The sequence below is a fragment of the Kitasatospora sp. NPDC059646 genome (assembly GCF_042734615.1).
Classification (GTDB): Bacteria; Actinomycetota; Actinomycetes; order Streptomycetales; family Streptomycetaceae; genus Kitasatospora.
Map to the genome: position 1 here is coordinate 158,585 of NZ_JBHWDS010000002.1, position 54,561 is coordinate 213,145.

The 54,561-nt window shown below is 69.9% G+C and carries 64 protein-coding genes and 1 tRNA gene (2 of these 65 only partly in view); 7 read left to right on the forward strand and 58 right to left on the reverse strand.

What is annotated here, in order from left to right; translation table 11 throughout:
- The 39 genes from truA to ACFV1L_RS02170 all read right to left on the reverse strand — a co-directional run.
- A protein-coding gene (truA, locus tag ACFV1L_RS01980; protein ID WP_380362049.1) for a tRNA pseudouridine(38-40) synthase TruA crosses the window boundary here: on the reverse strand, positions 1–189 show its 5' portion. Its footprint begins 735 nt before the window's first position; 189 of the gene's 924 nt are visible here — the first part of the coding sequence; its start codon is at positions 187–189; the stop codon falls past the left edge of the window.
- A 91-nt stretch (positions 190–280) separates the two neighbouring features.
- Positions 281–751, reverse strand: a complete 471-nt coding sequence (rplQ, locus tag ACFV1L_RS01985; protein ID WP_380362051.1) for a 50S ribosomal protein L17 — start codon at positions 749–751, stop codon at positions 281–283.
- 126 nt (positions 752–877) lie between these two features.
- Positions 878–1,900, reverse strand: a complete 1,023-nt coding sequence (locus ACFV1L_RS01990; protein WP_030457404.1) for a DNA-directed RNA polymerase subunit alpha — start codon at positions 1,898–1,900, stop codon at positions 878–880.
- A gap of 130 nt (positions 1,901–2,030) precedes the next feature.
- Positions 2,031–2,438 carry a 30S ribosomal protein S11 gene (gene rpsK, locus ACFV1L_RS01995; RefSeq protein ID WP_014136257.1) on the reverse strand — a complete coding sequence of 136 codons (408 nt, stop codon included), beginning with the start codon at positions 2,436–2,438 and terminating at the stop codon, positions 2,031–2,033.
- A gap of 73 nt (positions 2,439–2,511) precedes the next feature.
- Entirely contained in the window at positions 2,512–2,892 is a 381-nt protein-coding gene (gene rpsM / locus ACFV1L_RS02000) for a 30S ribosomal protein S13 (RefSeq protein WP_380362052.1), read from the reverse strand.
- A 175-nt stretch (positions 2,893–3,067) separates the two neighbouring features.
- Positions 3,068–3,181 (reverse strand): 50S ribosomal protein L36, encoded by a 114-nt coding sequence (rpmJ, locus tag ACFV1L_RS02005; RefSeq protein ID WP_003956441.1) that lies wholly within the window; start codon positions 3,179–3,181, stop codon positions 3,068–3,070.
- A gap of 35 nt (positions 3,182–3,216) precedes the next feature.
- Entirely contained in the window at positions 3,217–3,438 is a 222-nt protein-coding gene (gene infA, locus ACFV1L_RS02010; protein ID WP_003956442.1) for a translation initiation factor IF-1, read from the reverse strand.
- A 167-nt stretch (positions 3,439–3,605) separates the two neighbouring features.
- On the reverse strand, positions 3,606–4,040 hold the full coding sequence (gene mscL / locus ACFV1L_RS02015) for a large conductance mechanosensitive channel protein MscL (RefSeq protein WP_380362054.1): 435 nt from the start codon (positions 4,038–4,040) through the stop codon (positions 3,606–3,608).
- Positions 4,041–4,178: 138 nt separating this feature from the next.
- A complete protein-coding gene (gene map, locus ACFV1L_RS02020) occupies positions 4,179–5,015 on the reverse strand; it encodes a type I methionyl aminopeptidase (protein ID WP_380362056.1) in 837 nt (278 codons plus the stop codon).
- Positions 5,016–5,123: 108 nt separating this feature from the next.
- The gene (locus tag ACFV1L_RS02025; RefSeq protein WP_380362057.1) at positions 5,124–5,783 is read right to left on the reverse strand and encodes an adenylate kinase; all 660 of its coding nucleotides are present in this window, start codon (positions 5,781–5,783) and stop codon (positions 5,124–5,126) included.
- Entirely contained in the window at positions 5,783–7,090 is a 1,308-nt protein-coding gene (gene secY, locus ACFV1L_RS02030; RefSeq protein WP_380362059.1) for a preprotein translocase subunit SecY, read from the reverse strand. The genes ACFV1L_RS02025 and secY overlap by 1 nt, the downstream gene beginning before the upstream one ends.
- 273 nt (positions 7,091–7,363) lie before the next feature.
- The gene (gene rplO / locus ACFV1L_RS02035) at positions 7,364–7,816 is read right to left on the reverse strand and encodes a 50S ribosomal protein L15 (RefSeq protein ID WP_380362061.1); all 453 of its coding nucleotides are present in this window, start codon (positions 7,814–7,816) and stop codon (positions 7,364–7,366) included.
- Between the two features lie 2 nt (positions 7,817–7,818).
- A complete protein-coding gene (gene rpmD, locus ACFV1L_RS02040) occupies positions 7,819–8,001 on the reverse strand; it encodes a 50S ribosomal protein L30 (RefSeq protein ID WP_014136270.1) in 183 nt (60 codons plus the stop codon).
- Positions 8,001–8,621, reverse strand: a complete 621-nt coding sequence (gene rpsE / locus ACFV1L_RS02045) for a 30S ribosomal protein S5 (protein WP_043914567.1) — start codon at positions 8,619–8,621, stop codon at positions 8,001–8,003. The genes rpmD and rpsE overlap by 1 nt, the downstream gene beginning before the upstream one ends.
- 48 nt (positions 8,622–8,669) lie before the next feature.
- Entirely contained in the window at positions 8,670–9,053 is a 384-nt protein-coding gene (rplR, locus tag ACFV1L_RS02050; protein ID WP_035863513.1) for a 50S ribosomal protein L18, read from the reverse strand.
- A 3-nt stretch (positions 9,054–9,056) separates the two neighbouring features.
- On the reverse strand, positions 9,057–9,596 hold the full coding sequence (gene rplF, locus ACFV1L_RS02055; RefSeq protein WP_035863514.1) for a 50S ribosomal protein L6: 540 nt from the start codon (positions 9,594–9,596) through the stop codon (positions 9,057–9,059).
- 22 nt (positions 9,597–9,618) lie between these two features.
- A complete protein-coding gene (gene rpsH, locus ACFV1L_RS02060; protein WP_035863516.1) occupies positions 9,619–10,026 on the reverse strand; it encodes a 30S ribosomal protein S8 in 408 nt (135 codons plus the stop codon).
- Positions 10,027–10,290: 264 nt separating this feature from the next.
- A complete protein-coding gene (locus ACFV1L_RS02065) occupies positions 10,291–10,476 on the reverse strand; it encodes a type Z 30S ribosomal protein S14 (protein ID WP_008747480.1) in 186 nt (61 codons plus the stop codon).
- Between the two features lie 3 nt (positions 10,477–10,479).
- Positions 10,480–11,049 (reverse strand): 50S ribosomal protein L5, encoded by a 570-nt coding sequence (gene rplE, locus ACFV1L_RS02070; protein WP_035863517.1) that lies wholly within the window; start codon positions 11,047–11,049, stop codon positions 10,480–10,482.
- Positions 11,049–11,360: a 50S ribosomal protein L24 gene (rplX, locus tag ACFV1L_RS02075; protein WP_035872243.1), complete on the reverse strand. Its 312-nt coding sequence runs from the start codon at positions 11,358–11,360 to the stop codon at positions 11,049–11,051. Before rplX ends, rplE begins: the two co-directional genes overlap by 1 nt.
- A gap of 15 nt (positions 11,361–11,375) precedes the next feature.
- Positions 11,376–11,747, reverse strand: a complete 372-nt coding sequence (gene rplN, locus ACFV1L_RS02080; RefSeq protein ID WP_030300391.1) for a 50S ribosomal protein L14 — start codon at positions 11,745–11,747, stop codon at positions 11,376–11,378.
- Between the two features lie 102 nt (positions 11,748–11,849).
- Entirely contained in the window at positions 11,850–12,122 is a 273-nt protein-coding gene (gene rpsQ / locus ACFV1L_RS02085) for a 30S ribosomal protein S17 (protein ID WP_014136278.1), read from the reverse strand.
- Positions 12,122–12,346 (reverse strand): 50S ribosomal protein L29, encoded by a 225-nt coding sequence (rpmC, locus tag ACFV1L_RS02090; RefSeq protein ID WP_030457414.1) that lies wholly within the window; start codon positions 12,344–12,346, stop codon positions 12,122–12,124. Before rpmC ends, rpsQ begins: the two co-directional genes overlap by 1 nt.
- A complete protein-coding gene (gene rplP, locus ACFV1L_RS02095) occupies positions 12,346–12,765 on the reverse strand; it encodes a 50S ribosomal protein L16 (protein ID WP_035863520.1) in 420 nt (139 codons plus the stop codon). Before rplP ends, rpmC begins: the two co-directional genes overlap by 1 nt.
- Positions 12,766–12,770: 5 nt before the next feature.
- On the reverse strand, positions 12,771–13,604 hold the full coding sequence (rpsC, locus tag ACFV1L_RS02100; RefSeq protein WP_380362065.1) for a 30S ribosomal protein S3: 834 nt from the start codon (positions 13,602–13,604) through the stop codon (positions 12,771–12,773).
- Positions 13,604–13,951 (reverse strand): 50S ribosomal protein L22, encoded by a 348-nt coding sequence (rplV, locus tag ACFV1L_RS02105; RefSeq protein ID WP_014136282.1) that lies wholly within the window; start codon positions 13,949–13,951, stop codon positions 13,604–13,606. Before rplV ends, rpsC begins: the two co-directional genes overlap by 1 nt.
- Positions 13,952–14,018: 67 nt before the next feature.
- Positions 14,019–14,300 carry a 30S ribosomal protein S19 gene (gene rpsS / locus ACFV1L_RS02110; RefSeq protein WP_014136283.1) on the reverse strand — a complete coding sequence of 94 codons (282 nt, stop codon included), beginning with the start codon at positions 14,298–14,300 and terminating at the stop codon, positions 14,019–14,021.
- Between the two features lie 11 nt (positions 14,301–14,311).
- Positions 14,312–15,148, reverse strand: coding sequence for a 50S ribosomal protein L2 (gene rplB, locus ACFV1L_RS02115; protein WP_043914588.1), 837 nt, complete (start codon positions 15,146–15,148; stop codon positions 14,312–14,314).
- 45 nt (positions 15,149–15,193) lie between these two features.
- Complete coding sequence (gene rplW, locus ACFV1L_RS02120; protein WP_030457419.1) at positions 15,194–15,511, reverse strand: 50S ribosomal protein L23; 318 nt, start codon at positions 15,509–15,511, stop codon at positions 15,194–15,196.
- Positions 15,511–16,188 (reverse strand): 50S ribosomal protein L4, encoded by a 678-nt coding sequence (gene rplD, locus ACFV1L_RS02125; RefSeq protein WP_380362067.1) that lies wholly within the window; start codon positions 16,186–16,188, stop codon positions 15,511–15,513. Before rplD ends, rplW begins: the two co-directional genes overlap by 1 nt.
- A gap of 4 nt (positions 16,189–16,192) precedes the next feature.
- The gene (gene rplC / locus ACFV1L_RS02130; RefSeq protein WP_380362069.1) at positions 16,193–16,840 is read right to left on the reverse strand and encodes a 50S ribosomal protein L3; all 648 of its coding nucleotides are present in this window, start codon (positions 16,838–16,840) and stop codon (positions 16,193–16,195) included.
- Between the two features lie 14 nt (positions 16,841–16,854).
- Positions 16,855–17,163, reverse strand: a complete 309-nt coding sequence (rpsJ, locus tag ACFV1L_RS02135; protein WP_012785157.1) for a 30S ribosomal protein S10 — start codon at positions 17,161–17,163, stop codon at positions 16,855–16,857.
- Positions 17,164–17,560: 397 nt separating this feature from the next.
- A complete protein-coding gene (locus tag ACFV1L_RS02140) occupies positions 17,561–18,262 on the reverse strand; it encodes a hypothetical protein (RefSeq protein WP_380362071.1) in 702 nt (233 codons plus the stop codon).
- A complete protein-coding gene (locus tag ACFV1L_RS02145; protein ID WP_380362072.1) occupies positions 18,259–18,762 on the reverse strand; it encodes a SigE family RNA polymerase sigma factor in 504 nt (167 codons plus the stop codon). Before ACFV1L_RS02145 ends, ACFV1L_RS02140 begins: the two co-directional genes overlap by 4 nt.
- Before the next feature lie 179 nt (positions 18,763–18,941).
- Positions 18,942–20,135 (reverse strand): elongation factor Tu, encoded by a 1,194-nt coding sequence (gene tuf / locus ACFV1L_RS02150; RefSeq protein WP_035863533.1) that lies wholly within the window; start codon positions 20,133–20,135, stop codon positions 18,942–18,944.
- Positions 20,136–20,337: 202 nt separating this feature from the next.
- A complete protein-coding gene (fusA, locus tag ACFV1L_RS02155; protein WP_380362074.1) occupies positions 20,338–22,443 on the reverse strand; it encodes an elongation factor G in 2,106 nt (701 codons plus the stop codon).
- 39 nt (positions 22,444–22,482) lie between these two features.
- Positions 22,483–22,953, reverse strand: a complete 471-nt coding sequence (rpsG, locus tag ACFV1L_RS02160) for a 30S ribosomal protein S7 (RefSeq protein WP_030457432.1) — start codon at positions 22,951–22,953, stop codon at positions 22,483–22,485.
- A gap of 2 nt (positions 22,954–22,955) precedes the next feature.
- Positions 22,956–23,327 (reverse strand): 30S ribosomal protein S12, encoded by a 372-nt coding sequence (gene rpsL / locus ACFV1L_RS02165; RefSeq protein ID WP_014144289.1) that lies wholly within the window; start codon positions 23,325–23,327, stop codon positions 22,956–22,958.
- A gap of 470 nt (positions 23,328–23,797) precedes the next feature.
- Positions 23,798–24,340 carry a DUF1707 and DUF4190 domain-containing protein gene (locus tag ACFV1L_RS02170; protein WP_380362076.1) on the reverse strand — a complete coding sequence of 181 codons (543 nt, stop codon included), beginning with the start codon at positions 24,338–24,340 and terminating at the stop codon, positions 23,798–23,800.
- 262 nt (positions 24,341–24,602) lie between these two features.
- Here ACFV1L_RS02170 and ACFV1L_RS02175 point away from each other — a divergent pair, with 262 nt between their 5' ends.
- The 5 genes from ACFV1L_RS02175 (at position 24,603) to ACFV1L_RS02195 (ending at position 30,343) form a co-directional block, all read left to right on the forward strand.
- Complete coding sequence (locus ACFV1L_RS02175; protein ID WP_380362078.1) at positions 24,603–25,382, forward strand: ABC transporter ATP-binding protein; 780 nt, start codon at positions 24,603–24,605, stop codon at positions 25,380–25,382.
- Positions 25,379–27,013 carry a transporter gene (locus ACFV1L_RS02180; protein ID WP_380362080.1) on the forward strand — a complete coding sequence of 545 codons (1,635 nt, stop codon included), beginning with the start codon at positions 25,379–25,381 and terminating at the stop codon, positions 27,011–27,013. Before ACFV1L_RS02175 ends, ACFV1L_RS02180 begins: the two co-directional genes overlap by 4 nt.
- A gap of 261 nt (positions 27,014–27,274) precedes the next feature.
- The gene (locus ACFV1L_RS02185) at positions 27,275–28,567 is read left to right on the forward strand and encodes a DUF2786 domain-containing protein (protein ID WP_380362082.1); all 1,293 of its coding nucleotides are present in this window, start codon (positions 27,275–27,277) and stop codon (positions 28,565–28,567) included.
- Between the two features lie 38 nt (positions 28,568–28,605).
- Complete coding sequence (locus ACFV1L_RS02190; RefSeq protein WP_380362084.1) at positions 28,606–29,631, forward strand: ADP-ribosylglycohydrolase family protein; 1,026 nt, start codon at positions 28,606–28,608, stop codon at positions 29,629–29,631.
- 4 nt (positions 29,632–29,635) lie between these two features.
- Positions 29,636–30,343, forward strand: a complete 708-nt coding sequence (locus ACFV1L_RS02195) for a VWA domain-containing protein (protein ID WP_380362086.1) — start codon at positions 29,636–29,638, stop codon at positions 30,341–30,343.
- A 7-nt stretch (positions 30,344–30,350) separates the two neighbouring features.
- On the opposite strand, the gene ACFV1L_RS02200 is transcribed toward ACFV1L_RS02195, so the two are convergent.
- The 19 genes from ACFV1L_RS02200 to ACFV1L_RS02290 form a co-directional block, all read right to left on the reverse strand.
- Positions 30,351–31,346 carry an ADP-ribosylglycohydrolase family protein gene (locus tag ACFV1L_RS02200; protein ID WP_380362088.1) on the reverse strand — a complete coding sequence of 332 codons (996 nt, stop codon included), beginning with the start codon at positions 31,344–31,346 and terminating at the stop codon, positions 30,351–30,353.
- Positions 31,347–31,356: 10 nt separating this feature from the next.
- On the reverse strand, positions 31,357–32,568 hold the full coding sequence (locus tag ACFV1L_RS02205) for a cytochrome P450 (RefSeq protein ID WP_380362090.1): 1,212 nt from the start codon (positions 32,566–32,568) through the stop codon (positions 31,357–31,359).
- A 58-nt stretch (positions 32,569–32,626) separates the two neighbouring features.
- Complete coding sequence (locus tag ACFV1L_RS02210) at positions 32,627–33,376, reverse strand: NAD-dependent deacetylase (RefSeq protein WP_380362091.1); 750 nt, start codon at positions 33,374–33,376, stop codon at positions 32,627–32,629.
- Positions 33,373–33,954: a hypothetical protein gene (locus ACFV1L_RS02215; RefSeq protein ID WP_380362092.1), complete on the reverse strand. Its 582-nt coding sequence runs from the start codon at positions 33,952–33,954 to the stop codon at positions 33,373–33,375. The genes ACFV1L_RS02210 and ACFV1L_RS02215 overlap by 4 nt, the downstream gene beginning before the upstream one ends.
- Positions 33,955–34,105: 151 nt before the next feature.
- On the reverse strand, positions 34,106–34,780 hold the full coding sequence (locus ACFV1L_RS02220) for a response regulator (protein WP_380362094.1): 675 nt from the start codon (positions 34,778–34,780) through the stop codon (positions 34,106–34,108).
- A 14-nt stretch (positions 34,781–34,794) separates the two neighbouring features.
- Positions 34,795–35,955: a sensor histidine kinase gene (locus ACFV1L_RS02225; RefSeq protein WP_380362096.1), complete on the reverse strand. Its 1,161-nt coding sequence runs from the start codon at positions 35,953–35,955 to the stop codon at positions 34,795–34,797.
- A 109-nt stretch (positions 35,956–36,064) separates the two neighbouring features.
- The gene (locus tag ACFV1L_RS02230) at positions 36,065–37,519 is read right to left on the reverse strand and encodes a WGR domain-containing protein (protein ID WP_380362097.1); all 1,455 of its coding nucleotides are present in this window, start codon (positions 37,517–37,519) and stop codon (positions 36,065–36,067) included.
- 105 nt (positions 37,520–37,624) lie between these two features.
- Positions 37,625–38,293, reverse strand: coding sequence for a DUF4097 family beta strand repeat-containing protein (locus tag ACFV1L_RS02235; protein ID WP_380362098.1), 669 nt, complete (start codon positions 38,291–38,293; stop codon positions 37,625–37,627).
- Positions 38,294–38,457: 164 nt separating this feature from the next.
- On the reverse strand, positions 38,458–42,351 hold the full coding sequence (locus ACFV1L_RS02240) for a DNA-directed RNA polymerase subunit beta' (RefSeq protein ID WP_380362100.1): 3,894 nt from the start codon (positions 42,349–42,351) through the stop codon (positions 38,458–38,460).
- Between the two features lie 99 nt (positions 42,352–42,450).
- The gene (rpoB, locus tag ACFV1L_RS02245) at positions 42,451–45,924 is read right to left on the reverse strand and encodes a DNA-directed RNA polymerase subunit beta (protein ID WP_380362102.1); all 3,474 of its coding nucleotides are present in this window, start codon (positions 45,922–45,924) and stop codon (positions 42,451–42,453) included.
- Positions 45,925–46,525: 601 nt separating this feature from the next.
- The gene (gene rplL, locus ACFV1L_RS02250) at positions 46,526–46,909 is read right to left on the reverse strand and encodes a 50S ribosomal protein L7/L12 (protein WP_380362104.1); all 384 of its coding nucleotides are present in this window, start codon (positions 46,907–46,909) and stop codon (positions 46,526–46,528) included.
- A gap of 83 nt (positions 46,910–46,992) precedes the next feature.
- On the reverse strand, positions 46,993–47,547 hold the full coding sequence (gene rplJ / locus ACFV1L_RS02255) for a 50S ribosomal protein L10 (RefSeq protein ID WP_035863562.1): 555 nt from the start codon (positions 47,545–47,547) through the stop codon (positions 46,993–46,995).
- A 311-nt stretch (positions 47,548–47,858) separates the two neighbouring features.
- Entirely contained in the window at positions 47,859–48,653 is a 795-nt protein-coding gene (locus ACFV1L_RS02260; protein ID WP_380362106.1) for a hypothetical protein, read from the reverse strand.
- A gap of 91 nt (positions 48,654–48,744) precedes the next feature.
- Positions 48,745–49,623 carry a hypothetical protein gene (locus ACFV1L_RS02265; protein WP_380362107.1) on the reverse strand — a complete coding sequence of 293 codons (879 nt, stop codon included), beginning with the start codon at positions 49,621–49,623 and terminating at the stop codon, positions 48,745–48,747.
- Between the two features lie 150 nt (positions 49,624–49,773).
- Complete coding sequence (gene rplA, locus ACFV1L_RS02270) at positions 49,774–50,496, reverse strand: 50S ribosomal protein L1 (protein ID WP_035863568.1); 723 nt, start codon at positions 50,494–50,496, stop codon at positions 49,774–49,776.
- Positions 50,497–50,604: 108 nt separating this feature from the next.
- Positions 50,605–51,039, reverse strand: coding sequence for a 50S ribosomal protein L11 (rplK, locus tag ACFV1L_RS02275; RefSeq protein ID WP_380362109.1), 435 nt, complete (start codon positions 51,037–51,039; stop codon positions 50,605–50,607).
- A 166-nt stretch (positions 51,040–51,205) separates the two neighbouring features.
- On the reverse strand, positions 51,206–52,081 hold the full coding sequence (gene nusG, locus ACFV1L_RS02280; RefSeq protein WP_380362111.1) for a transcription termination/antitermination protein NusG: 876 nt from the start codon (positions 52,079–52,081) through the stop codon (positions 51,206–51,208).
- A 179-nt stretch (positions 52,082–52,260) separates the two neighbouring features.
- On the reverse strand, positions 52,261–52,617 hold the full coding sequence (gene secE, locus ACFV1L_RS02285) for a preprotein translocase subunit SecE (protein ID WP_380362113.1): 357 nt from the start codon (positions 52,615–52,617) through the stop codon (positions 52,261–52,263).
- A gap of 142 nt (positions 52,618–52,759) precedes the next feature.
- Positions 52,760–52,832: transfer RNA gene (locus ACFV1L_RS02290), tRNA-Trp, on the reverse strand.
- Positions 52,833–53,090: 258 nt separating this feature from the next.
- Between ACFV1L_RS02290 and ACFV1L_RS02295 the strand changes: the two genes are divergently transcribed.
- A complete protein-coding gene (locus ACFV1L_RS02295) occupies positions 53,091–54,329 on the forward strand; it encodes a pyridoxal phosphate-dependent aminotransferase (protein ID WP_035863578.1) in 1,239 nt (412 codons plus the stop codon).
- 93 nt (positions 54,330–54,422) lie between these two features.
- Positions 54,423–54,561, forward strand: the start of a protein-coding gene (locus ACFV1L_RS02300; RefSeq protein ID WP_380362115.1) for an adenosine deaminase. 929 nt of this gene lie beyond the right edge of the window; 139 of the gene's 1,068 nt are visible here — the first part of the coding sequence; its start codon is at positions 54,423–54,425; the stop codon falls past the right edge of the window.

Below are 54,561 nucleotides of genomic sequence, written 5' to 3' on the forward strand. Positions count from 1 at the left end.
CGGGAAGGCGTCCTCGCTGCGCAGCACGATCCGCAGCGCGTCCTCCAGCTCGCCCTGCACGGTGCGCCGTCCGCGCTGCCGTGCCCAGCCGGAGAACTCCGCCCCGTGGTACGCCAGGTCCAGCCTGATCCGGACGTGCCCGTCGGCGGGGCCGTCCTTCACCGGCGGCTGCTCGGCGCAGTCGTTCACCACTCCAACTCCCCTGTCTCGCTGCTGGGATGCGAACGGGCCCGCTCCCCCGGCGAACGGGAGAACGGGCCCGGTCACGGACCTATGAGGCTCAGGCCTCGGTGGTCTCGGCCTCGTCGGCCTTGGCCTCGGCGGCCTGCTCGGCCTCCTTGACGGCGCGCTTGGCAGCGGCCTCGGCCTCGGCGACGGTCGCCTTGGTGGCGATCTCGCCCTCGACCAGCTCGATCACGGCCATCGGGGCGTTGTCGCCACGACGGGTGCCGATCTTGGTGATGCGGGTGTAACCGCCGGGGCGGTTCTCGAACCGCGGGGCGATCTCGGTGAAGAGGGTGTGCAGGACCGACACGTCGGTGATGGTCTTGCGCACCAGGCGACGGTTGTGGATGTCGCCCTTCTTCGCCTTGGTGATCAGCTTCTCCGCCAGCGGGCGCAGGCGACGGGCCTTGGCCTCGGTGGTGGTGATGCGGCCGTACTGGAACAGCTCGCGGGCCAGGCCGGCCAGCAGCAGCGGCTCGTGGGACGGGCCGCCGCCGAGACGGGCACCCTTGGTGGGACGGGGCATGTTTCGCTCCTCGAATCTCCGACTACGGCCGTACCAGGTACCGCAGCGGGCGTACGGACACCGTGTCCGTACGACTTTTCATGGTGCCGGGGGCGGTCCGCTGGGGACCGCCCCCGGTGCCAAGACTCAGTACTGCTCGGTCTCCGCGTAACCCTGGTCGTCCAGGTCGTCGGCGCCGAAGGCGTCGGCGGCAGCGGTCGGGTCGAACCCGGGCGGGCTGTCCTTGAGGGCCAGGCCCATGCCGGCCAGCTTCGCCTTGACCTCGTCGATCGACTTCGCACCGAAGTTGCGGATGTCGAGCAGGTCGGCCTCCGAGCGGGCGACGAGCTCACCCACGGTGTGGATGCCCTCGCGCTTGAGGCAGTTGTAGGAGCGGACGGTGAGCTCCAGCTCCTCGATCGGCAGCGCCAGGTCCGCGGCCAGGGCGGCGTCCGTCGGGGACGGGCCCATGTCGATGCCCTCGGCGTCGACGTTCAGCTCGCGGGCCAGGCCGAACAGCTCGACCAGGGTCTTGCCGGCCGACGCCATCGCGTCGCGCGGACGCATGGCGGGCTTGGTCTCGACGTCGACGATCAGCTTGTCGAAGTCGGTGCGCTGCTCGACACGGGTGGCCTCGACCTTGTAGGTGACCTTCAGCACGGGGCTGTAGATCGAGTCGACCGGGATGCGGCCGATCTCCTGGCCGGAGGCCTTGTTCTGCACGGCGGAGACGTAGCCGCGACCGCGCTCGACGGTCAGCTCCATCTCCAGCTTGCCCTTGCCGTTCAGGGTGGCGAGGACCAGCTCGGGGTTGTGCACCTCGACACCGGCCGGGGGCGCGATGTCGGCGGCGGTGACCACACCCGGGCCCTGCTTGCGCAGGTACATCACGACCGGCTCGTCGTGCTCCGAGGAGACGACCAGCTGCTTGATGTTCAGGATGAGGTCGGTGACGTCCTCCTTGACGCCCGGCACGGTGGTGAACTCGTGCAGGACGCCGTCGATGCGGATGCTGGTGACGGCGGCACCCGGGATCGAGGAGAGGAGCGTGCGACGGAGCGAGTTGCCGAGGGTGTAGCCGAAGCCCGGCTCCAGCGGCTCGATGACGAACCGCGAGCGGAACTCGTCGACAACCTCTTCGGTCAGCGAAGGACGCTGAGCGATCAGCATGTTCTGGATCCTCCAGTTGTCTTCGGCACCCACTATTTGATGCCGATAGAACTCAAGCGTACGGGCTCCCGCACAAAACGGGAGCCCGTACCAGGTTCAACGCGTTACCCGCGTGCCCGAAGGCGCCGGATCAAACGCGGCGGCGCTTCGGCGGACGGCAGCCGTTGTGCGGGGTGGGGGTGACGTCCTGGATCGAGCCGACCTCCAGGCCGGTGGCCTGGAGCGAGCGGATCGCGGTCTCGCGGCCGGAGCCCGGACCCTTCACGAAGACGTCGACCTTGCGCATGCCGTGCTCCTGCGCGCGACGGGCAGCAGCCTCGGCGGCCATCTGCGCGGCGAACGGGGTGGACTTGCGCGAGCCCTTGAAGCCGACGTGGCCGGCGGAGGCCCAGGAGATCACGTTGCCCGAGGGGTCGGTGATCGAAACGATGGTGTTGTTGAACGTGCTCTTGATGTGGGCGTGCCCGTGAGCGACGTTCTTCTTTTCCTTGCGGCGGATCTTCTTCGCGCCGGCAGCCTGACGACCCTTGGGGGGCATAAGTCTGTTCTCCTACTGAGGTGGTCGGTCCGCTATCCCGCGGGCCGGAGGGATGTCCGGTTGACGGGACGGACTACTTCTTGCCCGGCTTCTTCTTGCCGGCGATCGCGCGACGCGGGCCCTTGCGGGTACGCGCGTTGGTGTGGGTGCGCTGACCGCGGACCGGCAGGCCACGGCGGTGGCGCAGGCCCTCGTAGCAGCCGATCTCGACCTTGCGGCGGATGTCGGCGGCGACGGCGCGGCGGAGGTCACCCTCGACCTCGAAGTTCGCGTCGATGAACTTCTGCAGCTTGACGAGGTCGTCCTCGGAGATGTCGCGGACGCGGACGTCCGGGCTCACACCGGTCTCGGCCAGGGTCTGCTGGGCGCGGGTACGGCCGATGCCGTAGACGTAGGTGAGGGCGATCTCGATCCGCTTTTCGCGGGGGAGATCAACGCCGGCGAGGCGTGCCATTCATGGCTCCTGTGGTTCTTCAGAGGTCTGACGTGCCGCCTACTCGCTGTCTCTCGACAGGGAGCCCCGGCCTCTGACCGGGGGTGGCAGTCCGTCCTGTCGGACGGATCGGGCGGCCCGCGTATGACGTTGGTGCGCGTCGCGCGAAGGTACTACGAGAAATGCGGGGGGTTGATCAGCCCTGGCGCTGCTTGTGGCGCAGGTTGTCGCAGATCACCATGACCCGGCCGTGGCGGCGGATCACCTTGCACTTGTCGCAGATCTTCTTGACGCTCGGCTTGACCTTCATGACTCAGGTTCTCCGGGGTCTCGATCTGACGGGTGTTACTTGTAGCGGTAGACGATCCGGCCGCGGGTCAGGTCGTAGGGGCTGAGCTCCACCACGACCCGGTCATCCGGGAGGATGCGGATGTAGTGCATGCGCATCTTGCCGCTGATGTGCGCGAGGACCTTGTGACCGTTCTGCAGCTCGACCTTGAACATCGCGTTCGGAAGAGACTCGATCACGGTGCCCTCGATCTCAATGGCGCCTTGCTTCTTAGCCATGAACTGCGAGATCCACCCTTCGGGTCCGGCTACCGTATGCGGAACGCTCGTGCGAACCAGGCTTCACCTCCGCCCCGGGGAACTCCCCTGGGTTGAGGGCGTGCCGAAACACGCTACGAGTGAGCCGACGCACCATCGTAAACCAAGCACCGCGCCGGAGCGAAATCTCAGCCCTTGACCGTCACCTGGATGGGGAGCACGGGCTCCACCACCGCGGTGCACGCCGAGCAGCGGCGGGCCGCCTCGGGGATGTCGGTCAGGCACTCGGGGCACGGCCGCTTGGGGGTGGCGGGCTTCTTCGGCAGGTAGCGGGCGGTCGCCTTGGAGACCGGCAGCACCACGCAGAAGTACAGCACCGCGGCGGTCAGGAAGAACGCGATCAGCACGTTCAGGAACTGGCCGTACGGGAAGGTCACGCTCGCGACGGTGAACTTGTAGGCGCTGAAGTCGCCGGCCGCACCGACCACCACACCGAGCACCGGAGTGAGGAACGCGGTCACGAAGCCGGTCACGACGCCGGTGAAGGCGGCACCGATGACCACACCGACGGCCATGTCGATGACGTTGCCGCGCATCATGAAGTCGCGGAAGCCCTTGAGCACTGTCTCTCCTGGGGTAGCTGCGGGTGTCAGCTGACGAAAATAGGACAAGAGGCCCGGAGGTCCAAACCCCCAGGCCCCGATCCCGCCGCTTTGAGAGATGTCCCTCAACGGCCGGCCGTCCGCGCCTCCGCCCCCGGATCAGCCCAGCGGGTCCGGCGCCGCGGTGACGCCCAGCTTCGCCAGCTCCGCCTTGCCGCCGTCGAACGCGGTCAGCACCAGCGGACCCTGCTCGGTGACCGCCACCGAGTGCTCCCAGTGCGAGGCCCAGGTGCCGTCGGTGGTGACGACCGTCCAGTCGTCCTCCAGGATCGTGGTGTGCGGAGTGCCGAGCGAGACCATCGGCTCGATCGCCAGCACCGTGCCGGGCACCAGCTTCGGGCCCTTGCCGCGACCGGCCACGTAGTTCAGCACGTGCGGCTCCATGTGCATCGCGGTGCCGATGCCGTGGCCGCCGTAGCCCTCGGTGATGCCCCACTTGCCCTTCGGCGGCAGCGGCTGCCGGCGGATGTAGCCCTCGATCGCCCGGGACACGTCGACCAGCCGGTTGCCCTTCTTCATCTGGGCGATGCCGGCCCACATCGAGCCCTCGGTGACCTTCGACAGCATCACGTTCTCGTCGGCGGTCGCCCCGACCGCGACGGTGATCGCCGCGTCGCCGTGCCAGCCGTCCAGGATCGCGCCGCAGTCGATCGAGATCAGGTCGCCGGCCTTCAGCACCTTGTCGCCCGGGATGCCGTGCACGACCTCCTCGTTCACCGAGGCGCAGATCACGCCCGGGAACCACAGGCCGCCGTGGTCGGCCCGGAAGTTGGAGGTGGCGCCGTGCTTGGCGATGACCTGGTCGGCGATGTCGTTCAGCTCGCCGGTGGTCACCCCCGGGGCGACCGCCTCGCGGCACGCCTTCAGTGCCTCGGCGACGACCAGCCCGGCCGCCCGCATCTTGGCGATCTGCTCGGGGGTCTTGATCTCCACCATCTGGTCAACGCCTTCCACGTTCTGATTTCGGACTGCCTTCCACCGTACGACGCCGAGACGGCCGGGCCGCCCGCTTCGGGCGACCCGGCCGTCTCGATGCCTCGTGGCTCAGGCGTTCTTCTTCTGCTCCAGGGCGGCGACCGCGCGCTCGGTCACCTCGTCCACCTTGCCGAGGGCGGGGATGGTGACCAGCAGGCCCTGCTCCTGGTAGTAGCCGATGATCGGCTCGGTCTTGGAGTGGTACTCCTCCAGCCGGACCCGCACGGCTTCCTCGGTGTCGTCGGAGCGCTGGTACAGCTCGCCGCCGCACTCGTCGCAGACGCCCTCGGTCTTCGGCGGGTTGTACACCACGTGGAACACGTGGGAGCCGTCGTTGCGGCACAGCCGGCGGCCGGCGATCCGCTTGACGACCTCGTCCTCGGAGACCTCCAGGTCCAGCACGCCGTCCAGCGCGATGCCCTGCTCGGCCAGGAAGGCGTCCAGCGCCTCGGCCTGCCCCAGGTTGCGCGGGAAGCCGTCCAGCAGGAAGCCCTTGGCGGCGTCCGGCTGGAGCATGCGGTCCTTGGCCATCCCGATGGTCACCTCGTCGGGCACCAGGCGCCCGGCGTCCATGTAGGACTTCGCCTCGACACCCAGCGGGGTGCCCTGGCTGATGTTGGCACGGAAGAGGTCACCGGTGGAGATGTGGGGAATGGACAGGGTCTTGGCCAGAACGTGCGCCTGAGTACCCTTCCCGGCCCCGGGGGGTCCGACGAGGACGATTCGCATCAGCGGAGGAACCCTTCGTAATTGCGCTGCTGGAGTTGGCTCTCGATCTGCTTCACAGTTTCGAGTCCGACACCGACGACGATGAGCACGGAGGTGCCGCCGAACGGGAAGTTGGTCTGCTGCCCGAAGGCGACGAGGGCGACCATCGGGATCAACGCGATCAGGCCCAGGTACAGCGAACCCGGCCACGTGATGCGGGTGAGCACGTAGTTCAGGTACTCGGCCGTCGGTCGGCCGGCCCGGATGCCCGGGATGAACCCACCATACTTCTTCATATTGTCGGCAACTTCTTCGGGGTTGAAGGAGATGGCGACGTAGAAGAAGGCGAAGAACACGATCAGCACGAAGTAGGTGGCCATGTAGATCGGGTGGTCACCCTTGATGAAGTGGTTCTTGATCCAGATCGCCCAGCCCGCCTGCGAGTTGGTCAGCTGCACCACCAGCGCCGGGATGTACAGCAGCGAGGAGGCGAAGATGACCGGGATCACACCGGCCTGGTTGACCTTCAGCGGGATGTAGGTCGAGGTGCCGCCGAACGCCCGGCGGCCGATCATCCGCTTCGCGTACTGCACCGGGATCCGGCGCTGCGCCTGCTCGACGAAGATGACCAGGCAGACCACGATGATGCCGACCAGGATGACCGCGGCGAACTCGCCCCAGCCGTCCAGCAGCTTGCCGGAGCCCTTGATCGCCCACATCGAGCCGGGGAAGCCGGCCGCGATCGAGGTGAAGATCAGGATCGACATGCCGTTGCCGATGCCGCGGTCGGTGATCAGCTCACCCAGCCACATGATCACGGTGGTGCCGGCGGTCATGATGATGACCATGGTGGCGATCCGGAAGATCGACGTGTCCGGCACGATGTTCCCGCCCTGCGGGCAGCCGGAGAAGAGCGCGCCGCTGGACGCGGTCGCGAGGATGCCGGTGCCCTGCAGCACCGCCAGCGCGATGGTCAGGTAGCGGGTGTACTGGGTGATCTTCGCCTGGCCGGACTGCCCCTCCTTCTTCAGGGCCTCCAGCCGTGGGATCACCACGGTGAGCAGCTGCAGGATGATGCTGGCCGTGATGTACGGCATGATGCCGAGCGCGAAGATGGTCAGTTGCAGCAGCGCGTTGCCGCTGAACAGGTTGACCAGCCCGAACAGACCCTCGTTCTGACCCTTCACGCACGCGTGCACGGCCTCGAAGTTGATCCCGGGCATCGGAATGTGGGCGCCCAGCCGGAACAGCACCATGATGCCCAGCGTGAACAGCAGCTTCTTGCGCAGGTCGGGCGTCTGGAACGCCCGCGCGAACGCACTGAGCACGGTGCCTCCTGCGCCTCCCGCGCGTCGTCGGCGGAAGGGTCGGTCCTGATGTGGGGAAAGGGAACTTCACGGACTCTAACAGTGCCCGGGTGCTCCGCAGAAGCGCGCGCTGCCGGTCCCCCACGCATGGGGTACGGCTTGCCCGGGTTTGACACACAAATCCAGCACAGGTGTTCAGGCCCGCCCGGGCCGGAAACGCGGCCGGGCCCCGCGCCCCTCTTTCTCAAGAGGGGTGCGGGGCCCGGTTTCTGTCCGTGCGTCAGATCAGCGACGTCACAGCAGCTCGGTGACCGAGCCGCCCGCGGCGGTGATCTTCTCGGCGGCGGAGCCGGAGACGGCGTCGACCGTCACCTGCAGCGCCACCGCGATGTCGCCCTGGCCGAGAACCTTGACGAGCTCGTTCTTGCGAACGGCGCCCTTGGCGACCAGGTCGGCGACGGTGACCTCGCCACCGTTCGGGTAGAGCTCGGCCAGGCGGTCCAGGTTCACGACCTGGAACTGCTTGTGGGCCGGGTTCTTGAAGCCCTTCAGCTTCGGCAGGCGCATGTGGAGGGGCATCTGGCCACCCTCGAAGCGCTGCGGAACCTGGTAGCGGGCCTTGGTGCCCTTGGTACCACGACCGGCGGTCTTACCCTTGGAGCCCTCACCACGACCGACGCGGATCTTGTCGGTCTTGGCGCCCGGGGCGGGACGCAGGTTGTGGATCTTGATCGGGTTGTCAGACATGATCAGTCCACCTCCTCGACCGTGACGAGGTGACGAACGGTGTGGACCATGCCGCGGATCTCCGGGCGGTCCTCCTTCACCACGGTGTCGTTCAGCCGCTTCAGGCCGAGCGAACGGAGGGTGTCACGGTGGTTCTGCTTGCTACCGATGTACGACTTGGTCTGAGTGACCTTCAGGCGAGCCATCAGGCGCTCACCCCAGCCGCACGGGCCCGGAGCAGCGCGGCCGGGGCCACGTCCTCCAGGGGCAGGCCACGACGGGCGGCGATCTCCTCGGGGCGCACGAGGCCCTTCAGAGCGGCCACGGTGGCGTGCACGATGTTGATCGCGTTGTCCGAGCCGAGCGACTTCGACAGGATGTCGTGAACGCCGGCGCACTCCAGGACGGCACGCACCGGACCACCGGCGATGACACCGGTACCGGGGGACGCCGGCTTCAGCAGCACGACGCCGGCGGCCTTCTCGCCCTGGATGGGGTGCGGGATGGTGCCCTGGATACGGGGGACCTTGAAGAAGTTCTTCTTGGCCTCCTCAACGCCCTTGGCGATGGCGGCCGGAACCTCCTTCGCCTTGCCGTAACCGACACCCACGGTGCCGTCACCGTCGCCCACCACGACCAGCGCGGTGAAGCTGAAACGACGACCACCCTTGACAACCTTGGCGACACGGTTGATCGCGACGACGCGCTCGACGTAAGCAGTCTTCTCGGCGACCGGGGCGCCGCCCCGCTCGTCGCGCTTACGGTCGCGCCGCTCGCCACCCGTGCCGCGACCGGCGCCGCCTTCGCGGCGCTGGGGTCCAGCCATTGGAATTACCTCTCTCGTTTACGTCCGCCGACAGAGTCGACGAGCGGCTTAGAAGTCGAGCCCGGCCTCACGGGCCGCGTCCGCCAGGGCGGCGATGCGGCCGGCGTACCGGTTGCCCGCGCGGTCGAAGACGACCGACTCGACGCCGGCAGCCTTGGCGCGCTCGGCGACCAGGCTTCCGACCTTCTTGGCCAGCTCGGTCTTGTCGCCCTCGGTGCCCTTGATGGACACGTCGAGGGTGGACGCCGACGCCAGGGTGTGACCCTTGGCGTCGTCGATGACCTGGGCGACCATGTGGCGGTTCGAACGCGTCACGACGAGGCGCGGACGCACCTCGGTGCCGACGACGCGCTTGCGAACGCGAATGGCGCGGCGCTTGCGGGCGGCGTTCTTGTAGGCGTTGCCCTTGCCGATCTTGACAGAGACGCTCATCGCTTACTTACCACTCTTTCCGACCTTGCGGCGGATGACCTCGCCCGCGTACTTGACGCCCTTGGCCTTGTACGGGTCGGGCTTGCGCAGCTTGCGGATCTTCGCGGCGACCTCGCCGACCTTCTGCTTGTCGGTGCCGTCCACGTGGAACTTGGTGGGCGACTCGACGACGAAGGTGATGCCCTCCGGCGCCTCGACCAGGATCGGGTGGCTGTAGCCCAGCGCGAACTCCATGTTGGAGCCCTTCGCCGTGACTCGGTAACCGACACCGCTGATCTCCAGCGACTTGCGGTAGCCCGCGGTCACGCCGGTGATCATGTTCGCCACCAGCGTGCGCGACAGGCCGTGCAGGGCCTTCGACTGACGCTCGTCGTTCGGGCGGGTGACGACCAGAGTGCCGTCCTCGCCCTTGCCGATCTCGATCGGCGCGGCGACGACGTGGGTGAGCGAACCCTTGGGGCCCTTCACCGAGACCGTCTGGCCGTCGATGGTGACGTCCACACCAGCGGGAACCTGGATGGGCAGCCGTCCAATGCGCGACATTGCTGTACCTCCGTTTCCCGAATTACCAGACGTAGGCGAGAACTTCTCCGCCTACGCCCTTCTTGGCGGCCTGCTTGTCGGTCAGGAGGCCGGAAGACGTGGAGATGATCGCCACGCCCAGGCCGCCGAGCACCTTCGGCAGGTTGGTGGACTTTGCGTAAACACGCAGACCCGGCTTGCTGATGCGCTTGATGCCGGCGATGGAGCGCTCACGGTTCGGACCGAACTTGAGCTCGATGGTCAGCTTCTTGCCAACCTCGTTCTCGGCGGGGTCCTCAACCTTGTAGGAGGAGATGTAACCCTCCTGCTGCAGGATCTCGGCGACGTGCGCCTTGATCTTGCTCGACGGCATCACGACGGAGTCGTGGTACGCCGAGTTGGCGTTACGCAGACGAGTGAGCATGTCTGCGATCGGGTCGGTCATGGTCATGGTGGCCTCAGGCCTCTCTCGCCGTGGTTTCTCCGCGCCAGGTCCCCCTCCGCGCACTCGCGAAAGAGTGCGAAAGGGGCACAAGCGCAGGGGACCTACGACGTAGTAAGACTGGGTTGCGGTGCCCTCATTCAGAGAGCCACGGAACGTCCGGAAAGACGCCGTGGCAGGGGCCCGACCCCACAACCTTACGGGATCCCTCGCGGGACTCCAAAAGCCGGGGGGTCGGGCACACTGCTTCGCTGCAGAGCTGGCGGTAAGGGATTACCAGGAGCTCTTGGTCACGCCCGGCAGCTCGCCGCGGTGGGCCATCTCACGGAGGCACACACGGCACAGGCCGAACTTGCGGTACACCGAGTGCGGACGGCCGCAGCGCTGGCACCGGGTGTACGCCCGGACGCCGAACTTCGGCTTGCGCTCGGACTTAGCGATCAGGGCCTTCTTCGCCATGGCTCACGCCTCCTTGAACGGGAAGCCCAGAGCGCGCAGCAGCGCCCGGCCCTCATCGTCGGTCTGAGCGGTGGTCACGACGGTGATGTCCATACCGCGCTGACGGTCGACCTTGTCCTGGTCGATCTCGTGGAACATGACCTGCTCGGTCAGACCGAAGGTGTAGTTGCCACGGCCGTCGAACTGCTTCGGAGAGAGGCCGCGGAAGTCACGGATACGCGGCAGAGCCAGCGACACCAGACGGTCCACGAACTCCCACATGCGGTCACCACGGAGGGTGACGTGGGCACCGATCGGCTGGCCCTCGCGCAGCTTGAACTGCGCGATGGACTTGCGGGCCTTGGTGACGGCCGGCTTCTGACCGGTGATCGCGGTCAGGTCCTTGATGGCACCCTCGATCAGCTTGCTGTCACGGGCAGCCTCGCCGACACCCATGTTGACCACGACCTTGACCAGGCCGGGGATCAGCATGACGTTCTCGTACGAGAACTGCTCGTTCAGCTGGCCCTTGACCTCGGAGAGGTACTTCTCCTTGAGGCGGGGGGCCACCTTCTCAACAGTCGTCTCAGACATCAGATGTCCTCACCCGTCCGCTTGGCAACGCGGATCTTGTTGCCCTGGTCGTCGAAGCGGTAGCCGACGCGGGTAACGACCTTCTTGCCGTCCTTCTCCACGACCAGCTGGACGTTGGAGACGTGCACCGGGGCCTCGACGGTCACGATGCCACCCTGGGTGCCGGGGCCCGGCTTGGTGTGCTTCTTGACCCGGTTGACACCCTCGACCAGGACCTTGTTGTCAGCCGGCATGGCCTGAATGACCTTGCCCTGCTTGCCCTTGTCCTTGCCGGTGATGACCTGGACCAGGTCACCCTTCTTGATCTTCATGCTGTTCGCCATGGGTCAGAGCACCTCCGGCGCCAGCGAGATGATCTTCATGAACTTCTTGTCACGCAGCTCGCGGCCCACCGGGCCGAAGATGCGGGTACCGCGGGGGTCGCCATCGGTGTTCTTGAGGACGACAGCGGCGTTCTCGTCGAAACGGATGTACGAACCGTCCGGACGACGGCGCTCCTTGACGGTGCGAACGACGACGCACTTCACGACGTCGCCCTTCTTCACCGAACCGCCGGGGATCGCGTCCTTGACGGTGGCGACGATGACGTCCCCGATACCGGCGTAGCGGCGACCGGAGCCACCGAGAACGCGGATGCAGAGGATCTCCTTGGCACCCGTGTTGTCGGCGACGCGCAGTCGCGACTCCTGCTGGATCACAGCTTTCTCCTGATCGTCAACAAGTGTTGACGGGCCGGCCGCTGCTCACACCCGCGCCCTTGCGGGCCTGGTGCACATACGGCCGTACCGCGAACAACCTTGTTACTTGGCCTTCTCGAGGATCTCGACGACGCGCCAGCGCTTCGTCGCGGACAGCGGCCGGGTCTCCATCAGGAGGACACGGTCGCCGACACCGCACGCGTTCTGCTCGTCGTGCGCCTTCAGCTTGTTGGTACGGCGGATGACCTTGCCGTACAGCGCGTGCTTGACGCGGTCCTCGACGGCGACGACGACGGTCTTGTCCATCTTGTCGCTGACGACGAGACCCTCACGGGTCTTGCGGAAGCCGCGCGTCTCGTTGGTGTTCTCAGTCATCAGGCGTTCTCCACCGTCTCGATGCCCAGCTCGCGCTCGCGCATCAGGGTGTAGATCCGCGCGATGTCCTTACGGACCAGCCGGAGCCGTCCGTGGTTGTCGAGCTGCCCGGTCGCCGCCTGGAAGCGGAGGTTGAACAGCTCCTCCTTGGCCTCACGGAGCTTGGCAACGAGCGCCTCGTTGTCCAGCTCGCGAAGCTCAGCAGCCTTGGTAGCGGCCGACATCAGCTCTCACCGTCCTCGCGCCGAACGATCCGGCACTTCATCGGAAGCTTGTGCGCGGCACGCGTGAGCGCCTCGCGGGCAATCTTCTCGTTCGGGTACGACAGTTCGAACATGACCCGACCCGGGTGCACGTTCGCGATCCACCACTCCGGCGAACCCTTACCGGAACCCATGCGGGTCTCGGCCGGCTTCTTGGTCAGCGGGCGGTCCGGGTAGATGTTGATCCAGACCTTGCCGCCACGACGGATGTGACGGGTGATCGCGATACGAGCGGACTCGATCTGACGGTTCGTCACGTAGGCCGGGGTCACGGCCTGGATGCCGAACTGGCCGAACGCCAGCTCGGTGCCACCCTTCGAGGCGCCGGAGCGCTTCGGGTGGTGCTGCTTGCGGTGCTTGACCCGACGGGGGATCAGCATGAGGGTCAGGCCTCCGTTCCGGTGTTCTCAGCAGCCGGAGCCTCGACCGCGGCAGCCGGGGCCTGGGCCTCGGCAGCAGCAGCGGCGGGACGACGGCCGCGGCCACCGCGCTCGCCACCGCGGCGCTCGCCACCGCGGGCGGGACGACCGCCCTCGGGACGGGCCGGACGGTTGCCGGAGCGGGCAGCGGCGTTCTCAGCGCGGACCTCGGCGATGTTCTTGACGTCGCCCTTGTAGATCCAGACCTTCACGCCGATGCGGCCGAAGGTGGTCTTGGCCTCGAAGAAGCCGTAGTCGACGTTCGCGCGCAGGGTGTGCAGCGGCACACGGCCCTCGCGGTAGAACTCCGAACGGCTCATCTCGGCGCCGCCGAGACGACCGGAGCACTGGACCTTGATGCCCTTGGCGCCGGCCTTCATGGTCGACTGCATGCTCTTGCGCATGGCGCGACGGAAGGAGACGCGGGAGGACAGCTGCTCCGCGACGCCCTGAGCCACGAGCTGGGCGTCCAGCTCGGGGTTCTTGACCTCGAGGATGTTCAGCTGGACCTGCTTGCCGGTCAGCTTCTCCAGGTTGCCCCGGATCTTGTCGGCCTCCGCGCCGCGGCGGCCGATCACGATGCCCGGACGGGCGGTGTGGATGTCCACGCGGACGCGGTCACGGGTGCGCTCGATCTCGACCTTCGAGATGCCGGCGCGCTCCATGCCCTTCGTCATGAGACGGCGGATCGCGACGTCTTCCTTGACGTAGTCCTTGTACAGCTTGTCGGCGTACCAGCGGGACTTGAAGTCCGTGCTGATGCCGAGGCGGAACCCGTGCGGGTTAACCTTCTGGCCCATTACCGGGTCCCTTCCTTGCTGCTGACGACCACGGTGATGTGGCTGGTCCGCTTGCGGATCCGGTAGGCACGGCCCTGGGCGCGCGGACGGAACCGCTTCAGGGTCGGACCCTCGTCAACGTACGCCTCGGAGATGTAGAGGTCGTCCACGTTGGAGTGGTTGTAGTTGTGCGCGGCGTTGGCGATGGCGCTGTTCAGCACCTTGCCGACCGGCACGGTGGCAGCCTGCGGAGCGAAACGCAGGACCGCCTGGGCCTCCGTGGCCGGCAGGCCACGGATGAGGTCCACCACGCGGCGGGCCTTCATGGGCGTGACGCGGATGTACCGCGCCTGGGCCCTGGCTTCCATGGTTGTCCCCTTAATGGAGTAAGTCACTTTGTCGTTCTGGCGCTACAGCTCGCGGAGCAAATCGCGATTAGCGACGCTTCGACTTGCGGTCTTCCTTCACGTGCCCCTTGAAGGTGCGCGTGGGAGCGAACTCGCCGAGCTTGTGGCCGACCATCGACTCGGTGACGAACACCGGGACGTGCTTGCGGCCATCGTGAACCGCGATCGTGTGGCCGAGCATGGCCGGGGAGATCACGGAACGACGGGACCAGGTCTTGATGACGTTCTGCGTGCCCGCCTCGTTCTGCACGTCCACCTTCTTCTGAAGGTGGTCGTCGATGAAGGGGCCCTTCTTGAGACTGCGCGGCATCTGACCTGCTCCTAGCGCTTCTTGTTGGTCTTGCGGCGGCGCACGATGAGCTTGTCCGACGCCTTGTTCGGGCGACGGGTGCGGCCCTCGGGCTTGCCCCACGGCGAGACCGGGTGGCGACCACCGGAGGTCTTACCCTCACCACCACCGTGCGGGTGGTCGATCGGGTTCATGGCCACACCACGCACGGTCGGGCGGACGCCCTTCCAGCGCATACGGCCGGCCTTGCCCCAGTTGATGTTCGACTGCTCGGCGTTGCCGACCTCGCCGACGGTCGCGCGGCAGCGCGCGTCCACCAGGCGGATCTCACCGGAGGGCATGCGCAGGTGCGCCATGCGACCCTCACGGGCGAGCAGCTGAATGCCGGAACCCGCGGAGCGGGCCAGCTTGGCGCCACCGCCGGGACGGAGCTCCACCGCGTGGATGGTGGTACCGACCGGGATGTTGCGCAGCGGCAGGTTGTTGCCCGGCTTGATGTCGGCGCCAGCGCCGTTCTCGATCCGGTCACCCTGCGCGACGCCGCGGGGGGCGATGATGTAGCGCTTCTCGCCGTCCGCGTAGTGCAGGAGCGCGATGCGCGCGGTGCGGTTGGGGTCGTACTCGATGTGAGCGACCTTGGCCGGCACGCCGTCCTTGTCGTGACGACGGAAGTCGATCAGACGGTAGGCGCGCTTGTGGCCGCCACCCTGGTGGCGAGCAGTGACACGACCGGCGTTGTTACGGCCGCCCTTGCTGTGCAGCGGGCGAACCAGCGACTTCTCCGGCGTGGACCGCGTGATTTCGACGAAGTCGGCCACGCTGGAGCCACGACGGCCCGGCGTAGTCGGCTTGTACTTGCGGATACCCATTTCTGTCCTCGTCCTTTACGACGATCGCAGTCCCTGACCCGAGGGTCAGGCGACCGGACCACCGAAGATGTCGATGCGGTTGCCCTCGGCCAGCGTCACGATCGCGCGCTTGGTGTCCTTGCGCTTGCCGAAACCGGTGCGGGAGCGCTTGCGCTTGCCCTGGCGGTTCAGCGTGTTCACGGCCTCGACCTTGACCGAGAAGACCGACTCGACGGCCTGCTTGATCTGGGTCTTGTTGGCACCGGGAGCCACGACGAACGTGTACTTGTTCTCGTCGAGGAGCGAGTAGCTCTTCTCCGAGATAACCGGCTTGATCAGGACGTCACGGGGGTCCGTGAACGTCTTGGAGGTGATCTCGCTCATCAGGCGGCAGTCCCTTCGAGCTCGCCCTCAGCAGCAACGGCCTTGGCGGACGCGGCCGGACCGGCCACGAAACGCTCGAAGGCGGCCTGGGTGAAGACCACATCGTCGGAGACGAGCACGTCGTAGGTGTTCAGCTGGCCGGCGTCCAGGATGTGCACGTTCGCCAGGTTGCGAGCGGACAGGATGCCCAGCTCGTCCTCGCGCTCGACCACCAGGAGGAGGTTCTTGCGCTCGGAGATCTTGCCGAACAGAGCCTTGGCGGCCTTGGTCGACGGGGTCTCGGTCGCGGTCACGCCGGTGACGACGTGGATGCGCTCGTGACGGGCCCGGTCGGTGAGCGCGCTGCGCAGGGCGGCGGCGATCATCTTCTTCGGGGTCCGCTGCGAGTAGTCACGCGGCACGGGACCGTGCACGACGCCACCACCGGTGAACTGCGGCGCGCGGGTCGAGCCCTGACGGGCGCGGCCGGTGCCCTTCTGGCGGTACGGCTTCTTGCCGCCGCCACGGACCTCGCCGCGGTTCTTCGCCTTGTGGGTGCCCTGGCGGGCCGCGGCGAGCTGCGCCACGACGACCTGGTGCATCAGCGGAACGCTGACCTTGGCGTCGAAGATCTCGGCGGGCAGCTCGAGGCTGCCGGTCTTGTCGCCGGCCGGCGACAGGATGTCAATGCTGGTCATTTCCTCACAGCCCCTTCGCCGCGGTGCGGACGAGGACGAGGCCGCCGTTCGGGCCCGGGATCGCGCCCTTGATGAGGAGCAGACCCTTCTCCGCGTCGACCGCGTGAACGGTCAGGTTCTGGGTGGTCACACGCTCGTGGCCCATCCGACCCGCCATGCGCAGGCCCTTGAAGACACGACCCGGGGTGGCGCAGCCACCGATGGAACCGGGCGAGCGGTGCTTGCGCTGGGTGCCGTGACCGGCGCCGAGGCCCTTGAAGTTGTGACGCTTCATGACACCGGCGAAGCCCTTGCCCTTGGAGGTGCCGGTCACGTCGACCTTGACACCCGCCTCGAAGGTCTCGGCAGTGATCTCCTGGCCCAGGGTGTACTCGGACGCGTCCGAGGTACGCAGCTCGACCAGGTGGCGGCGCGGGGTGACACCGGCCTTGGCGAAGTGGCCCTGGAGGGGCTTGTTCACCTTGCGGGGGTCGATCTCGCCGAAGCCGATCTGCACGGCGTCGTAGCCGGCCGGGCTGTCGGCGGTGTGGACCTGGGTCACGACATTCGGCCCGGCCTTGACGACGGTCACCGGGACGACCCGGTTGTTCTCGTCCCAGACCTGGGTCATGCCGAGCTTCTCGCCCAGGATGCCCTTAATCTGCTTAGCCATCTTCGGTGCGCCTCTCAGAGCTTGATCTCGATGTCGACGCCCGCCGGCAGGTCGAGACGCATCAGCGAGTCAACCGTCTTCGGCGTGGGGTCGAGGATGTCGATCAGACGCTTGTGAGTGCGCATCTCGAAGTGCTCGCGCGAGTCCTTGTACTTGTGCGGCGAGCGGATGACGCAGTACACGTTCTTCTCAGTGGGCAGCGGCACCGGGCCCGCGACCTGCGCACCAGTGCGGATCACCGTCTCGACGATCTTCTTCGCCGAGGAGTCGATGACCTCGTGGTCGTAGGCCTTGAGCCGGATGCGGATCTTCTGTCCCGCCATGGCTACTTCGTAGTCCTTCGTTCAATGAGTTACTTCACGACCCCTCTCCGACCCCCGCGCTCGGGCGTGTCGCACTCGCGCTTGCAAAAAACCGGCGAACGATCTCGTCGGTTTCGAACTGCTGGAGGAGAGGTGAGCCGGGCCGAGACCCCGCATACGCTTCCCGGAAGATTCCCGTACTTTCGCCCCGCAGCTGCCGCGGTGTCGCTTACACACCACTGCACCCACACACAGCACGTGGGCACATGGACGGCCATTCACGGGAACGACGAGTACATGGGACTCGCTTCCGGTCCTCCCGGCGGGAGGCGCGCAGCATCGGTACTCAACCGAGCAACTCAGACATCCTGCCACAAGGCGCGCCCGCTACGCCAATCAGCGGGCCCTGCGCCCTTGCTCACACCCCGCCTCCGCCGCCCCCGGCCAGCTCGGGCCGCCGTGCCAGGTCGCGCACCTGATCCGCGGTCAGCGGCGGCGCGTCCATCGCCGGCCCGGGAGCCCGCGAACCGCGGTAGCCGCTGATCGCGTCCACGAACAGCGCCCGCCCGTCCGGCAGCAGCAGGACGGCGTCGACGCTCCTCCCCCAGGCCAGCTCCGACCGCCCCTCGGGATCGGGCCGCTGGTCCACCGTCAGTTCCTCGTGCCGTCGCACCGCCTGGAACGTGCAGGTGCGGGTGGCGGCGGCCGGCAGTTCGGGCGTGCAGCTCAGCGACGCGGAGGTCGCGGTACCGGTCTCGATCCGGATCACCCCGAGCCGGCCGTCCTTGCGGATCCAGTAGACGCCGTCCAGCGGTCCGCCGGCCGGCCCGGGAACCGGTGCGGCGCGCTCGACCGCGCCGGTGCCGGCCGGCAGCAGGGCCCGCAGCCGTTCCGCCTGTCGCCGCTCCGGCCGGTCCGCGGCGGTCCGCCGGTCCGGCGGGCCCCAGGCCGGGAGGAAGGCCCCGGCGAGCAGCAGGCCGGCCGCCGCCAGGCCCAGTCCGGTGCGGCGCCGGCGGCGGATCCGCGCGGCGCGCGCGAACAGCGGCCGGTCGTCCGCGACGGCGGGCGGCTCCACCAGGGCCCGTTCCAGGAGCTGTCGGATCTGCGCGTGCCCGGTCATGGCCGGTCCCCCTGCAACTGGTCGATGTCCTGCGGGACGAGGGCGCGCAGCTTCGCCAGGCCGCGGGCCGCGTGGCTGCGGACGGTGCTCTCCGGCATCCCGAGCAGCTCCGCGGTGTCCGCGACGCCGAGGTCCTCCCAGTAGCGGAGCACCACGACCGCCCGCTGTCCGGGCGACAGCCCGGCCAGGGCGGCCCGAACGGCGACGCCGAGCTCCGGCTCGGGGTGCGCCGCGGCGGTTTCGGGCAGCTCGCCGTAGGCCTGCTCGCGCCGCCAGAACCGGCGGCGGGCGGCGATGAAGGTGTTCACCAGCGTCTTGCGGGCGTAGGCGTCCAGGTGCTCGATCCGCCGCAGTCGGCGCCGGCCGAGGATCACCTTGACCAGCGTCGCCTGCACCAGGTCGTCGGCCTCGTCGCGGTCGCCGCACAGCAGGTAGGCGCTGCGGAACAGCGCCGTCCGGCGGGCGGCGACGAACTCGTGCAGCACCTGGTCGGCGTCCACCGGCGCCCTCCCCCTGTCCCGGTCCGCCCCGGCGGGTCGGCTCCACCCCTTCCAGTGCCTCGGACGGCCGCCGGCGTTGCACCCGGCCGGGAGAAAAACGCGAGCGGGCCCGCTCCCCCGAGAGGGAGCGGACCCGCTGCGTGAGCCTGTCCTGCGACGGACCAGGGTCAGATCGGCAATTACTTGACGATCTTGGTGACCTGGCCGGCGCCGACGGTGCGGCCACCCTCACGGATGGCGAACTTCAGGCCCTCCTCCATGGCGACCGGCTGGATCAGCTGGACGGTCATGGCGGTGTTGTCGCCCGGCATGACCATCTCGGTGCCCTCGGGGAGGGTCACGACGCCGGTCACGTCCGTGGTACGGAAGTAGAACTGCGGGCGGTAGTTGTTGAAGAACGGGGTGTGACGGCCACCCTCGTCCTTCGACAGGATGTAGGCCTGGGCCTCGAAGTCGGTGTGCGGGGTGACCGAACCCGGCTTGATGATGACCTGGCCGCGCTCGACGTCCTCGCGCTTGATGCCGCGGAGCAGCAGACCGACGTTCTCACCGGCCTGGCCCTCGTCGAGCAGCTTGCGGAACATCTCGATACCGGTGACCGTGGTGGTGGTCTTGGTGTTCTTGATGCCGATGATGTCGACGGTCTCGTTGACCTTGAGGATACCGCGCTCGATACGACCGGTGACGACGGTGCCACGACCGGTGATCGTGAAGACGTCCTCGATCGGCATCAGGAACGGCTGGTCGGTGAGGCGAGCCGGGGTCGGGATGGCCTCGTCGACCGCGTGCATCAGGCCGAGGAGCTTCTCGCCCCACTCCTTGTCGCCCTCCAGCGCCTTCAGCGCGGAGACGCGGACGACCGGCAGGTCGTCGCCCGGGAACTCGTACTCGGAGAGGAGCTCACGGACCTCGAGCTCGACGAGCTCCAGGATCTCCTCGTCGTCCACCATGTCGGCCTTGTTCAGGGCGACGACGATGTAGGGGACGCCGACCTGGCGGGCCAGGAGGACGTGCTCCTTGGTCTGCGGCATCGGGCCGTCGGTGGCGGCGACGACGAGGATCGCGCCGTCCATCTGAGCCGCACCGGTGATCATGTTCTTGATGTAGTCGGCGTGACCCGGGCAGTCGACGTGGGCGTAGTGACGCGCCTCGGTCTGGTACTCGACGTGCGCGATGGAGATGGTGATACCGCGCTGACGCTCCTCCGGCGCCTTGTCGATCTGGTCGAACGGCGTGAAGGGGTTGATGTCCGGGTACGCGTCGTGCAGCACCTTGGTGATGGCCGCGGTCAGCGTGGTCTTACCGTGGTCGATGTGACCGATGGTGCCGATGTTGACGTGGGGCTTCGTCCGCTCGAACTTCGCCTTCGCCACTGCAGTCCTCCTGAGGACAGTTCTGTACGCCGTACGACGTCAGTTGGTCTGGATCGGGTTATTGGAACGGGGCGCTGGTGGCGCCCCATGCCGTCCCGCGGGTGGGGGTGCCGGAGGGCTCCCGGGCGGAACCCGGGCGGGTGAACGCCCGGGTGCCCTCCTTCTAGCCTAAAGGGTCTGATTCATCCCGATTACCGGGACGTCACTCGCCCTTGGCCTTGGCGATGATGTCGTCCGCCACGTTCCGCGGAACCTCGGCGTACGAGTCGAACTGCATCGAGTAGCTTGCGCGACCAGAGGTCTTGCTGCGCAGGTCACCGACGTAGCCGAACATCTCGGAGAGCGGCACCAGCGCCTTGACGACGCGGGCGCCGTGACGCTCCTCCATGGCCCGGATCTGGCCACGGCGGGAGTTGATGTCGCCGATCACGTCGCCCATGTAGTCCTCGGGGGTGGTGACCTCGACGGCCATCATCGGCTCCAGCAGAGCCGGCGACGCCTTCTTGGCACCTTCCTTGAACGCCATGGAACCGGCGATCTTGAACGCGAGCTCGGACGAGTCGACGTCGTGCGACGCACCGTCGAGCAGGCTCACGCGGACGCCCTGGAGCGGGTAGCCGGCGAGAACGCCGAACTCCATGGCCTCCTGGCAACCGGCGTCGACCGAGGGGATGTACTCCTTCGGCACGCGGCCACCGGTGACCTTGTTGACGAACTCGTAGCCCTCGCCGGACTCCAGCGGCTCGATCGCGATCTGGATCTTCGCGAACTGGCCGGAGCCACCGGTCTGCTTCTTGTGCGTGTAGTCGATGCGCTCGACGGCCTTGCGGATCGTCTCGCGGTACGCGACCTGCGGCTTGCCGACGTTGGCCTCGACCTTGAACTCACGGCGCATACGGTCGACCAGCACCTCGAGGTGCAGCTCGCCCATACCCGCGATGATGGTCTGGCCGGTCTCCTCGTCCGTGTTGACCTGGAAGGACGGGTCCTCCTCGGCGAGACGCTGGATGGCGACACCCAGCTTCTCCTGGTCGCCCTTGGACTTGGGCTCGATGGCGACGCGGATGACCGGGGCCGGGAAGTCCATGGACTCCAGGATGACCGGGTTCTTGTCGTCCGACAGCGTCTCACCGGTGGTGGTCTGCTTGAGACCCATCACGGCGATGATGTCGCCGGCGCCCACCGAGTCGATCTCCTCACGCTTGTTCGCGTGCATGCGGTAGATCTTGCCGATGCGCTCCTTCTTGCCCTTCACCGAGTTCAGCACCTGGGTGCCGGACTCGAGACGGCCGGAGTACACGCGGACGAAGGTGAGCTTGCCGAGGTGCGGGTCCGACATGATCTTGAACGCCAGCGCGGCCAGCGGCTCGTCGTCGGAGGCCTGGCGGACGATCTTCTCTTCGTCGTTGCCGGGCTTGGTGCCCTCGATGCCCTCGATGTCGAGCGGCGACGGCAGGTAGCGCACGACCGCGTCGAGCAGGGGCTGGACGCCCTTGTTCTTGAAGGCGGAGCCGCAGAAGATCGGGGTGAAGTCCGAGTTCAGGGTGCCCTTGCGGATCGCGGCGTTCAGCACGTCCTCGGGGATGTCCTCACCCTCCAGGGCGAGCTCCATCACCTCGTCGCTGACGTTCGACACGGTGTCGATCAGGGCCTCGCGGTACTCCGCGGCCTGCTCGACGAGGTCGGCCGGGATGTCGACGACGTCGTACATCTCGCCCTTGGGCGCGTCGGCCGAGTAGACCAGGGCCTTCATCTTCACCAGGTCGACGACGCCGGTGAAGTCGGCCTCGGCGCCGATCGGCAGCTGCATGACCAGCGGGGTGGCGCCGAGGCGGTCCACGATGGTCTGCACGCAGAAGAAGAAGTTGGCGCCCGTGCGGTCCAGCTTGTTGATGAAGCAGATGCGCGGGACGCCGTAGCGGTCAGCCTGCCGCCACACGGTCTCGGACTGGGGCTCGACACCGGCGACGCCGTCGAACACGGTCACGCCACCGTCGAGGACGCGCAGCGAGCGCTCCACCTCGACGGTGAAGTCGACGTGGCCCGGGGTGTCGATGATGTTGATCGTGTTGTCGACACCGTCGAGGGTCCAGTGGCAGGTCGTCGCGGCGGACGTGATGGTGATGCCGCGCTCCTGCTCCTGCTCCATCCAGTCCATGGTGGCAGCGCCATCGTGGACCTCACCGATCTTGTACGAGACACCGGTGTAGAACAGGATCCGCTCGGTGGTGGTGGTCTTGCCCGCGTCGATGTGCGCCATGATCCCGATGTTGCGGACCTTGGCGAGGTCAAGGGAGGTTGCAGCCATGGTGGCTCGTTCTCTCTCTGTCTAGTGACGGGGTTCGGACTACCAGCGGTAGTGCGCGAAGGCCTTGTTGGACTCGGCCATCTTGTGGGTGTCCTCGCGACGCTTCACGGAAGCGCCCAGGCCGTTGCTGGCGTCGAGGATCTCGTTGAGCAGACGCTCGGTCATGGTCTTCTCGCGGCGGGCGCGGGAGTAGCCGACCAGCCAGCGCAGCGCCAGGGTGTTGGCGCGGCCCGGGCGGACCTCGACCGGCACCTGGTAGGTGGCGCCACCGACGCGGCGGGACTTGACCTCGAGGGTCGGCTTGACGTTCTCCAGCGCGCGCTTCAGCGCGACGACCGGGTCGGCGCCGGTCTTCTCACGGACGCCCTCGAGGGCGCCGTAGACGATCCGCTCGGCGGTGGAGCGCTTGCCGTGCAGCAGGATCTTGTTGACCAGCGAGGTCACCAGCGGGGAGCCGTAGACCGGGTCGATGATGACCGGGCGCTTCGGGGCGGGGCCCTTACGAGGCATTCTTACTTCTCCTTCTTGGCGCCGTAGCGGCTGCGGGCCTGCTTGCGGTTCTTGACACCCTGGGTGTCGAGCGAACCGCGGATGATCTTGTAGCGGACACCAGGAAGGTCCTTCACACGGCCACCGCGGACCAGCACGATGGAGTGCTCCTGCAGGTTGTGGCCCTCGCCCGGAATGTAAGCGGTGACCTCGATCCCGCTGGTGAGGCGCACACGGGCGACCTTGCGGAGAGCCGAGTTCGGCTTCTTCGGGGTGGTCGTGTACACACGCGTGCAGACGCCGCGGCGCTGGGGCGAACCCTTCAGTGCGGGCGTCTTGTTCTTCTCGACCTTGTCCTGCCGGCCCTTTCGGACCAGCTGCTGGATCGTAGGCACCGTTTCTCCGTTTTCTGTGTGCCAAGGCTTGGTGGAACTAACCTGCGGTATGGCCCGCACACTCCGACCCACGCGGTCGGGCGTGTTGGGCCTTCTTCGGGGGAAGAATCACGGAATCCCATGAGCTGAGCTGCGGCTACGGCACACACCGAGCGGGTGGAGTCTCCGCTGCGGCGGCCGATCTGCTGGCACGCACAAGGACCCGGGCACACCCCAGGCACAAGGTCAGAGCGTACCTAGCGCACAGGCGGCGGTCAAAACAAATGGGGCGCGCCCGGGCGGGCGGCTCCCGGACCGGCCCCCGACCCGGACGCCCGCGGCGGGGCCGGTCCTCGGGACGGTGCCCGGAGCACGGTGAAGCGGGACCGGCACCGGACGGGCGGGTCGAGGCGGGTCGGGCAGCGCGGTGCGACGTCCTCGTGCCCGGGGTGCACCCGCCCGCCGCCGATCCGCCGCCGGCGCGGTCCGGCTCACGGGTTCGGGGCCGCCACCGCCACCAGGACGACCAGCAGCGCGAACAGCACCCAGCCGGCCAGCGACAGCCAGCCCAGGATCAGGCCCGTCAGCGCCAGGCTGTCGCCGGGCTCCCGGGTGCGGCGGATCTGCGCCCGCGCCAGGTGGCCGGTGATCACGGCGGGCAGGCCGGTGGCGCCGCCGGTGACCAGGCACAGGCCGCCGAGGATCGCCGAGGCCACCGCCAGCCCGTTGCGCGGCGGGGGCGCCACCGGCATGAAGGTCGCCGGGACGGGCGCGCCGAACGGGGCCGCCACCGGGCCGGCCGGCAGGTCGGCCACCAGCGCGGACAGCTGGCCGTAGGTGGCGGCCTGGTGGGCCGTGGCCATCCGGTGCTCGTACTCGGCGGCGGTGAGCCGGCCCTCGGCGAAGGCGGCCTTCAGCACGTCGACGGTGCGCTCGCGGTCGGCGTGCGCGGCGCGCATCGCGGACTGCGGTGTCGGCGCGGGCTGCCAGGGCTGCTGCCCGTACGGCGCCGGTGATCCCCACTGACCGGCCATCGCGGCCACCTCCCGTTCCCCGCACGGCGCGTGCGCTTCTCAGGATGCAGGACGAACGGCGTCCCCGAGTAGTTGCCGGGCTGCGGTGGGTCGGCGGGGGCCCGCACCCCTAGGGGCTCAATACCGCCGCTCGGGGGATGGAAGGAAGACGAAACGATCATAAGGTCGCACAGGGCGCCCCCCGGCACCGCTCCACCCGCCCGAACCGGTCGGCGCCCGTCGGGCCGGCCGCGGACCGACCTCGACAAGGAGACCCCTCGCCATGGAGGCGACCACCCCGCCGCCCGCCGTCTCGATCCGCGACCTGTGGAAGCGCTTCGGCGCGCAGACCGCCGTCGCCGGACTCAACCTCGACCTGCCCGCGGGCTCGTTCATCGGCCTGGTCGGCCCGAACGGCGCCGGCAAGACCACCACGCTGTCGATGGTCACCGGCCTGCTGCGACCCGACCACGGGACGGTGCTGGTGCACGGCGCCGACGTCTGGCAGGACCCGGTCGCGGTCAAGTCCCGGATCGGCATCCTGCCCGAGGGCCTGCGGATGTTCGAGCGGCTCAGCGGGCGCGAACTGCTCCAGTACAACGGGCGGCTGCGCGGCCTGCCCGGCCCCGAGACCGACCGGCGCGCCGAGGAGCTGCTGGCGGTGCTCGACCTGACCGGCTCGGCCGACAAGCTGGTCGCCGACTACTCCACCGGCATGCGCAAGAAGATCGGCCTCGCGGCCGCGCTGCTGCACAACCCCGACGTGCTGTTCCTCGACGAGCCGTTCGAGGGCGTCGACCCGGTGTCCGCGCAGACCATCCGCGGGGTGCTCACCCGGTACGCCGCCTCCGGCTCGACCGTGGTGTTCTCCAGCCACGTCATGGAGCTCGTCGAGTCGCTGTGCGACTGGGTCGCGGTGGTCAACGCCGGGCAGGTGGTCGCCGCCGGGCCGATCGACCAGGTGCGCGGCGGTACCTCGCTGCACCAGGCGTTCCTCGGCCTGGTCGGCGTCCGCGAGGACGACGGGCAGGCGCTCGACTGGCTCGGTGGGGGCCACCGGTGAGCGCTCCGACCACTGCCCCCGGCTCCGCCGCCGACGACCGGGCCGTCGTCCGCGCGCTGGTCTCGCTGAAGGTCCGGCTGCTGCGCAACGGGCTGCGGCGCAGCCCCGGGCGGGCCGCCGGCTACCTGATCGGCACCGGCGTCGGGCTGGTGTTCGGCGCGGGCGCGGCCATCGGCCTGGTGGTGCTGCACGGCAAGGAGGGCGCCGCCGACGTGGCCGCGGTGCTCACCGCCGGCCTGACCGTCTGCTGGGCCGCCATGCCGCTGTTCTTCTTCGCCGGGGACGAGAGCGCCGACCCGACCCGGCTCACGATGCTGCCGCTGCGGCCGCGCGCCCTGCTGCGCGGCACCCTGCTCGGCAGCCTGGTCGGGCCCGGCCCGCTGATCGGCCTGCTGATGCTGGCCGGCGCCGCCGCGGCGGCCGGGCGGGGCGCGGCCTCGGCGGTGGTCGCGGTGCTCGCCGTGCCGCTCACCCTGGTGCTGCTGATCGCGCTGACCCGCTCGGTGGCCGCCGCCAACGCCCGGCTGCTGTCCAGCCGGCGCGGCAAGGACTTCGCGATCTTCGGCGGCCTGCTGTTCGCGGTGCTGGTGCAGCTCGGCAACCTGGGCGTGCAGAGCTCCGTCCGCAGCCCCGGCCAGAGCCTCGACCTGTCGGTGCTGCATCCGTACGCCTCGGTGGTGCGGTGGATCCCGCCTGTGTCGGCGATCGACGCCGTGCGCTCCGCCGGCGACGGCGCCTACCTGGTCGCCGCGCTGCAACTGGCGCTCGCCGCGGGCCTGCTGGCCGTCCTGCTGCGCTGGTGGCTGCGCAGCCTGCAGGACCTGATGGTCTCCGGCGACTCCTCCACCCTGGTGGAGACCTCGTCGGTGCACTCGGGCCGGGCCGCCCGCGGCTGGCGGCTGCTGCCCGCCGGCCGGGCCGGCACGGTCGCCCAGCGGCACCTGCGGTACGCCTGGCGCGAGCCGCGCGCCAAGGCCGCGATCTTCACCGGCATCGGCATGACCTGCGTGATCGCGGCGCTGTCGGTGGTGCAGGGTTGGGGCTCGGTGTACGTGATCGCGCTGGGCGGGCTGATGCTCGGCCTGCAGTCCGGCAACCTGTTCGGCATGGACGGCTCCGGGTTCTGGATGGTCGCCGCCACCCTGAGCACCCGTCAGGACGCCCGGGACGAGCTGCGCGGCCGGGTGTCGGCGATCCTCGCCTACGGCGCCGTGGTGCTGGTGCTGCTCGGCCCGGTGGTCGCGGCCGTCACCGGCGGCTGGGCGGACCTCGCGCCGGCCTTCGGCCTGGCGTTCGCGGCGTTCGGCACCAGCATCGGACTGGGCTGCGTGATCAGCGTGTACGCCCCGTTCGCGCTGCCCGCCGACGGCAACCCGATGCGCAGCGCCGCGCCCGGGCAGAACGGCGTGGTCATGGCCAACGCCTTCGGCTCGATGATCGGGGTCGTGGTGGGCTGCCTGCCGGTCGGCGCGCTGCTCGGCTTCCTGCTGCTGGGCCACCACCCGGCGTGGCTGCTGCTGCCGGTCGGCCTGCTGTACGGCGCGGCGATGGTCCTGCTGGGCATCCGGGTGGCGGCGGGCGGGCTGCTCAAGCGGCTGCCGGAGATCCTCGCCAAGGTGATCGAGCGCTGACGGCCCGTCAGGTCGGCCCCGGGCCCGCGGCCGCCGTGCGTGCGCGCCCGGGGCCGGCCTGCGGGCGGCGGAGGGAGACGGCGCTGCCGACGCCGGTGCTCCGGCCGGTCACCGCCGCCGCCCTCCGCCGCAGCCGGCCCGGCGGAGCGGCAGATCGTCCGCGGCGGGGACGCCCCGCTCGGCCGACCCGGCTCGCCGGACGGTGCGCTCCGGCATCATGGGGAGCGCCCCTCCCCCGCGCCCCAGGAAGCAGGAACCACCGTGACCAGCACCGATCAGCCCGTGGACGAGCTGCTGGCGGAGGCGGTGGGCCGGGTGGTCGGGGCGCCGCCCGACGGGCTGGAGTACGTGGTGGACGGTGCGGCGTCGGTGCTGGCGGCGTCCGCGGACCGGTGGCCGCTGGTGAGCCGGGCGCTGCTGGGCTTCGCGGAGCGGTCGGTGGGCCGGTGCTGGGCGGCGGGCTGGCGGCCGGCCGACCTGGTGCGGGTGGCGCGGCGCGGGCTGGGCCCGGTGCAGGTCGCCCTCGCGGTGGACCTGATCGCCGCGGAGGGCCGCCGGCATCCCGCCGCGTCGCTGGACCGCCGCTGGCGGGACCAGCTGCGCGAGCTGGAGGCGGAGCCGTGGTGGCCGTCCGACGAGGCGTACCTGCAGGCGTTCGCGGAGCGGCACCGGCTGGACCGGTTCGCGCTGGCCACGGCGGCGCTGGAGCTGCTGCGGGTGTGGGCGCTGCTGCCGCCCGTCCAGCCGGTGGGCCCGGTGCCGGGGCAGTCGGCGCCGCGGGCGAGCGCGCCGCGCAGCGGGGAGCCGCGGATGCTGGGGCGGATCCGGGCGCTGCTGGCGAAGGCCGAGTCGACGGGCTTCCCGGACGAGGCGGAGGCGCTGACCGCGAAGGCGCAGGAGCTGATGGCCCGTCACTCCATCGACGAGGCGCTGCTGTCGGCCGGCGGACCGTCGGCGGACACGCCGGCCGCGCTGCGGATCGGCGTGGACAACCCGTACGAGGGCCCGAAGACGATGCTGCTGGACGCGGTGGCCGCGGCGAACCGGTGCCGGGTGGTGTGGGCGAAGGAGTTCGGGTTCTGCACCCTGATCGGCTTCGACGCCGACCTGGACGCCGTCGAGCTGCTGTACACCTCGCTGCTGGTGCAGGCGACGTCGGCGATGCACCGGGCCGGCAGCCGCAAGCACAAGGACGGGGCGGCGCGGACGAAGGCGTTCCGGCAGTCCTTCCTGGTGGCGTACGCGGCGCGGATCCGCGAGCGGCTGGCGGAGGCCACCGAGCGGGCCACCGAGGACGCGGCGGCCGGGCGGCCGGCCGAGCCCGGGGGCGCCGACGGCTCCGACGGCGGGGCGCTGCCGGTGCCGACCCCGGACGGCGGGCTGCTGCCCGTGCTGGCGGCCCGGGCCGAGGCGGTGGACGACGCGGTCGGCAGGATGTTCCCGAAGCTCGTGTCGCAGCGGGTGCGGGTGAGTGACGGCGAGGGCTGGGTCGAGGGCCGGGCCGCCGCCGACCGGGCCACGCTGCACCGGGGTTCGGGCCGGATCGAGCGCTGACGGGGCGTCGGCGCACACACGACGAGGGGGGCACCACCATGGAGTTCACGGAGCGGGCACGCGGATCGCTGCTCGGCGGCGCGCTGGGCGACGCGCTGGGCTGGCCGATCGAGTTCATGCACCTGGACAGCATCCGGCGGCACCACGGCGACGCGGGCCTGACCGACCTGGCCGACGCCGGCCGCGGCGGCCAGGTCACCGACGACACCCAGATGACGCTGTTCACCGCGGAGGGCCTGCTGCGCGGCGGCCGCCGGGAGGACCTGCACGCCGCGTACCGCCGCTGGTTCCGCACCCAGCGGATGAACGGCCCGGTGGCCTCCCCGGACGGCTGGCTGGCCGCGCAGGAGTTCCTGTACGCCTCCCGCGCCCCGGGCAACGCCTGCATGACGGGCGTGGTGCTGGACTACCGGGACGCCGTGCCGTTCGGCCAGGAGGGCCCGGTCAACCCGCACTCGAAGGGCTGCGGCACGGTGATGCGCTCCGCGCCGTTCGGCCTGGCCGGGCTGGGCCCCGAGGAGGCGTTCCGGCGGGCCGCCGACGCCGCGCAGCTGACGCACGGCCACCCGACGGGCTACCTGGCCGCGGGCGCGTTCGCCGCGCTGATCGAACGGGTGGCGGCCGGCCTGCCGCTGCGGGCCGCGCTGGACGCGACGCTGGCGCAGCTGGCGGCGGTGCCGTCGCACGCGGAGACGACGGAGGCGCTGCGCCGTGCGGTGCGGGTGGCCGCGGAGGGCCCGGGCACGGCCGAGGGGGTGGAGCGGGTCGGCATGGGCTGGATCGCCGAGGAGTGCCTGGCCGTCGCGGTGTACGCGGCGCTGGCCGCGCCGGACGCCCGCTCGGCGCTGGTGCTGTCGGTGAACCACTCCGGCGACAGCGACTCCACCGGCGCGGTCTGCGGCAACCTGGTGGGCGCGCTGTACGGGCTGTCCGGCCTGCCCGCCGACTGGTGCGCCCTGGTCGAGGGCCGCGAGGTGCTGCTCCAGGTGGCCGACGACCTGGCGGCGCACGCCCGGGGCGACCGGGCGGCGCTGGGCGACCGCTACCCGCTGCCGGTCCGGTGACCGGGTGGCGCTGAGCCCGGAGAAGGTGTCGGCCGCCGCGCCGGGCCTCGTCGGCCGGTACGAGTCCGCCCGGGTGAGCCTGGTGAAGAGCGGCCTGCAGCAGGTCCGGGCGGCCGTCTACCTGGTGCTGGACCGGTCCGGTTCGATGCGGCCGTACTACCGGTCCGGGGCGGTGCAGCACTTCGCGGAGCAGGTGCTGGCGCTCTCCGCGCACCTGGACGACGACGGGCGGGTGCCGGTGGTGTTCTTCTCCACCGGGGTGGACGGCATCGCCGAGATCTCGCTCGACGACCACCGGGACCGGATCGGCCGCCTGCACGCCTCGTACGGGCCCATGGGCCGGACCGACTACCACGCGGCGATGAAGGCGGTCGTCCGGCACTACCAGCTCTCCGGCGCCACCGACCCGGCCCTCGTCGTCTTCCAGACCGACGGCGGCCCGAGCTCGCGCGCGGCGGCCCGGGACATGCTCTGCCTGGCCGCCGAACTCCCGATCTACTGGCAGTTCGTGGGGTTCGGCGACCCGGCCGACCAGGAGTTCGCGTTCCTCCGCCGGCTCGACGAACTGCCCGTTCCGGCCCGGCGGCCGGTCGACAACGCGGGCTTCTTCCCGGCCGGCCGCGACCCGCGCGACCGGACCGACGCCGAGCTGTACGACCACCTGCTGGCCGGCTTCCCGGAGTTCCTGGCCGCCGTCCGCCCGGCCGGCTGACCGGCCGTCAGTCCCAGAGGGCGCCGAAGGCCAGCAGCTCCTTGCGGTACTCGATCCGGTCGACCCAGTCGGCCGGCCAGGCGCGCTCGCCGTGCCGGGCGCCGGCGAACGCGCCGGCCAGGCAGGCCAGCGAGTCGGAGTCGCCGGCGGAGACGGCGGCGCGGCGGACGGCGGCGACGGGGTCGTCGGGGAGCAGCAGGAAGCACAGCAGCGCGGTGGCGAACGCCTCCTCGGCGACCCAGCCCTCGCCGGTCCGCTCGCACGGGTCGGCGTCCACCTCGCCGGCGGCGAGCGCGGCGTCCAGCCGGTCGAGGGCCCGCAGGCACTCGTCCCAGCCGCGGGCGATGAACTCCTCCGGGGAGCCGAAGTGGTCCCGGGCGGAGAGGTCGCCGAGCCAGAACCCGTCGTAGCGGGTGCGCTGTTCGACGGTGTGGGCGCGCAGCCGGGCGGGCAGTTCGGACGGTTCGACGCCCTGGGCGAGCCAGCGGACGGTGAACGCGGTGAGCTCGCTGGCGGCCAGCGCCGTGGGGTGCCCGTGGGTCAGGCCGGACTGCAACTGGGCGGCGCCGGCCACCTGCCGGTCCGTCAGCTCCCGCACCAGGCCGAGCGGGGCGACCCGCATGTTCGCGCCGCAGCCCTTGGAGCCGATGTCGGACGCGTCCTGCCAGGGCCGGCCGGTGGACAGCCGGAAGCAGGACCGCAGGCAGGTCATGCCGGGGGCCCGGTCGTTGTCCGGGGAGCGCCACCAGTCCACGAACTCCTCGCGGAGCGGGAGTTCGAGGCGCAGCGGGACGAGCGGGCCTTCGGCGAGGGCGGTGCGCAGGGCGCGGGCGAGCGCCAGGGTCATCTGGGTGTCGTCGGTGACCTTGGCGTTCTTCGGCAGCGGGAACTGCCGCCAGTCCGGGCTGAGCAGCCCGATCTCGTGCAGGTTCAGGAACTCGGTGCGCTTGCCGAGAGCGTCCCCGATCGCCAGCCCCAGCATCGCCCCGGTCGCCCGCCCCATGACACGCCCCTCAGATCTCGACCAGCAGTTCCTGGAGCCCGCGGATCACGTACCCGGGGCGCCACGCGGGCTCGCGCACCAGCGTCAGCCCGGGGGCCTTGCGGAGCAGTGCGCCGTAGGACTCGGTGAGCTCAAGTCTGGCAAGCGGCGCGCCGAGACAGAAGTGGATTCCCGCGCCGAAGGTGATGTGCGGGTTGTCGGTGCGGCCCAGGTCGAGCCGGTCGGGGTCGGCGAACCGCTCGGGGTCGCGGTTGGCGGAGCCGAACAGCAGCGCCACCTCGGCGCCGCGCGGGATGTGCACGCCGCCGACCTCGATGTCCTCCAGCACCCAGCGCTCGAACATCTGCAGCGGGGTGTCGTAGCGCATCAGCTCCTCGACGGCGGTGGGCAGCAGTTCGTCCACCGCGCCGCGCAGCCGGGCGAGTTCGCCGGGGTTGCGGAGCAGCGCCCACCAGCCGTTGCCGGTGGTGTTGACGGTCGCCTCGTGGCCGGCGTTCAGCAGCAGCACGCAGGTGGAGACCATCTCCTGCTCGCTGAGCACCTGCCCGTCCTCGACGGCGCGGGCCAGTGCGCTGATCAGGTCGGTGCCGGGCTCCTCGCGCCGACGGCGGATCAGCTCCCGCAGGTAGGCGGAGAACTCGATGCTGGCGGTGACCGCGCGGCGGGCGGTGTCCTCGTCCGGGTTGAGTTCGAACATGCCGGTGATGTCGGCCGACCAGGGCCGCAGCAGGTGGCGGTCCGATTCCGGGACGCCGAGCATCTCGGCGATGACGGCGACCGGCAGCGGCTCGGCGACCCGGGCGATCAGGTCGCCGCCGCCGTCGGCGAGCAGGCCGTCGACCAGCTCCCCGGCGAGCCGCCGCACGGTGGGGCGCAGCGACTCGACCATCCGCGGCGTGAACGCCTTGGACACCAGCCGCCGGATCCGGGTGTGGTCCGGGCCCTCCAGGTCCAGCAGGCCGTGGTCGTTGAGGGTGTGGAACGCCTCGTGCGCCGGGTTCGGCTCGGGCTGCCCGAACTCCCGGTGGCCGAACCGGTGCGTGTAGGTGCGGCCCAGCCGCCGGTCCCGCAGCAGCGAACCGACGTCCGCGTACCGGGATATCAGCCACTGGTCGGTCGGCTCGTAGTGGACGACCGGCGACTGCTCGCGCAGCGCGGCGTAGGCCGGGTACGGGTGGGCCACGAACGCGGCCGACCACGGGTCGAAGTCGTCGATCGCCATTGATCTTCTCCCTGCTCGTCGGACCGCCATCGTAAGCAGCCCGACCTGCGGTTTTCGATCAAGCCCGGGCCAGGTCCCCGTCCACCAGCCGCTCCACCAGCTTCGGCAGCGCCTGCGAGATCGGCTCCCGGACCACCTCGTGCGCGGCCCAGTCCCACGGCGTGGGCTCGCCGTTCAGCACGATCAGCCTGGCGTCGTGCTCCAGCGCGATCCTCGGGAGCAGCGCCGCCGGGTGCACCTGGAGCGAGCTGCCGACCGCCAGGAAGACCTGGCACGCCTTGGCGATCGCGTCGGCCTGCTCCAGCACCCGCTCGTCCAGCGCCTCGCCGAACATGACGGTGCGCGGCCGCAGCACGCCGCCGCACTGCTCGCACGCCGGGTCGGCCTCGCCCGCCCCGACCCGTTCCAGCGCCGCCGCCATCGGGCCGATCACCCGGCACCGGACGCACTGCACCTCGGCGGCGGTCCCGTGCAGTTCGATCACCTTCCGGGCGGGCAGCCCGGCCGCCTGGTGCAGGCCGTCCACGTTCTGCGTCAGCACCCGCATCGGGACGCCCGACCGCTCCAGCTCCACCAGCGCCAGGTGCCCGGCGTTCGGCTTCGCGCCCACCGCGCCGGCGTCCCGCCGCATCAGCCAGGACCGGCGGCGGACCTCCGTGCTCGCCAGGTACGGGCCGATCGTCACCAGTTCCTGCGCGCTCGGATCGCGCTGCCAAAGCCCTTGCGGGCCGCGGTAGTCGGGAATCCCCGAGTCCGTGGAGATCCCCGCCCCCGTCAACACCGCCACCAGCGGACGCTTCTCGCTCATGCCCCGGACGGTACGGCCCGCAGCCCGTTCCGACCACCGGTTATCACCGGCAGGAACGCCACCAGGTACAGCACCGCGCCGACCGACAGGAAGTTCAGCGACGCCCCCATCAGCACCGTGGCGGCCAGCACCAGCACCGGGCTCCACCAGCGCACCACCCGACGCGCCGTCAGCCGCACCAGCAGGGCGATCAGTCCGATGTACAGCAGCATCGGCACCACCGTGTACACCAGCGGCATCACCCCGGGCGTGGACTGCACCCGGTCGAACAGCTCCGACCGCTCCGCGAGGTCCGCGGCGACCGCGTTCGCCCACAGGTCGATGCCGCTCTGCACCATCCCCGCCAGCACCCCGGCGAGGCCCGCCCCCAGCCAGACCCGGCCCCACGCCCCGCGCGAGCCGCCCAGGCGCCACAGCTCCACCAGGCCCACGCCCATCAGCACCAGCCCGCCGAACAGCGCGAGGTGCCCGACCGTCCACCCCGGCCCCGTCCCGCGCGAGCCCGGCACCAGCCGCACCGCCCCGTACACCGCGAGCAGCCCCGTCGACCAGCCCAGCGCCCGACGTCCCGTCACCATCGCCAACCCCCTTGTGAGAGTGCCTTCTCCGACACGCCCAACCCTGCCGCGACGGCCTGCGGCGCGACTCCCCCGCAGCGGTGAACCCGCCGCCTCCCTCCCCGGAGGTACGGGAAAACCCCGTCAGGGTCGCACCGCCCCCTCCCGCCCGCTACTCCCCCGCCGTCACCGCTCCCGCCTCGTACGCGAAGACCACCGCGTGCACCCGGTCCCGGAGCCGCAGTTTCTGCAGGAGGTTGCTGACGTGCGTCTTGACGGTGTGCTCACTGACCACCAGCTCCGCGGCGATCTCCGCGTTGGACATGCCCCGGGCGACGAGCCGCAGCGTCTCCAGCTCCCGGGCGGTGAGGGCGCCGAGGAGCAGGCCCAGCGCCCGGGGGACGACGGGGGCGCCGCCGGCCTTCCGCGCGGTGACCTCGCCGATGACCCGCCGGGTGACGGAGGGCGCGAGCAGCGCTTCGCCGGAGTTGACGACCCGGACGGCGTGCGCGAGGTCGTCGCGGCGGACGTCCTTGAGCAGGAACCCGCTCGCTCCGGCGTACAGCGCGTCGAAGACGTAGTCGTCGACGTCGAAGGTGGTCAGCATGACGACCTTGCAGCGCGGGAACTCGGCGCAGACCCGCCGGGCGGCCTCCAGGCCGTCCATGACGGGCATCCGGACGTCGAGCAGCAGGACGTCGGGGTCGTGGGCGCGGACGGCGTCGATCGCCTGCTGCCCGTCGCCGGCCTCGGCGACGACCTCGATGTCGGGCTGGGCGTCGAGGATCATGCCGAATCCGGCGCGGACCAGTTCCTGGTCGTCGGCGATCACCACTCGTACGGTCATGTCGGGTTCCTTCCTCAGGCGTTGAGCGGCAGGACGGCGGCCACCCGGTAGCCCCGGCCGTCCGGTCGGGGGCCGGTCACGGCGCTGCCGCCGCAGGCCGCGGCGCGTTCGCGGATGGAGAGCAGGCCGCGGCCCCCGGAGCGTCCGTCGACCCCGGTGCCGGCCGGGACGCGGGGGCCGGTCCCGTCGTCGGAGACGTCGACGGTCAGGGTGGCGCCGTCGCGGACCTCGACCCGGACCACCACCCGCGAGGCCTCGGCGTGCTTGACCACGTTGGTCAGGGCCTCCTGGACGATCCGGTAGGCCGCGGCCTGGACCTCGGCCGGCCCGGTCTCCTCGATGCGGGCGTCGACGGCGACGCCCGCGTCGCGGACCCGGCCGAGCACGCCGGTGAGTTCGGCGAGCCGGGGCTGCGGGGCGAGCGCGGGGGCCGCGCCGTCCTCCCTGAGGACGCCGAGCACCCGCCGGAGCTGGACCATGGCGTCGCGCCCGGAGTCGGCGATGGCGTCGAACGCGCGGATCGCCCGCTCCGGGCTGCTGTGCACGACCAGCGGGCCGGCCTCGGCCTGGACGACCATCAGCGAGACGGCGTGGGCCAGGATGTCGTGCATCTCGCGGGCGATCCGGGCGCGTTCCTCGCCGACCGCCCGCGCCGCCTCGCTGGCGGCGCGCAGTCCGGCCTGCCGGGCGCGTTCCGCCTCGACGCCGGCCAGCCGCCGCAACTCCCGCACCAGGGAGCCGAAGACGAAGCTGCCGACGGACACCACCGTGCTGAACAGCATGCCGCTGAACGAGCGGGTGCCGATCACGTTGCCGAGCACGCTGACCGACAGCACCACGGCCCGCTGCCAGTCCCGGCCGCGGTCGGCGACGGTGTAGATGGCGACCGCCATGCCGACCTGGATCTGCGGCATCGCGAAGTGCGAGACCACCGACAGCACCGAGGTGGGCACCGCGCAGAGGCCGAGCACCGCCCAGGGCCTGCGCCGCCGCCACAGCAGCGGCAGCGTCCCGGCCAGGGCCAGCGCGTACCCCCACCAGGTGCCGCCCTCGTGCTCCGGGTCGGCGTACACCCCCCACAGCCCGACGCCGACGGCGAGCGCGACCAGCGGCCCGTCCACCGTCCACGGCCGGGCCCGGCCCCGGGCGAGCAGGCCTTCCGTCCACTTCCCCATCCGCGCATCCTCTCGCATCGCCGTGCGGCCGCCGTCCCCCGGCCGGGCACGCCGGAGGGCGCCCCCGACCGGGAGCGCCCTCCGTCGACGGTGCGTCAGTGCCCGGGCGTCACAGCAGCCGCTTGATCTCTCCGCGCGCCCGGTAGAACCCGCCGGACGCGGACTCCCGCACCTCCGCCACCAGGTAGCGCGCACCGGCGACCCGGACGTCCTTGGGGAACTGCACCCGCCAGGACGGGTCGAAGCCGGGCGAGACCACCCGGACCCGCAGCCGCCCGCCGTCGGCGACGCACTCCACCTCGACGCCGCCGCCGGCCACCGCCGCGGTGACGCTGACCGTCTCCAGCTCCGCGGACGGCACCACGCGCTCGATCCGGCCGGCGCTCACCTCGGCGGTCGCGGGCAGGGTGCCCTGCTCGGCGGCCTGCACCGCGCCGGGCGAGGCGTCCAGGCAGGCCAGCGAGCCGTCGGTGGTGACCACGTACAGCCGTCCGTCGCGGTACTGCATGCTGTACGCGGAGCCGCAGCCGGTGCCGAGCTTCCACAGCCTGGTGCCGTCGGCGGCGAAGCAGTACACCGAGGAGTGGTTGTCGCCGGCGAACACGTACTCGCCGTCCGGGGAGGCCGCGCAGGAGAACACCGAGGCGTCGCACTTGTACGCGGCGACCTCGGCGCCGTCGGCCTTGCGCAGCCGGTGCACCCAGCCCTGCGAGGTGCCGGCGAACACCTCGTCCCGCTCCTGCCAGCCGAACAGCACCTGGCCCTTGGTGCGGGTGTGCCACAGCTGGTCGCCGCCGCGCTTCGCGTACCGGGCCACGCCCGACGAGTAGCCGTGGTAGACGGATTCGGCGTCGCACCGCACCATCCAGCCGGACCGGCCGTCGGCCTGCCGGCGCCACTGGAACTCGTCCTCGTGGTCGACGGTGGTCAGCCCGCCGCGCTCGTCGGCGACGCCGAGCACGCCGTCGTGGATGTCGAGCCAGTAGATGTCGACGTCCTGGGCGATCTCGTACGCCACCCGCGGCACCTTGCCGCCCAGGTCGTAGACCTTGCCGTCGTCGCAGCCCGCGTAGATCCACCAGTCGTCGGCGACGATGCACTTGACGCCGTCGGGCAGGCCGAACCGGCCGGTGACCTCGCCGTCCCGGGTCAGGGTGTAGACGTCGCCGCTCTCGTTGCCGACCCAGGCGTGCTCCTCCCCGACGTACACCCCGAAGGCGGGCGAGCCGGAGCGGAAGCGCCACAGCATCGGCGCCTGGCGGGCGGTGGAGCGGCTGGAGGTGATCTGGCGGCGCGTCACCGCCCGGCGCTGACGCACTCCCTGGACGGCCGGCGCGTAGCCCTTGCGGACCTTCTCGCCGATCTTCTTGGCGGCCTGTGCGGCGGCCTTCTCGGCGCTCGCACAGACCGTGGTCTTGGTGGTGCCCGGCTCGCCGATCCGGCCGTAGCGGATCGTCAGCTCCGCGTCCTTGACCGTGACTTCGTAGAACTTGTGGGCACTCCCCTGGTCCTCGGAGAGTTCCAGGTAGGTCACCTGCGGGTCCGCGGAAACGGTGGCAGACATGGCCGACGCCCCTTTCGGGCACAGAGTTCGGGGGGTGCCGGCGGGGCTGCCCGCCTCCTGCCGACGACCCTCAATCTAGGCCCTGCCACCGACAGTTGGCCCCCGTCAGACGGCGGAGACCTGCACCCCGCCGCTCGCCGCCTTGGCGACCAGGACGTGCGGCGCGCCGCCGACCGACGGCAGCTCCACCTCGGTGCCGCCGCTGTCGGCGTGCGCGTCCACCTGGTACTGCTGGCCGGACGGCACCTTCAGCTGCACCCCGCCGGAGTCGGTGGACAGCTCCGCCCGGGTCGGCGCCTCGGCGAACCGCGCCTCCACCCCGCCGGAGACCACCGCCAGCTTCACGCTCTTCGACCGCAGCCCGGTGGCGCTGATCCCGCCGGAGGTCACCTGCGCGTCGACGTCCCCCGCCACGTCGTGCAGCTGGATGCCGCCGCTGCTCTGGGAGAGCTTCAGCCTGGTGCCGGCCGGCACGTGCACCTCGTAGCCGATCCCGCAGCCGGAGCACGAGTAGGTCAGGGTCAGCACCCCGTCCTTGAGCACGTGGGTGCCCTGCGGCTCCTGGTCGTCCCAGGCGCGCTTCTCCACCACCCGCACCGGCCCGTCGCCGACCCGCACGTCGATCCCGCCGCTGGTCCCCTCGACCACCAGCTGGTCCACCTGACCGGGCACCTCGTACGACACGGTCTTGCGCTGCTGGTCCCACGGACCGCAGCCCACCGCCCCGACCACCAGCAGTCCGACGACCGCCGCCGCCCCCATGATCCGCTTCACCGCGGCCTCCTTTCGACGTGCCCCAGTCTGCCGCCCGCCCGGGCCGCACCGCCTCCCTCCACGGAGTGGTTCGCGGGCCCCCGTCCCCAGGGGGATCCCCTAGGTGAAACGCCGCAGGGCGGCCACCCCGAGTGGGGTGACCGCCCTGCGGTGGAGCCTGCGGATCAGCCGGTGTACGGACCGTAGTCGTAGTCGTCCAGCGGGACGGCCTGACCGGAGCCCGCGCCGAACGGCGACAGGTCGTAGTCGTCGTAGCCGACGGCCGAGTACATCGCGGCCTTGGCCTCCTCGGTCGGCTCGACCCGGATGTTGCGGTAGCGGGGCAGACCCGTACCGGCCGGGATGAGCTTACCGAGGATGACGTTCTCCTTGAGGCCCAGCAGCGGGTCCGACTTGGCGTGGATCGCCGCGTCGGTGAGCACCCGGGTCGTCTCCTGGAAGGAGGCGGCCGACAGCCAGGACTCGGTGGCCAGCGAGGCCTTGGTGATACCCATCAGCTGCGGACGGCCGGAGGCGGGGTGGCCGCCCTCGGACACCACGCGACGGTTCTCCTGCTCGAAGCGGCCGCGCTCGACCAGCTCGCCCGGCAGCAGCTCGGCGTCGCCCGACTCGATGATCGTCACGCGGCGGAGCATCTGCCGGATGATGATCTCGATGTGCTTGTCGTGGATCGACACACCCTGCGAGTTGTAGACCTTCTGGACCTCGGCGACCAGGTGGATCTGGACGGCACGCTGGCCCATGATCCGCAGCACGTCGTGCGGGTTGGTGGCGCCGACGGTCAGCTTCTGGCCGACCTCGACCGCCTCGCCCTCGCTGACCAGCAGCTTGACGCGCTTCGAGACCGGGTAGGCGATCTCGTCCGAGCCGTCGTCGGGGGTGACGACGACCTTGCGGGTCTTCTCGGTGTCCTCGATCCGGACGCGGCCGGCCGCCTCCGAGATCGGGGCCACGCCCTTGGGGGTGCGGGCCTCGAAGAGCTCGACGACACGCGGCAGACCCTGGGTGATGTCGTCACCGGCCACACCACCGGTGTGGAAGGTACGCATGGTCAGCTGGGTGCCGGGCTCACCGATGGACTGGGCGGCGATGATGCCGACCGCCTCACCGATGTCGACCAGCTTGCCGGTGGCCAGCGAGCGGCCGTAGCAGAAGGCACAGGTGCCGACCGCCGACTCACAGGTCAGGATCGAGCGGACCTTGACCTCGCTCACGCCGTGGCGGATCAGCTCGTCCATCAGGACGTCGCCGAGGTCCGTGTTGGCGGTCGCGATCAGCTTGCCGTCGACGGTGATGTCCTCGGCGAGCATGCGGGCGTACACGCTGGTCTCGACGTCGTCGGCCTTGCGCAGCACGCCGTCCGCGCCGACCTGGCCGATCGTCAGCTTGAGGCCGCGCTCGGTGCCGCAGTCCTCCTCGCGGATGATCACGTCCTGCGAGACGTCCACCAGACGACGGGTCAGGTAACCCGAGTCGGCGGTGCGCAGCGCGGTGTCGGCCAGACCCTTACGGGCACCGTGGGTGGAGATGAAGTACTCCAGCACGGACAGGCCCTCACGGAACGAGGCCTTGATGGGACGCGCGATGGTCTCGTTCTTCGCGTTCGACACCAGACCACGCATACCGGCGATCTGACGCATCTGCATCATGTTTCCGCGGGCGCCCGAGTCGACCATCATGAAGATGGGGTTCGTCTTCGGGAAGTTCGCGGCCATCGCGTCGGCGACCTCGTTGGTCGCGCGGGTCCAGATGCCGACCAGCTCGGACTTGCGCTCGTTGTCCGTGATCAGACCGCGCTCGTACTGCTTCTGGACCTTCTCCGCCTGCGCCTCGTAGCCCTCCAGGATGGCGGGCTTGCTCGGCGGGACGATGACGTCCGAGATCGAGACGGTGACACCGGAGCGGGTCGACCAGTGGAAGCCGGCCGCCTTCAGGTTGTCGAGCGCCGCGGCGACGACGACCTTCGGGTAGCGCTCGGCGAGGTCGTTGACGATCGCCGACAGCTGCTTCTTGCCGACCTCGTAGTCGACGAACGGGTAGTCCTCGGGCAGCAGCTCGTTGAAGAGCGCGCGACCCAGGGTGGTGGTGATCCGGAACGGCTCACCCTCGGTCCAGGTCGGCTGGCCCTCCTCGTCCACCGGAGCGACCCAGCCGCGCGGCGGCACGGTGCCGGCCGGCAGGCGCAGGTCGATCGGGGCCTGGACGTCCAGCTCGCGGGCGTCGAAGGCCATGATCGCCTCGGCGGTCGAGGAGAAGGAACGGCCCTTGCCCTTGACCTCCTCGCGGTCCGAGGTGAGGAAGAACAGGCCCAGCACCATGTCCTGGGTCGGCATGGTGACGGGGCGGCCGTCGGCCGGCTTCAGGATGTTGTTCGAGGACAGCATCAGGATGCGGGCCTCGGCCTGCGCCTCCGCGGACAGCGGCAGGTGCACGGCCATCTGGTCACCGTCGAAGTCCGCGTTGAACGCGGTGCAGACGAGCGGGTGGATCTGGATGGCCTTGCCCTCGACCAGCTGCGGCTCGAAGGCCTGGATGCCGAGGCGGTGCAGGGTGGGCGCACGGTTCAGCAGCACCGGGTGCTCGGCGATGACCTCTTCGAGGACGTCCCACACCACCGGGCGGGCGCGCTCGACCATGCGCTTCGCCGACTTGATGTTCTGCGCGTGGTTCAGGTCGACCAGGCGCTTCATCACGAACGGCTTGAAGAGCTCCAGCGCCATGGCCTTCGGCAGACCGCACTGGTGCAGCTTGAGCTGCGGGCCGACGACGATGACCGAACGGGCCGAGTAGTCGACTCGCTTGCCGAGCAGGTTCTGGCGGAAACGACCCTGCTTGCCCTTCAGCATGTCGCTGAGGGACTTCAGCGGGCGGTTGCCCGGGCCGGTGACCGGACGGCCGCGGCGGCCGTTGTCGAACAGCGCGTCGACGGCCTCCTGCAGCATGCGCTTCTCGTTGTTCACGATGATCTCGGGCGCGCCGAGGTCGAGAAGCCGCTTCAGGCGGTTGTTGCGGTTGATGACGCGGCGGTACAGGTCGTTCAGGTCGGAGGTGGCGAAGCGGCCACCGTCGAGCTGGACCATCGGACGCAGGTCCGGCGGGATCACCGGGACGCAGTCCAGCACCATGCCCTTGGGCTTGTTGCTGGTCTGCAGGAAGGCGGAGACGACCTTGAGGCGCTTGAGCGCACGGGTCTTCTTCTGGCCCTTGCCGGTGCGGATGATCTCGCGGAGGCGCTCGGCCTCCTCGCCCAGGTCGAAGGACTCCAGGCGGTCCTTGAGGGCCGCCGCGCCCATCGAGCCGGAGAAGTAGGTGCCGAAGCGGTCGCGCAGCTCGCGGTAGAGCAGCTCGTCGCCCTCCAGGTCCTGGACCTTGAGGTTCTTGAAGCGCGCCCACACCTCGTCCAGGCGGTCGATCTCGCGCTGGGTGCGGTCGCGGAGCTGCTTCATCTCGCGCTCGGCGCCTTCGCGCACCTTGCGGCGCACGTCGGCCTTGGCGCCCTCGGCCTCCAGCTCGGCCAGGTCGGCCTCGGCCTTCTTGGCCCGGGCCTCCAGGTCGGCGTCGCGCCGGTTCTCGATCTGCTGGCGCTCGACCGAGATGTGCGCCTCCAGGGACGGGAGGTCGCGCTGGCGGCGCTCGTCGTCGACCCAGGTGATCATGTAGGCGGCGAAGTAGATGACCTTCTCGAGGTCCTTCGGCGCCAGGTCGAGCAGGTAGCCGAGACGCGACGGCACACCCTTGAAGTACCAGATGTGGGTGACCGGGGCGGCCAGCTCGATGTGGCCCATCCGCTCGCGGCGCACCTTGGCACGGGTCACCTCGACGCCGCAGCGCTCACAGATGATGCCCTTGAAGCGGACGCGCTTGTACTTGCCGCAGTAGCACTCCCAGTCCCGGGTGGGACCGAAGATCTTCTCGCAGAAAAGGCCGTCCTTTTCCGGCTTCAGCGTGCGGTAGTTGATGGTCTCCGGCTTCTTCACCTCGCCGTGCGACCACTGGCGGATGTCGTCGGCGGTGGCCAGGCCGATGCGGAGCTCGTCGAAGAAGTTGACGTCAAGCACTGGTCGTCAAGCCCTCTTTCGTGATTCGAGAGTCTGTCTGTTGGTCTGAGGGGGGCCTGGGGGCGGGCCGACCGGGGTCACCGGCCGGCCCGACCTCCGTCAGACCTCTTCGACGCTGCTCGGCTCGCGCCGGGACAGGTCAATGCCGAGCTCCTCGGCCGCGCGGAACACGTCCTCGTCGGAGTCCCGCATCTCGATGGACTGGCCGTCCGAGGACAGCACCTCCACGTTGAGGCAGAGCGACTGCATTTCCTTGATGAGGACCTTGAAGGACTCGGGAATGCCGGGCTCGGGGATGTTCTCGCCCTTGACGATGGCCTCGTAGACCTTCACGCGGCCGAGGACGTCGTCGGACTTGATGGTGAGCAGCTCCTGCAGCGCGTACGCGGCGCCGTATGCCTCAAGGGCCCACACCTCCATCTCACCGAAGCGCTGACCACCGAACTGCGCCTTACCACCGAGCGGCTGCTGGGTGATCATCGAGTACGGGCCGGTCGAACGGGCGTGCAGCTTGTCGTCGACCAGGTGGTGCAGCTTGAGGATGTACATGTAGCCGACCGAGATCGGCATCGGGAACGGCTCGCCGGAGCGGCCGTCGAACAGCCGGGCCTTGCCGGTGGAGTTCACCAGGCGCTCACCGTCACGGGTGAGGGTGGTGTTGTCCAGCAGGCCGGTGATCTCGTCCTCGCGGGCGCCGTCGAACACCGGGGTGGCGAGGTTGGTGCCGCCCTCGACGGTGTCCGCGCCGATCGCCTGCAGGCGCTTGGCCCACTCGTCGGCGAGGCCGGAGACGTCCCAGCCCTGCTTGGCGAGCCAGCCGAGGTGGATCTCCAGGACCTGTCCCGGGTTCATTCGGGACGGGACGCCCAGCGGGTTCAGGATGATGTCGACCGGGGTGCCGTCCTCCAGGAACGGCATGTCCTCGACCGGCAGGATCTTGGAGATGACGCCCTTGTTGCCGTGGCGGCCGGCCAGCTTGTCACCGTTGGTGATCTTGCGCTTCTGGGCGACGTAGACGCGGACCAGCTGGTTCACGCCCGGGGGAAGCTCGTCGCCCTCCTCGCGGTCGAAGACGCGGACGCCGATGACCTTGCCGGACTCACCGTGCGGCACCTTCAGCGAGGTGTCGCGGACCTCACGGGCCTTCTCACCGAAGATCGCGCGGAGCAGGCGCTCCTCCGGGGTCAGCTCGGTCTCACCCTTCGGGGTGACCTTGCCGACCAGGATGTCGCCGGTGACGACGTCCGCGCCGATCCGGATGATGCCGCGCTCGTCGAGGTCGGCGAGGACCTCCTCGGAGACGTTCGGGATGTCCCGGGTGATCTCCTCGGGGCCCAGCTTGGTGTCACGGGCGTCGACCTCGTGCTCCTCGATGTGGATCGAGGAGAGGACGTCGTCCTGCACGAGGCGCTGCGACAGGATGATCGCGTCCTCGTAGTTGTGGCCCTCCCAGGACATGAACGCCACCAGGAGGTTCTTGCCGAGGGCCATCTCGCCCTCGTCGGTGCACGGGCCGTCGGCCAGCACCTGGTTGACCTCGACCCGGGCACCCTCGTCCACGAGCACCTTCTGGTTGAAGGCGGTGCCCTGGTTGGAGCGGGTGAACTTGGCGGCCCGGTACGTGGTGTAGGTGCCGTCGTCGTTCGCCACGGTGACGTAGTCGGCGGAGACCTCCTGGACCACGCCGGCCTTCTCGGCGGTGATGACGTCCGCGGCGTCGACGGCGCAGCGGTACTCCATGCCGGTGCCGACCAGCGGCGCCTCGCTGCGGAGCAGCGGGACGGCCTGGCGCATCATGTTCGAGCCCATCAGCGCGCGGTTGGCGTCGTCGTGCTCGAGGAAGGGGATCATGGCGGTCGCGACCGACACCATCTGGCGCGGCGAGACGTCCATGTAGTCGATCTCGGTGCCGGGGATGTAGTCGATCTCGCCGCCACGGCGGCGGACCAGGACGCGCGGCTCGGCGAAGGTCAGCTCCGCGGTCAGCGGGGCGTTGGCCTGCGCGATGACGTAGCGGTCCTCCTCGTCGGCGGTCAGGTAGTCCACGGCCTCGGTGACGACACCGTCGACGACCTTGCGGTACGGGGTCTCGATGAAGCCGAACGCGTTGACCCGGCCGTACGAGGCCAGCGAGCCGATCAGACCGATGTTCGGGCCTTCGGGGGTCTCGATCGGACACATGCGGCCGTAGTGCGAGGGGTGCACGTCACGGACCTCGAAGCCGGCCCGCTCACGGGACAGACCGCCGGGGCCGAGCGCGGACAGACGGCGCTTGTGGGTCAGGCCCGACAGCGGGTTCGTCTGGTCCATGAACTGCGACAGCTGGCTGGTGCCGAAGAACTCCTTGATGGAGGCGACGACCGGCCGGATGTTGATCAGGGTCTGCGGCGTGATCGCCTCGACGTCCTGGGTGGTCATGCGCTCGCGGACCACGCGCTCCATGCGGGCGAGGCCGGTGCGGACCTGGTTCTGGATCAGCTCGCCGACGTTGCGCAGGCGGCGGTTGCCGAAGTGGTCGATGTCGTCGACCTCGATGACGATGTCGCGGCCCTCGTCATCGCGCCACTCGGTCTCGCCGGCGTGCAGCTTCACCAGGTACTTGATGGTGTTGATGATGTCGGGCTCGGTGAGCACGCCGGAGTCCAGCGACTCGGCGTTGCCGAGCTTGCGGTTCACCTTGTAGCGGCCGACCTTCGCCAGGTCGTAGCGCTTCGGGTTGAAGTACAGGTTCTCCAGCAGCGTCTGCGCGGCCTCGCGCGTGGGCGGCTCGCCCGGGCGCAGCTTGCGGTAGATGTCGAGCAGCGCGTCGTCCTGGCCCTGGGTGTGGTCCTTCTCCAGGGTGGCGCGCATCGACTCGTACTCGCCGAACTCCTCGAGGATCATCTCGGTGGTCCAGCCGAGCGCCTTCAGCAGCACGGTGACGGACTGCTTGCGCTTGCGGTCGATGCGGACACCGACCATGTCGCGCTTGTCGATCTCCATCTCCAGCCAGGCACCGCGGGAGGGGATGATCTTGGCGGAGAAGATGTCCTTGTCGGAGACCTTGTCCAGGGTGGAGTCGAAGTAGACACCGGGAGAACGCACCAGCTGGGACACGACGACACGCTCGGTGCCGTTGATGATGAACGTGCCCTTGTTGGTCATGAGCGGGAAGTCGCCCATGAACACGGTCTGGGACTTGATCTCACCGGTCTCGTTGTTGGTGAACTCCGCGGTGACGAAGAGCGGGGCCGCGAAGGTGAAGTCGCGGTCCTTGCACTCGTCGATGGAGTTCTTCGGCGGCTCGAAACGGTGGTCCCGGAAGGTCAGGGACATCGACCCGCTGAAGTCCTCGATCGGCGAGATCTCCTCGAAGATCTCCTCCAGACCGGACTTGGTGGGGACGTCCTGACCACTCTCCAGGGCAGCCTCGACCCGGGACTTCCAGGCCGCATTGCCGAGCAGCCAGTCAAAGCTCTCGGTCTGCAGGGCCAGGAGGTTCGGGACCTCGAGGGGCTCCTTGATCTTCGCGAACGAGACGCGGAGCGGGGCGGTGGATGCGGAATTGTTCGAGGCGTTGCGCGGCGCGGCCAAGAGGGGGGTCCTTCCGAGGGCTCGGAGCTCACTACGCGCATACCGTCCGGGCCTTGGCCGAGGCGGAAAACCCCAGGTCAGGACAGGGGCCGCTCCGGGCGACGAGTCACGGAGCAGCTAACAGGCAGCGCAAAGGGACAGTGTAGCCAATGGCGACACTGCTAGCAAGCCCTGATTCGGAGACCGAATCGGACGCTCCTCCCGTACAACCGACAACCCGCCCAGTGATCCCTCACCGGCCGGGCCGTCGCACCCACTCCTGCGTCACCGGGAACCTTCCCAGTGCCGCCGCCGAATATGCATCGGAGGCGGTTCCGCTTGGGCACGCGCCTTGAGAATCGCGCGCCGCGTGCCGTTCGTCAAGGCCCCCACCAGGGTGCGGACCTCGTACTGCCCATCGTTCGCACCGCCCGGGGCGTTACACACGGCCTGTGACCGGGTGGCGACGACAGCGATCACCCTACCCCCGAGGACCGACAGGCTCCGAGTCCGGCTTGGGCCGAACGAAGCACGGCGGCGCCGGGAACGAAGCAGGCCGGGCCGGCCACCCCGAAGGGTGGCCGGCCCGGCCGGAGGAGCACCTCTCAGAGAGAGGAGGAAGTCACTTGACGGTGACCTTGGCGCCAGCGCCCTCGAGCTGAGCCTTCGCCTTCTCGGCGGTCTCCTTGTTGACCTTCTCGAGAACCTTGGCACCGGCGGTGTCGACGAGGTCCTTGGCCTCCTTCAGGCCGAGGGAGGTCAGGGCGCGCACCTCCTTGATGACCTGGATCTTCTTGTCGCCGGCACCGTCGAGGATGACGTCGAACTCGTCCTGCTCCTCGACGGCCTCAGCGGCAGCACCCGGAGCGGCAACGCCGGCAACGGCGACCGGGGCGGCGGCGGTGACGTCGAACTTGTCCTCGAAGGCCTTCACGAAAGCGGCCAGCTCGATGAGGGTCATGCCCTCGAACTCGGCGAGCAGTTCGTCGGCGGTGAGCTTCGCCATGATTGGCGTCCTTCCACTAATTCGGCAGGTGCCGGATGTACGGATTGGCGGGCGTACTTGCGGGCCCGCTGGGACGGGAGTGGTTACTCCGCGTCCTCGGCGGGAGCCGGAGTACCGGCACCGCCCTGCTCGACCTTCTCGCGCAGCGCTTCCACGGTGCGAACGAGCTTGGACGGGAGCGCCTGGAAGACGGCGGCAGCCTGGGACTGCTTGGCCTTCATCGCACCCGCCAGCTTGGCGAGCAGCACCTCGCGGGACTCGAGGTCCGCGAGCTTCTTGATCTCATCGGCGGACAGCGCCTTACCGTCAAGGACACCGCCCTTGATGATGAGAGCAGGGTTCTCCTTGGCGAAGTCACGCAGAGCCTTCGCCGACTCCACCGGGTCACCGGTGACGAAGGCGACAGCCGTCGGACCGGCGAACAGGTCGTCCAGCTCGGAGATCCCGGCCTCGTTGGCCGCGATCTTGGTCAGCGTGTTCTTCACCACGGCGTAATCGGCGTTGCCGGTGAGCGAGCGACGCAGCGTCTTGAGCTGCTTCACCGTGAGACCGCGGTACTCGGTCAGAACGGCGGCGCTGGAAGCACGGAACTTGTCCGTGATCTCGGCGACGTCGGCAGCCTTGTCGGGCCTGGCCATAGGCTTACGCCTCCTTCCGTGATGTCGAAGTCGGGCCGACCTTCGAGAAGTCGACCATTCAACGCCGCGGACCCCGGGAAGCGAAAAAGCCCCGGCGCGCAGGCGCACGGGGCTTGCCATGACCTCGACGGACCGCGAACGGACCGGAGATCTTGTCTGCTCCACAACCTGCGCGGGCGACCCGCACGAGTGCGGATCCTTCGGCGCCGCCCACCCTCTCGGGAGCACGGCAACAACCAGCGGTCTTTGGCTCAGCCAGCCTAACGGCCCACCCGGATTTGTCCAAATCGACTTGGTTTCCGGCCGTACGGCTACGGGAACGGGGGCGGGCTCGCGCCGGGTTCGGGGGCCGTGTCGGCCTCGGCGGGGGCCTGCACCGAGAGCGAGGAGCTGCCGTAGTCGCTGTAGCCGATGGTGTCCACCTCGGCGGCCGCCCTGCGCAGCTGGACCAGCTGGTCGCGGTCGTTCAGCCACAGGTCGAGCACCACGTCGCCCGGCCCGAGCGCGGTCTCCAGGGCCTGCCGGCGGGCCGCGTCGAGCTGCGACTGGGCGGCGGCGTACTGGGCGGCGGTCATGGTGACCCGGTAGTGGTGGACGGTGGTGTCCAGCAGCTTCTCCTCGCCGACCGGCACCGGGTCGCCGGCGGCCGCCGCGGCGGTGGCGACCACCGGGTTGACCCGGTCGATCAGCGCCGAGTACGGGCTGCGGGTGCCGGTGTACTTCACCCAGTGCGGGCCGCCGAGCCGGGCGGCGCTCTGCGGGTCGCCGCCCACGTACGCGGAGGTGTCCATCACCATCAGCTGGCGGGCGTCCGCGTCGGCCCGGTACTGGAGCACCGTCTTGGGCGCCCAGAACAGCGCGCCCTTGGCCCGGTCCTCCCCCAGGGTGGCCCGGAACTCGGCCCGCCGGGCGTCGTGCAGCGCCAGCTGAGCGGAGAGCATCACCCCGTGCGGAGAGCGGTCGGTGGGCGTGGCCTGCGGGGCGGACGGCGACGGGGTGGCGGGCTGCGCGATGCCGTCGGCCGGGCCGGAGCCGGTGCAGCCGGCCACGGTCAGCAGCAGGGCGGCCCCGAGCAGGGCCGCGGCCGTGCGCACGCGTGCCGCCATCGGTCCCTCCTCCCGGTCGTCCGTTCCGTGCCCCACCTTGCCATGCGGCCCGTGCGGCCCGGCGTCGCCCCCGGGCCGCACGGGTCCGGGATCACTGCTTCAGCAGATCGGTCAGCGAGAAGACCTCGGAGTCGGCCGGGGCCTTGGTCGGCTGGACGCTGCCGAGCGCGCTGTAGACGATCTTGGCGGGACCGGTCGACACGCCGTTGCTGGACTGCTGGACGACCTCGCCCTTGGCGTTGATCCAGAACTCGGTGGTGGTGGTCGAGCCCTTCTTCTTCAGCTCGTCCAGCACCTGGGCCTTCAGCTCCGGCGACAGGTCCATCTTGGCGACCAGGGCGTCCACCGGGATGTCGCTGCGGTAGTGCCTGGTGCTCTGGCCCGCCACGGTCTCGGTGCCGGCCTCGGTCGCGGTCGGCGCGGCGACGGCCAGCTGCACGGCCGGGTTCATCAGCTCCATGGTGGCGGCGAAGCCGCCGGCGTCGCTGCCGCCGGGGGCGCCCTGGGCGGCGGCCTTCGGGTCGATCTTCATCCAGGTCTTGCCGCCGGCCAGCGCGGCCATGTCGGCGCCGGCGCCGATGTACATCACGTCGCCGACGAACAGGACCTTGGCTTCCTTGCCGTCGCTCTTGGTGTTGATCAGGAAGGACTTCGGGCTCTTCCAGACGAACTCGCCGGTGCCCTCGGTGCCGCCGCTGATGGTCAGCTTGGCGCTGCCGGCCTTCTCCATCACGGCGGCCGAGGCGAGCAGGGCCTCCTTCGCGCCGAGCTTCGCACCGCCCTGGCCGGCTCCGGTGCCGCTGCCGTCGGAGGCACCGGTGCCGCCCGCGCCCGCACTGGCCGTGCTGCCGCCGGAGGCGGTGGCGTTGGGCTTGGCGTCGGTGGCGCCGTTCGATCCGGAGCCGCTGCTGCAGGCGGTCAGCAGACCTGCGGCCAGAGCGGCCGCGGCAAGGGTACGCAGTGCGCGCACGAGAGTCCCCCCTATTGTCCGATTCTCATGTGGAAAGGCTTTCGGACTCTATCCGATGCCCCGGGGGGTCGCGGCGGCATAAAAGGCACCGGGCCCGCACCCCGAGAGGGGTGCGGGCCCGGTGCGACCGCGTGGGGAACTGACCTGGGGTCAGACCGCCGCCGGGTCCTCCTCGACGAGGAGGTTGCGGGTGCGGTTCGGGTCCACCTGGATGCCGGGGCCCATGGTGGTGGAGAAGGCGACCTTCTTCAGGTAGCGGCCCTTGGCGGCGGCCGGCTTGGCCCGCAGGACCTCGTCCAGCGCCGCGGCGTAGTTCTCGACCAGCTGCTCGTCCGAGAACGAGGTCTTGCCGATGATCAGGTGCAGGTTCGAGTGCTTGTCGACGCGGAACTCGATCTTGCCGCCCTTGATCTCGTTGACGGCCTTGGCGACGTCCGGGGTCACGGTGCCGGTCTTCGGGTTCGGCATCAGGCCACGGGGACCGAGCACGCGGCCCAGGCGGCCGACCTTGCCCATCAGGTCCGGGGTGGCGACGACGGCGTCGAAGTCCAGACGACCCTTGGCGACCTCGTCGATCAGCTCGTCGGAGCCGACGATGTCGGCGCCGGCGGCACGCGCGGCCTCGGCACGCTCACCGTTCGCGAAGACCAGGACCCGGGCGGTCTTACCGGTGCCGTGCGGGAGGATGACGGTGCTGCGGACCATCTGGTCGGCCTTGCGCGGGTCGACACCCAGGCGCATGGCAACCTCGACGGTGCCGTCGAACTTGGTGGTGGAGGTCGCCTTGGCGAGGCGGACGGCCTCGAGCGGGGCGTAGATCCGGGCGCGGTCGACCTGGGCGTCCGCGGCCTTGAGGGCCTTGCTGCGCTTCACTGCTGCTCCTAGTAACTGGGCCCCTCCTGCTCGCTGGCGGGCAAGGAGGGAGGAGTTCGTGGTAGTCACGGGCCGCGCAGGCCCTACCACGGTGGACGTACGGGCTGATCAGCCCTCGACGGTGATGCCCATCGACCGGGCGGTGCCGGCGATGATCTTCTCCGCGGCGTCCAGGTCGTTGGCGTTCAGGTCGGGCATCTTGGTGGTGGCGATCTCGCGCACCTGGGCCGAGGTCAGCTTGGCGACCTTGGTCTTGTGCGGCTCCTTGGAGCCCTTGTCGATGCCCGCGGCCTTCAGGATGAGGCGCGCAGCCGGCGGGGTCTTCGTGATGAAGGTGAAGGTGCGGTCCTCGTAGACCGTGATCTCCACCGGCACGATCATGCCGCGCTGCGACTCGGTGGCCGCGTTGTACGCCTTGCAGAATTCCATGATGTTGACGCCGTGCTGGCCGAGCGCGGGGCCGACCGGCGGGGCCGGGTTGGCCGCACCGGCGTTGATCTGGAGCTTGATAAGCCCCGTGACCTTCTTCTTCTTGGGAGGCATGTCTCTCCGGGTCCTTCCGAGAGGTGATTGCTGAGGTACCCGGCCCCGGGGCGAAACCCGGCTGCCAGGACACACATCGGACCAGGCTAACCGCTGATGCGGTGCTGGACCAAAACGGTGCCGGGGCGGAGGCTTTCGCCCCGCCCCGGCACCGGAGACCTGTGGGTCAGTTCTTCTGGATCTGGTCGAAGGAGAGCTCGACCGGGGTCTCCCGGCCGAAGATCTCCACCAGGCCCTTGACCTTCTTCGAGTCGGGGTTGATCTCGTTGATGGTCGCCTGCAGGGTGGCGAACGGACCGTCGGTGACGGTGACCGAGTCGCCGACCTCGAAGTCCAGCACCTGCACCTCGACCGGGCGCACCGGCGAGGCCTTGCCGGCCTCCTTGGCGGCGGCGCGCTCCACGTCGGGGGCGAGCATCTTGACGACCTCGTCCAGGGTCAGCGGGTACGGGTCGTAGGCGTTGCCGACGAAGCCGGTGACACCGGGGGTGTTGCGCACGACGCCCCAGGACTCCGGGGTGAGGTCCATGCGGACCAGCACGTAGCCGGGGAGCTTGTTCTGCCGGATGGTCTTGCGGTCGCCGTTCTTGATCTGGACGACCTCCTCCTGCGGAACCTGGGACTCGAAGATGTAGTCCTCGACGTTCAGCGAGACGGAGCGCTGCTCCAGGTTCTGCTTCACGCGGTTCTCGTAGCCGGCGTAGGTGTGGATGACGTACCACTCGCCGGGGGCGCGGCGCAGCTGCTCGCGGAACTCGGCGACCGGGTCGGACTCGACCTCCTCGGTCTCCTCCTCGGCGGAGGTCTCCTCGGCGGCGGTCTCCTCGACGGCCTCCTCGTCCACCTCGTGCACGGCCGCGACCTCGGCCGGCTCGCCGGCCTCGACCTCGTCGGCGGCCTCGACCTCGTCCTCCGCGGCGTCCGCGCCTTCCACGATCTCCTCGGCGGCTTCGGCGTCAGCAGCCTCGGCCGCGTCCAGCTCGGCGGCGACATCCGCCTCGCGGACGGTCTCGTCGGCGTCGTACAGGGGGGACTCAGACACGGTCGCTGCTTCTTTCCTGGTTGTGGAACGGATACCTCAACAGTACCGACTCAACGGTAGTCGCCCGTGGCCGTTCGCGCCGACAGCTCGACCCGGGCCGAGAGGTTCGGCCCGGGTCGGGGTGGAGTATCGGTGCGGAATCCGCGGGGATCCCGGTTTCGGTCGGCCCTGATCGGGCGTCAGCCGAAGAGCCAGAAGGCTCCCTTGGCGAAGACCCAGTCGAGACCGGCGACCAGCAGCATCAGCACGATCACGAAGGTCACCACGACGGTGGTGTACTGGATCAGCTGGCTGCGGGTGGGCCAGACGACCTTGCGGAGCTCCGCGATGATCTGGCGGTAGAAGATGCCGATCCGGGCGAACAGGCCCTTCTTGGCCCGCTTGCCGGACTTCTTGCCCTCACCGCCGGACGCCTTGTTGGCACGCCGGCGCTCGCGCCGCGACAGCTTGCCGTCCGCGGTGGTCTCGTCCGCCGCGTCGGCCCCCTCGGGGTTGCCGCTCTCAGGCGTTGCGGTGGAGCCCGTGGTCTCCGTCACTCGTCCTCACCTGAATCCGGGTCCTGCGGAGCTTCCGTGCCTGGTGCACGGGCGATCCGGCGAAAGCAGTGCTGGGCGGGGCCCTCTCCGCATCAAGCCCGCTCGCTCTGCGGAGCGAACGGGCTTGGCACGAGTCGAGCTGCAGGGCACGAGGGACTCGAACCCCCAACCGCCGGTTTTGGAGACCGGTGCTCTACCAATTGAGCTAGTGCCCTTCGGAACCTCGCGGCTCCGTCGTGGCCCCCAACCTACCGCATCCACCCGGCCGTGTGGTGTACCCGGCCGAAGGATCCGCACTTGGGAGCCGTCGAGCAGTGAGTGTACGGGTTCTTCGCCGATTGGTCGAACCTCATTCACCGCGACCCCTGGCGAGTCGTCACCCGTTCGGCGGCGGCGTACGGATGATGGAACGCCCCGGTCGCATGGTGGAACCGCGATGCCCGCCGCCCGTGCGGTCTGGGACCATGCAAGACATGAGCGCACCCACCCCCGAGAACGTCTCCCCCGCGAACCGCCGGGTCTCCGCCCGGGTCGGCGCCATCGCCGAGTCGGCCACCCTCGCCGTCGACGCCAAGGCCAAGGCCCTCAAGGCCGCCGGCCGCCCGGTGATCGGCTTCGGCGCCGGCGAGCCCGACTTCCCGACGCCCGGCTACATCGTGGACGCCGCCGTCGCGGCCTGCCAGGACCCGGCCAACCACCGCTACACCCCGGCCGGCGGCCTGCCGGAGCTGAAGGCCGCGATCGCCGCCAAGACGCTGCGCGACTCCGGCTACCAGGTGGACGCCTCGCAGGTGCTGGTGACCAACGGCGGCAAGCAGGCGATCTACAACGCCTTCGCCGCGATCCTCGACCCGGGCGACGAGGTGATCATCCCGGCGCCGTACTGGACCACCTACCCGGAGGCCGTGAAGCTGGCCGGCGGCACCCCGGTCGAGGTGGTCGCCGACGAGACCACCGGCTACAAGGTCTCGGTGGCGCAGCTGGAGGCCGCCCGCACCGCCAACACCAAGGTGGTGCTGTTCGTCTCGCCGTCCAACCCGACCGGCGCGGTGTACACCGAGGCCGAGGCCGAGGCGATCGGCCGCTGGGCGCTGGAGCACGGCCTGTGGGTGCTCACCGACGAGATCTACGAGCACCTGGTGTACGGCGACGCGAAGTTCACCTCGCTGCCGGCCCTGCTGCCCGAGCTGGCCGACAAGTGCATCGTGGTCAACGGCGTGGCGAAGACCTACGCGATGACCGGCTGGCGGGTGGGCTGGCTGATCGGCCCGAAGGACGTGGTGAGCGCGGCCGCCAACCTGCAGTCGCACGCCACCTCCAACGTCTCCAACGTGGCGCAGCGCGCCGCCCTGGCGGCCGTGGCCGGCGACCTGTCCGCGGTGGACGAGATGAAGACCGCGTTCGACCGCCGCCGCCGCACCATCGTGGCGATGCTGAACGAGATCGAGGGCGTGTACTGCCCCGAGCCGGAGGGCGCGTTCTACGCCTACCCGTCGGTCAAGTCGCTGCTGGGCAAGGAGATCCGCGGCAAGCGCCCGCAGACCTCCGCCGAGCTGGCCGCGCTGATCCTGGACGAGGCCGAGGTCGCGGTCGTCCCCGGCGAGGCCTTCGGCACCCCGGGCTACCTGCGGCTCTCGTACGCGCTGGGCGACGCCGACCTGGTCGAGGGCGTCAGCCGGATGCAGAAGCTGCTGGGCGAGGCCCGCGCCTGATCCACGGGCTCCGGCCGCCCCCCGCACTCATCCCTTCGGGCGATGTGCGGGGGGCGGTTCCTGTTTCGGCCGGTTTTGCGGCAGGATCGGTGAATGGATCGTCTGCGTGATGTCCGGAGCCTCCCGAAGGCCCATCTCCACCTGCACTTCACCGGTTCGATGCGCCCTGCGACGCTGCTCGAACTCGCCGACAAGCACGGCATCCGGCTGCCGGAGGCCCTCAGTTCGGGCC

Coding starts and splice junctions, on each gene's coding strand:
- ACFV1L_RS02025 (WP_380362057.1), bottom strand. CDS start 5,783: ATGCGAATCGTCCTCGTCGGACCCCCCGGGGCCGGGAAGGGTACTCAG.
- ACFV1L_RS02215 (WP_380362092.1), bottom strand. CDS start 33,954: ATGGTGACGGGACGTCGGGCGCTGGGCTGGTCGACGGGGCTGCTCGCG.
- rpsC (WP_380362065.1), bottom strand. CDS start 13,604: ATGGGCCAGAAGGTTAACCCGCACGGGTTCCGCCTCGGCATCAGCACG.
- rplX (WP_035872243.1), bottom strand. CDS start 11,360: ATGAAGATCAAGAAGGGTGACCTGGTCCAGGTCATCACCGGCAAGGAC.
- ACFV1L_RS02230 (WP_380362097.1), bottom strand. CDS start 37,519: ATGTCTGCCACCGTTTCCGCGGACCCGCAGGTGACCTACCTGGAACTC.
- ACFV1L_RS02175 (WP_380362078.1), top strand. CDS start 24,603: ATGGAGGCGACCACCCCGCCGCCCGCCGTCTCGATCCGCGACCTGTGG.
- infA (WP_003956442.1), bottom strand. CDS start 3,438: ATGGCTAAGAAGCAAGGCGCCATTGAGATCGAGGGCACCGTGATCGAG.
- rpsG (WP_030457432.1), bottom strand. CDS start 22,953: ATGCCTCGTAAGGGCCCCGCCCCGAAGCGCCCGGTCATCATCGACCCG.
- ACFV1L_RS02200 (WP_380362088.1), bottom strand. CDS start 31,346: ATGGGGCGGGCGACCGGGGCGATGCTGGGGCTGGCGATCGGGGACGCT.
- rplK (WP_380362109.1), bottom strand. CDS start 51,039: ATGCCTCCCAAGAAGAAGAAGGTCACGGGGCTTATCAAGCTCCAGATC.
- rpsH (WP_035863516.1), bottom strand. CDS start 10,026: ATGACCATGACCGACCCGATCGCAGACATGCTCACTCGTCTGCGTAAC.
- rplF (WP_035863514.1), bottom strand. CDS start 9,596: ATGTCGCGCATTGGACGGCTGCCCATCCAGGTTCCCGCTGGTGTGGAC.
- rplL (WP_380362104.1), bottom strand. CDS start 46,909: ATGGCGAAGCTCACCGCCGACGAACTGCTCGCCGAGTTCGAGGGCATG.
- ACFV1L_RS02220 (WP_380362094.1), bottom strand. CDS start 34,780: ATGACCGTACGAGTGGTGATCGCCGACGACCAGGAACTGGTCCGCGCC.
- rplB (WP_043914588.1), bottom strand. CDS start 15,148: ATGGGTATCCGCAAGTACAAGCCGACTACGCCGGGCCGTCGTGGCTCC.
- ACFV1L_RS02225 (WP_380362096.1), bottom strand. CDS start 35,955: ATGGGGAAGTGGACGGAAGGCCTGCTCGCCCGGGGCCGGGCCCGGCCG.
- rplJ (WP_035863562.1), bottom strand. CDS start 47,547: ATGGCCAGGCCCGACAAGGCTGCCGACGTCGCCGAGATCACGGACAAG.
- ACFV1L_RS02260 (WP_380362106.1), bottom strand. CDS start 48,653: ATGGCGGCACGCGTGCGCACGGCCGCGGCCCTGCTCGGGGCCGCCCTG.
- ACFV1L_RS02190 (WP_380362084.1), top strand. CDS start 28,606: ATGGAGTTCACGGAGCGGGCACGCGGATCGCTGCTCGGCGGCGCGCTG.
- rplP (WP_035863520.1), bottom strand. CDS start 12,765: ATGCTGATCCCCCGTCGGGTCAAGCACCGCAAGCAGCACCACCCGAAG.
- ACFV1L_RS01990 (WP_030457404.1), bottom strand. CDS start 1,900: ATGCTGATCGCTCAGCGTCCTTCGCTGACCGAAGAGGTTGTCGACGAG.
- rplQ (WP_380362051.1), bottom strand. CDS start 751: ATGCCCCGTCCCACCAAGGGTGCCCGTCTCGGCGGCGGCCCGTCCCAC.
- rpsM (WP_380362052.1), bottom strand. CDS start 2,892: ATGGCACGCCTCGCCGGCGTTGATCTCCCCCGCGAAAAGCGGATCGAG.
- rpmC (WP_030457414.1), bottom strand. CDS start 12,346: ATGTCGGCCGCTACCAAGGCTGCTGAGCTTCGCGAGCTGGACAACGAG.
- rplD (WP_380362067.1), bottom strand. CDS start 16,188: ATGACCAGCATTGACATCCTGTCGCCGGCCGGCGACAAGACCGGCAGC.
- rplW (WP_030457419.1), bottom strand. CDS start 15,511: ATGAGCGAGATCACCTCCAAGACGTTCACGGACCCCCGTGACGTCCTG.
- ACFV1L_RS02170 (WP_380362076.1), bottom strand. CDS start 24,340: ATGGCCGGTCAGTGGGGATCACCGGCGCCGTACGGGCAGCAGCCCTGG.
- rpmD (WP_014136270.1), bottom strand. CDS start 8,001: ATGGCTCGCCTGAAGGTCACTCAGACCAAGTCGTACATCGGTAGCAAG.
- ACFV1L_RS02295 (WP_035863578.1), top strand. CDS start 53,091: ATGAGCGCACCCACCCCCGAGAACGTCTCCCCCGCGAACCGCCGGGTC.
- map (WP_380362056.1), bottom strand. CDS start 5,015: ATGGTGGAGATCAAGACCCCCGAGCAGATCGCCAAGATGCGGGCGGCC.
- rplC (WP_380362069.1), bottom strand. CDS start 16,840: ATGGCTAAGCAGATTAAGGGCATCCTGGGCGAGAAGCTCGGCATGACC.
- rplV (WP_014136282.1), bottom strand. CDS start 13,951: ATGGAAGCCAGGGCCCAGGCGCGGTACATCCGCGTCACGCCCATGAAG.
- ACFV1L_RS02065 (WP_008747480.1), bottom strand. CDS start 10,476: ATGGCGAAGAAGGCCCTGATCGCTAAGTCCGAGCGCAAGCCGAAGTTC.
- ACFV1L_RS02140 (WP_380362071.1), bottom strand. CDS start 18,262: ATGACCGGGCACGCGCAGATCCGACAGCTCCTGGAACGGGCCCTGGTG.
- fusA (WP_380362074.1), bottom strand. CDS start 22,443: ATGGCTGCAACCTCCCTTGACCTCGCCAAGGTCCGCAACATCGGGATC.
- rpsQ (WP_014136278.1), bottom strand. CDS start 12,122: ATGACTGAGAACACCAACGAGACGCGCGGCTTCCGCAAGACCCGTGAG.
- rpsK (WP_014136257.1), bottom strand. CDS start 2,438: ATGCCCCCCAAGGGTCGTCAGGCTGCCGGCGCGAAGAAGATCCGCCGC.
- rpmJ (WP_003956441.1), bottom strand. CDS start 3,181: ATGAAGGTCAAGCCGAGCGTCAAGAAGATCTGCGACAAGTGCAAGGTG.
- ACFV1L_RS02210 (WP_380362091.1), bottom strand. CDS start 33,376: ATGAGCGAGAAGCGTCCGCTGGTGGCGGTGTTGACGGGGGCGGGGATC.
- rplR (WP_035863513.1), bottom strand. CDS start 9,053: ATGAGCGTCTCTGTCAAGATCGGCAAGGGCAACGCCTACAAGAACGCC.
- rpsE (WP_043914567.1), bottom strand. CDS start 8,621: ATGGCTGGACCCCAGCGCCGCGAAGGCGGCGCCGGTCGCGGCACGGGT.
- rpsJ (WP_012785157.1), bottom strand. CDS start 17,163: ATGGCGGGACAGAAGATCCGCATCCGGCTCAAGGCCTACGACCACGAG.
- rpsS (WP_014136283.1), bottom strand. CDS start 14,300: ATGCCGCGCAGTCTCAAGAAGGGCCCCTTCATCGACGACCACCTTCAG.
- rplO (WP_380362061.1), bottom strand. CDS start 7,816: ATGTCTGACAACCCGATCAAGATCCACAACCTGCGTCCCGCCCCGGGC.
- ACFV1L_RS02205 (WP_380362090.1), bottom strand. CDS start 32,568: ATGGCGATCGACGACTTCGACCCGTGGTCGGCCGCGTTCGTGGCCCAC.
- rplE (WP_035863517.1), bottom strand. CDS start 11,049: ATGTCTGAGACGACTGTTGAGAAGGTGGCCCCCCGCCTCAAGGAGAAG.